This is a genomic window from Bradyrhizobium sp. USDA 4369, assembly GCF_054056435.1.
In genome coordinates this window covers 2539330-2595871 of record NZ_JBSRYH010000001.1, presented here as the reverse complement: position 1 = coordinate 2595871, position 56542 = coordinate 2539330, and the positions used below count along the sequence as shown (strand labels likewise).

At 65.3% G+C, this 56542-nt stretch carries 50 protein-coding genes and 2 pseudogenes (1 of these 52 cut by a window edge); 10 read left to right on the top strand and 42 right to left on the bottom strand.

From position 1 onward, the window contains the following. The 5 genes and pseudogenes from ACVIJ6_RS11790 to deoC all read right to left on the bottom strand — a co-directional run. A protein-coding gene (locus tag ACVIJ6_RS11790) for a carbohydrate ABC transporter permease (protein WP_456772856.1) crosses the window boundary here: on the bottom strand, positions 1 to 699 show its 5' portion. The gene continues 177 nt to the left of window position 1, outside the view; only the first 699 of its 876 coding nucleotides appear in the window; the start codon lies at positions 697 to 699; its stop codon lies off the left edge, out of view. An 8-nt stretch (positions 700 to 707) separates the two neighbouring features. Beyond that, entirely contained in the window at positions 708 to 1631 is a 924-nt protein-coding gene (gene rbsK / locus ACVIJ6_RS11785; protein ID WP_456772855.1) for a ribokinase, read from the bottom strand. Between the two features lie 5 nt (positions 1632 to 1636). Continuing rightward, the gene (locus tag ACVIJ6_RS11780; RefSeq protein WP_456772854.1) at positions 1637 to 2092 is read right to left on the bottom strand and encodes an RbsD/FucU family protein; all 456 of its coding nucleotides are present in this window, start codon (positions 2090 to 2092) and stop codon (positions 1637 to 1639) included. A gap of 81 nt (positions 2093 to 2173) precedes the next feature. After that, positions 2174 to 4562, bottom strand: a pseudogene (locus ACVIJ6_RS11775) (aldehyde dehydrogenase family protein). A 2-nt stretch (positions 4563 to 4564) separates the two neighbouring features. Continuing rightward, positions 4565 to 5593, bottom strand: coding sequence for a deoxyribose-phosphate aldolase (gene deoC, locus ACVIJ6_RS11770; RefSeq protein WP_456772853.1), 1029 nt, complete (start codon positions 5591 to 5593; stop codon positions 4565 to 4567). A 219-nt stretch (positions 5594 to 5812) separates the two neighbouring features. On the opposite strand from deoC, the gene ACVIJ6_RS11765 reads away from it, so the two are divergent. Then, complete coding sequence (locus ACVIJ6_RS11765) at positions 5813 to 6607, top strand: DeoR/GlpR family DNA-binding transcription regulator (RefSeq protein WP_456772852.1); 795 nt, start codon at positions 5813 to 5815, stop codon at positions 6605 to 6607. A gap of 79 nt (positions 6608 to 6686) precedes the next feature. Here the strand turns inward: ACVIJ6_RS11765 and ACVIJ6_RS11760 are convergent, their stop codons facing one another. The 14 genes and pseudogenes from ACVIJ6_RS11760 to ACVIJ6_RS11695 all read right to left on the bottom strand — a co-directional run bounded on the left by ACVIJ6_RS11760 (position 6687) and on the right by ACVIJ6_RS11695 (position 23332). Beyond that, positions 6687 to 7838: a substrate-binding domain-containing protein gene (locus tag ACVIJ6_RS11760; protein ID WP_456772851.1), complete on the bottom strand. Its 1152-nt coding sequence runs from the start codon at positions 7836 to 7838 to the stop codon at positions 6687 to 6689. A 102-nt stretch (positions 7839 to 7940) separates the two neighbouring features. Then, positions 7941 to 8933, bottom strand: a complete 993-nt coding sequence (locus ACVIJ6_RS11755) for an ABC transporter permease (protein WP_456772850.1) — start codon at positions 8931 to 8933, stop codon at positions 7941 to 7943. Continuing rightward, positions 8930 to 10510, bottom strand: a complete 1581-nt coding sequence (locus tag ACVIJ6_RS11750; RefSeq protein ID WP_456772849.1) for a sugar ABC transporter ATP-binding protein — start codon at positions 10508 to 10510, stop codon at positions 8930 to 8932. The genes ACVIJ6_RS11755 and ACVIJ6_RS11750 overlap by 4 nt, the downstream gene beginning before the upstream one ends. 643 nt (positions 10511 to 11153) lie before the next feature. Continuing rightward, positions 11154 to 12248, bottom strand: a complete 1095-nt coding sequence (locus ACVIJ6_RS11745) for a protein-glutamate methylesterase/protein-glutamine glutaminase (RefSeq protein WP_456772848.1) — start codon at positions 12246 to 12248, stop codon at positions 11154 to 11156. A 13-nt stretch (positions 12249 to 12261) separates the two neighbouring features. After that, positions 12262 to 13147: pseudogene (locus ACVIJ6_RS11740) on the bottom strand (CheR family methyltransferase). Further along, positions 13128 to 13616 carry a chemotaxis protein CheW gene (locus ACVIJ6_RS11735; RefSeq protein ID WP_012047545.1) on the bottom strand — a complete coding sequence of 163 codons (489 nt, stop codon included), beginning with the start codon at positions 13614 to 13616 and terminating at the stop codon, positions 13128 to 13130. The pseudogene ACVIJ6_RS11740 and the gene ACVIJ6_RS11735 overlap by 20 nt, the downstream one beginning before the upstream one ends. Before the next feature lie 41 nt (positions 13617 to 13657). Next, positions 13658 to 15487: a methyl-accepting chemotaxis protein gene (locus tag ACVIJ6_RS11730; protein WP_456772847.1), complete on the bottom strand. Its 1830-nt coding sequence runs from the start codon at positions 15485 to 15487 to the stop codon at positions 13658 to 13660. Positions 15488 to 15549: 62 nt separating this feature from the next. Continuing rightward, complete coding sequence (locus tag ACVIJ6_RS11725; RefSeq protein WP_456772846.1) at positions 15550 to 17655, bottom strand: HAMP domain-containing methyl-accepting chemotaxis protein; 2106 nt, start codon at positions 17653 to 17655, stop codon at positions 15550 to 15552. A 19-nt stretch (positions 17656 to 17674) separates the two neighbouring features. Next, positions 17675 to 18142, bottom strand: a complete 468-nt coding sequence (locus tag ACVIJ6_RS11720) for a chemotaxis protein CheW (RefSeq protein WP_456772845.1) — start codon at positions 18140 to 18142, stop codon at positions 17675 to 17677. Continuing rightward, positions 18142 to 20226, bottom strand: a complete 2085-nt coding sequence (locus ACVIJ6_RS11715) for a chemotaxis protein CheA (protein WP_456772844.1) — start codon at positions 20224 to 20226, stop codon at positions 18142 to 18144. The genes ACVIJ6_RS11720 and ACVIJ6_RS11715 overlap by 1 nt, the downstream gene beginning before the upstream one ends. 120 nt (positions 20227 to 20346) lie before the next feature. Beyond that, positions 20347 to 20667: an STAS domain-containing protein gene (locus ACVIJ6_RS11710; protein ID WP_456776966.1), complete on the bottom strand. Its 321-nt coding sequence runs from the start codon at positions 20665 to 20667 to the stop codon at positions 20347 to 20349. 301 nt (positions 20668 to 20968) lie between these two features. Next, on the bottom strand, positions 20969 to 22165 hold the full coding sequence (locus ACVIJ6_RS11705; protein WP_456772843.1) for an acyl-CoA dehydrogenase family protein: 1197 nt from the start codon (positions 22163 to 22165) through the stop codon (positions 20969 to 20971). A gap of 137 nt (positions 22166 to 22302) precedes the next feature. Then, the gene (locus tag ACVIJ6_RS11700) at positions 22303 to 22851 is read right to left on the bottom strand and encodes a TetR/AcrR family transcriptional regulator (RefSeq protein ID WP_456772842.1); all 549 of its coding nucleotides are present in this window, start codon (positions 22849 to 22851) and stop codon (positions 22303 to 22305) included. 19 nt (positions 22852 to 22870) lie between these two features. Next, complete coding sequence (locus tag ACVIJ6_RS11695) at positions 22871 to 23332, bottom strand: nuclear transport factor 2 family protein (RefSeq protein ID WP_456776965.1); 462 nt, start codon at positions 23330 to 23332, stop codon at positions 22871 to 22873. Positions 23333 to 23596: 264 nt separating this feature from the next. Between ACVIJ6_RS11695 and ACVIJ6_RS11690 the strand changes: the two genes are divergently transcribed. Both ACVIJ6_RS11690 and ACVIJ6_RS11685 read left to right on the top strand, forming a co-directional pair. Then, the gene (locus tag ACVIJ6_RS11690) at positions 23597 to 25186 is read left to right on the top strand and encodes an ATP-binding protein (protein ID WP_456772841.1); all 1590 of its coding nucleotides are present in this window, start codon (positions 23597 to 23599) and stop codon (positions 25184 to 25186) included. A gap of 92 nt (positions 25187 to 25278) precedes the next feature. Then, the gene (locus ACVIJ6_RS11685) at positions 25279 to 25854 is read left to right on the top strand and encodes a hypothetical protein (RefSeq protein ID WP_456772840.1); all 576 of its coding nucleotides are present in this window, start codon (positions 25279 to 25281) and stop codon (positions 25852 to 25854) included. A gap of 11 nt (positions 25855 to 25865) precedes the next feature. Here the strand turns inward: ACVIJ6_RS11685 and ACVIJ6_RS11680 are convergent, their stop codons facing one another. The 8 genes from ACVIJ6_RS11680 to ACVIJ6_RS11645 form a co-directional block, all read right to left on the bottom strand. Beyond that, on the bottom strand, positions 25866 to 27257 hold the full coding sequence (locus tag ACVIJ6_RS11680) for an O-linked N-acetylglucosamine transferase, SPINDLY family protein (RefSeq protein WP_456772839.1): 1392 nt from the start codon (positions 27255 to 27257) through the stop codon (positions 25866 to 25868). Positions 27258 to 27297: 40 nt separating this feature from the next. Further along, complete coding sequence (locus ACVIJ6_RS11675) at positions 27298 to 27555, bottom strand: hypothetical protein (protein WP_456772838.1); 258 nt, start codon at positions 27553 to 27555, stop codon at positions 27298 to 27300. A gap of 439 nt (positions 27556 to 27994) precedes the next feature. Beyond that, complete coding sequence (locus ACVIJ6_RS11670; protein WP_456772837.1) at positions 27995 to 28246, bottom strand: hypothetical protein; 252 nt, start codon at positions 28244 to 28246, stop codon at positions 27995 to 27997. A gap of 224 nt (positions 28247 to 28470) precedes the next feature. Continuing rightward, positions 28471 to 29601, bottom strand: coding sequence for an ABC transporter permease (locus tag ACVIJ6_RS11665; RefSeq protein WP_456772836.1), 1131 nt, complete (start codon positions 29599 to 29601; stop codon positions 28471 to 28473). A 3-nt stretch (positions 29602 to 29604) separates the two neighbouring features. Beyond that, on the bottom strand, positions 29605 to 32352 hold the full coding sequence (gene rbbA / locus ACVIJ6_RS11660; RefSeq protein ID WP_456772835.1) for a ribosome-associated ATPase/putative transporter RbbA: 2748 nt from the start codon (positions 32350 to 32352) through the stop codon (positions 29605 to 29607). Further along, a complete protein-coding gene (locus ACVIJ6_RS11655) occupies positions 32349 to 33449 on the bottom strand; it encodes an HlyD family secretion protein (protein ID WP_456772834.1) in 1101 nt (366 codons plus the stop codon). The genes rbbA and ACVIJ6_RS11655 overlap by 4 nt, the downstream gene beginning before the upstream one ends. A 126-nt stretch (positions 33450 to 33575) precedes the next feature. Beyond that, positions 33576 to 33788, bottom strand: coding sequence for a hypothetical protein (locus ACVIJ6_RS11650; protein WP_456772833.1), 213 nt, complete (start codon positions 33786 to 33788; stop codon positions 33576 to 33578). Beyond that, a complete protein-coding gene (locus ACVIJ6_RS11645; protein ID WP_456772832.1) occupies positions 33785 to 34801 on the bottom strand; it encodes an AraC family transcriptional regulator in 1017 nt (338 codons plus the stop codon). Before ACVIJ6_RS11645 ends, ACVIJ6_RS11650 begins: the two co-directional genes overlap by 4 nt. A gap of 224 nt (positions 34802 to 35025) precedes the next feature. On the opposite strand from ACVIJ6_RS11645, the gene ACVIJ6_RS11640 reads away from it, so the two are divergent. Continuing rightward, positions 35026 to 35448: a GFA family protein gene (locus ACVIJ6_RS11640; protein WP_456772831.1), complete on the top strand. Its 423-nt coding sequence runs from the start codon at positions 35026 to 35028 to the stop codon at positions 35446 to 35448. A gap of 161 nt (positions 35449 to 35609) precedes the next feature. Further along, positions 35610 to 36788, top strand: coding sequence for a helix-turn-helix transcriptional regulator (locus ACVIJ6_RS11635; protein ID WP_456772830.1), 1179 nt, complete (start codon positions 35610 to 35612; stop codon positions 36786 to 36788). Positions 36789 to 36797: 9 nt separating this feature from the next. Here ACVIJ6_RS11635 and ACVIJ6_RS11630 read toward each other — a convergent pair whose 3' ends face one another. The 6 genes from ACVIJ6_RS11630 to ACVIJ6_RS11605 all read right to left on the bottom strand — a co-directional run bounded on the left by ACVIJ6_RS11630 (position 36798) and on the right by ACVIJ6_RS11605 (position 42134). Then, entirely contained in the window at positions 36798 to 38744 is a 1947-nt protein-coding gene (locus ACVIJ6_RS11630) for a tetratricopeptide repeat protein (protein ID WP_456772829.1), read from the bottom strand. 83 nt (positions 38745 to 38827) lie between these two features. Beyond that, positions 38828 to 39571 carry a di-trans,poly-cis-decaprenylcistransferase gene (locus ACVIJ6_RS11625; RefSeq protein WP_456772828.1) on the bottom strand — a complete coding sequence of 248 codons (744 nt, stop codon included), beginning with the start codon at positions 39569 to 39571 and terminating at the stop codon, positions 38828 to 38830. A 37-nt stretch (positions 39572 to 39608) separates the two neighbouring features. Further along, entirely contained in the window at positions 39609 to 39989 is a 381-nt protein-coding gene (locus tag ACVIJ6_RS11620; protein ID WP_012047567.1) for a winged helix-turn-helix domain-containing protein, read from the bottom strand. Beyond that, entirely contained in the window at positions 39976 to 40593 is a 618-nt protein-coding gene (locus tag ACVIJ6_RS11615; RefSeq protein ID WP_456772827.1) for a hypothetical protein, read from the bottom strand. Before ACVIJ6_RS11615 ends, ACVIJ6_RS11620 begins: the two co-directional genes overlap by 14 nt. A gap of 128 nt (positions 40594 to 40721) precedes the next feature. Continuing rightward, complete coding sequence (locus tag ACVIJ6_RS11610; protein WP_012047569.1) at positions 40722 to 41018, bottom strand: DUF3551 domain-containing protein; 297 nt, start codon at positions 41016 to 41018, stop codon at positions 40722 to 40724. Between the two features lie 141 nt (positions 41019 to 41159). Then, complete coding sequence (locus tag ACVIJ6_RS11605; protein WP_456772826.1) at positions 41160 to 42134, bottom strand: Bug family tripartite tricarboxylate transporter substrate binding protein; 975 nt, start codon at positions 42132 to 42134, stop codon at positions 41160 to 41162. A 112-nt stretch (positions 42135 to 42246) separates the two neighbouring features. Between ACVIJ6_RS11605 and ACVIJ6_RS11600 the strand changes: the two genes are divergently transcribed. After that, a complete protein-coding gene (locus ACVIJ6_RS11600; RefSeq protein WP_456772825.1) occupies positions 42247 to 42657 on the top strand; it encodes a VOC family protein in 411 nt (136 codons plus the stop codon). Between the two features lie 16 nt (positions 42658 to 42673). Here ACVIJ6_RS11600 and ACVIJ6_RS11595 read toward each other — a convergent pair whose 3' ends face one another. Together ACVIJ6_RS11595 and ACVIJ6_RS11590 are read right to left on the bottom strand one after the other, a co-directional pair. Beyond that, the gene (locus ACVIJ6_RS11595) at positions 42674 to 44002 is read right to left on the bottom strand and encodes a DUF2330 domain-containing protein (RefSeq protein WP_456772824.1); all 1329 of its coding nucleotides are present in this window, start codon (positions 44000 to 44002) and stop codon (positions 42674 to 42676) included. Then, positions 43999 to 44823: an RnfABCDGE type electron transport complex subunit D gene (locus ACVIJ6_RS11590; RefSeq protein ID WP_456772823.1), complete on the bottom strand. Its 825-nt coding sequence runs from the start codon at positions 44821 to 44823 to the stop codon at positions 43999 to 44001. Before ACVIJ6_RS11590 ends, ACVIJ6_RS11595 begins: the two co-directional genes overlap by 4 nt. A gap of 156 nt (positions 44824 to 44979) precedes the next feature. Between ACVIJ6_RS11590 and ACVIJ6_RS11585 the strand changes: the two genes are divergently transcribed. Continuing rightward, entirely contained in the window at positions 44980 to 46554 is a 1575-nt protein-coding gene (locus ACVIJ6_RS11585) for an AMP-binding protein (protein ID WP_456772822.1), read from the top strand. A 6-nt stretch (positions 46555 to 46560) separates the two neighbouring features. Here ACVIJ6_RS11585 and ACVIJ6_RS11580 read toward each other — a convergent pair whose 3' ends face one another. The 4 genes from ACVIJ6_RS11580 to ACVIJ6_RS11565 all read right to left on the bottom strand — a co-directional run bounded on the left by ACVIJ6_RS11580 (position 46561) and on the right by ACVIJ6_RS11565 (position 52068). Next, positions 46561 to 47862 carry a cytochrome P450 gene (locus ACVIJ6_RS11580; RefSeq protein ID WP_456772821.1) on the bottom strand — a complete coding sequence of 434 codons (1302 nt, stop codon included), beginning with the start codon at positions 47860 to 47862 and terminating at the stop codon, positions 46561 to 46563. Positions 47863 to 47976: 114 nt separating this feature from the next. Then, the gene (locus ACVIJ6_RS11575; protein ID WP_456772820.1) at positions 47977 to 49086 is read right to left on the bottom strand and encodes an HD domain-containing phosphohydrolase; all 1110 of its coding nucleotides are present in this window, start codon (positions 49084 to 49086) and stop codon (positions 47977 to 47979) included. 214 nt (positions 49087 to 49300) lie between these two features. Then, positions 49301 to 51583: a molybdopterin cofactor-binding domain-containing protein gene (locus tag ACVIJ6_RS11570; protein ID WP_456772819.1), complete on the bottom strand. Its 2283-nt coding sequence runs from the start codon at positions 51581 to 51583 to the stop codon at positions 49301 to 49303. Beyond that, on the bottom strand, positions 51580 to 52068 hold the full coding sequence (locus tag ACVIJ6_RS11565) for a (2Fe-2S)-binding protein (protein WP_012047578.1): 489 nt from the start codon (positions 52066 to 52068) through the stop codon (positions 51580 to 51582). Before ACVIJ6_RS11565 ends, ACVIJ6_RS11570 begins: the two co-directional genes overlap by 4 nt. A 259-nt stretch (positions 52069 to 52327) precedes the next feature. On the opposite strand from ACVIJ6_RS11565, the gene ACVIJ6_RS11560 reads away from it, so the two are divergent. Further along, a complete protein-coding gene (locus tag ACVIJ6_RS11560) occupies positions 52328 to 52708 on the top strand; it encodes a hypothetical protein (RefSeq protein WP_456772818.1) in 381 nt (126 codons plus the stop codon). 41 nt (positions 52709 to 52749) lie between these two features. Further along, positions 52750 to 53421, top strand: coding sequence for a dienelactone hydrolase family protein (locus tag ACVIJ6_RS11555; protein WP_456772817.1), 672 nt, complete (start codon positions 52750 to 52752; stop codon positions 53419 to 53421). Between the two features lie 151 nt (positions 53422 to 53572). Here the strand turns inward: ACVIJ6_RS11555 and ACVIJ6_RS11550 are convergent, their stop codons facing one another. The 3 genes from ACVIJ6_RS11550 to ACVIJ6_RS11540 all read right to left on the bottom strand — a co-directional run bounded on the left by ACVIJ6_RS11550 (position 53573) and on the right by ACVIJ6_RS11540 (position 55792). Then, positions 53573 to 54289: a polysaccharide biosynthesis/export family protein gene (locus tag ACVIJ6_RS11550; protein ID WP_456772816.1), complete on the bottom strand. Its 717-nt coding sequence runs from the start codon at positions 54287 to 54289 to the stop codon at positions 53573 to 53575. A 345-nt stretch (positions 54290 to 54634) separates the two neighbouring features. Then, positions 54635 to 55291: a peptide-methionine (S)-S-oxide reductase MsrA gene (gene msrA / locus ACVIJ6_RS11545; RefSeq protein ID WP_456772815.1), complete on the bottom strand. Its 657-nt coding sequence runs from the start codon at positions 55289 to 55291 to the stop codon at positions 54635 to 54637. Between the two features lie 183 nt (positions 55292 to 55474). Next, positions 55475 to 55792 (bottom strand): hypothetical protein, encoded by a 318-nt coding sequence (locus ACVIJ6_RS11540; protein ID WP_012047583.1) that lies wholly within the window; start codon positions 55790 to 55792, stop codon positions 55475 to 55477. A 360-nt stretch (positions 55793 to 56152) separates the two neighbouring features. Here ACVIJ6_RS11540 and rpsT point away from each other — a divergent pair, with 360 nt between their 5' ends. Next, positions 56153 to 56419: a 30S ribosomal protein S20 gene (gene rpsT / locus ACVIJ6_RS11535; RefSeq protein ID WP_012047584.1), complete on the top strand. Its 267-nt coding sequence runs from the start codon at positions 56153 to 56155 to the stop codon at positions 56417 to 56419. Positions 56420 to 56542 lie beyond the last annotated feature (123 nt).

The following is a 56542-nucleotide window of genomic DNA, read 5'->3' as shown; positions in this document are numbered from 1 at the left end:
CGTCATCACGAACACGGTGTCCATGATCTTGTAGCTTTCGATCAGGCGGACGAATACGACCGCGCCGGAGATCGGCAGCATCATCGGAAACGTGATGCCCCAGAACTGCTGCCAGGCGCTGGCGTTCTCGAGCTCGGCGGCCTCGTAGACGTCTTCGGGAAGCGTTTGCAGGCCGGCCAACATCATCAGGATGACGAACGGCGTCCACTGCCAGATCTCGACGGCGATGATGCAGGCCAGCGCCCAATGTCCGTTGGTCAGGAACGGCAGATTCGCCAGACCGAACATCGACAGCAGCTGGTTGAGCGGTCCCATGGTCGGATTGAAGATCATGCGGGCCACCAGTGCGACGGCAACAGGGGCCAGCAGCATCGGCAGCAGCAGGGCGACGCGAAACAGCCGTTCGCCCGGCACACGCGCATTCAGCGCGAGCGCGACGACGAAACCAATCACATACTGCAACCCGACAGCGATGAAGGCGATCAGCGTCGTCGTCAGGATCGCATTCCAGAAACGCGGCTCCTGCAGAAGCGAGGCGTAATTGCCGAACCACACCACGCGCGGCGGGATCGGCGGAATCAGGCGATAGCTGAGGAAGCTCGTGGTCAACGAGTAGATCAGCGGAAAAATCGAAATCGCCAGCACGACGAGCACCGCCGGCCAGATGAAGACATGCTTGATGGGATCATTCCGCAGCATGGCGCCGATCACTTCTTCAACAAGGCCTCGATCTCCGGCCGCCGCGGCATGGCAGGCGCAGTCCCGGCGCGCGTCACGGAAATCCCGGCCGTCGCCGAGCCGAAGCGCGCCGCCTCCAGCGGATCGGCGCCGCCCGCCAGCGCGGCCGCAAAGCCGCCAACGAATGCATCGCCCGCACCGGCCGTCTCGACCACCTTGCCGGCGGCAAAGGGCGGCACATGCAACGAATGATCTCGCCCGTGGAACAGTGCGCCGCGCTCACCCAGGGTGATCAGCGCGGTCCCGGCCCCCTTGGCCAGCAGCGCGTCTGCCGCCCGGCGCGCGCCGGCAAGATCGCTCACCGCGATCCCCGTCAGCGCCTCGGCTTCGGTCTCGTTGGGAACGACGTAATCACACAATGCAAACAGGCGGTCGTCGAACGCTGTCGCGGGAGCCGGGTTGAACACCGTGATACTGCCCGCAGCCCGCGCGATCTCGAGCCCGCGCTGCGCTGCGGCGACCGGCTGTTCGAGCTGGGTCACGAACACGCGGCTGCCGCGGATCGCATCCGCCGCCGCATCGACATCCGCCGCGCCAAGACCATCGGCCGCGCCGCTCACCACGATGATGGCATTGTCGCCGCGCGTCTCGTGGACATAAATGAAGGCGGCGCCCGTCGGCGCGTCCGACGTCCTGGCCACGCGCGGCCGAATTCCCTCGGCTTCCCACGTCTTGACCGCGAGCTCGCCGAAGGCATCGCTGCCGATCCGCGAGATGAAGGTCACCTCCGCGCCCGCCCGCGCGGCCGCGACGGCCTGGTTCGATCCCTTGCCGCCCGGTCCCATGGCAAATCCCGAGCCTGCGATGGTTTCGCCGATCGCAGGCATGTTGCCGGCCCGGAAGGCCAGATCGACGACGAAGATGCCGAGAACGGCGACGCCACTCTTGCTCATGATCGTCACTCGACGTCCGGGGCGATGACGCCCTTGCAGAACAGGAAACAGCCGTAGAAGCGCCGCTCACCGGTGGCGATCACGCAATAGGCCCGCTTGGCTTGCTCATAGAAGGCATGGCGCTCGACCCCGACCAGCGGCCAGGAGCGCCCCTCGGCGCGGTCGATCACGGCCTGGACCTCGCGCTGGACCGGAGGCACCTCCTGGGGCTGGCCGACGATCTCCATCCGTATCGCGGCATCGTCCACGAAGGTGTCGAGCGGCATCACCGAGAGAATGGCTTCGACCGCCTTCGCCGTGCTGACATTATCAATGCGGAGCAGCTCGCCGAATGTGGTCTGGCGCGCAATGGAGTCAGCCGGGAAATTGGTGTCGCAGACGACAAGACGATCCCCGTGCCCCATCGCGCGCGAGGCGTAAAGCACGTCGGCATTGAGCAGTGGATTGATGCCCTTGAGCATGGTGTGTCCTCCCTCGTCTTTAAAAATCGCCCGGACTCTGACGGTCCGGATGCCAATCCATCTCACCGCAAGGTGACGATTCTAGTCTCCATAGGGAATCCAGATATTCTTCACCTGAACCGCGTGGCGCAGCAGGATCGGCCCCTCGCTCGCCGCCCTGTCGTACCAATCGAGCGCCAGTCCATGGTCGACCAGCGTCCGCTTGAGATTCCCGACCGACAGCCGCTCCGCCATTGTCGAGGCCTGCTGCGAGCCGAACACCCAGAGTGCGTCGACATCGTCATGCTCGGCAAGAACCTTTGCCAGCGCATCGCGCTCGCCTGTCACGATATTGACGACGCCTGCCGGCACGTCGGACGTCTCCAGCACCTGATAGAAATCGGTGGCAGCCAGCGGGTGCCGCTCGCTCGGCACCGCGACAACACGGTTGCCCATCGCGATCAGCGGTGCCACCAGGCTGATGAAGCCCAGCAGCGGCGCCTCGTCCGGACAGACCGCCCCGACCACGCCGATCGGCTCGTGCATGGCAAGCGCGACGCCGCGCAGCGGCGGTGTGTGGATTGTCCCCTCATATTTGTCGGCCCAGGCGCCATAGCTGAACAGCCGCTCGATGCTCGCCTCGACCTCCGCGCGCGCCTTTGCCGGCGAGACGCCGGTCAACTCGCCGATACGCCGCGCGAACTCGTCGCTGCGCGCCGACAGATTCTCGCCAAGGTAGTAGAGGATTTGGGCGCGATTATGCGCCGTCGCCCGAGCCCACGCTTCGGCGCGAACGCGCGGCGGCCACGGCGTTACGGATGTCCTTCCGATTGCCCTCACCGACTTCACCCAGGGGCTTCCCCTTCGGCGACAGCACCGCGCGCGCATAATTTCCATCGGGGCGGACCTGCTTGCCGCCGACAAAAAGCTTGGCGGTCCTGTCGATCGACGGCGTGCCGAACCCGGCGCTCTCGGTTGAAGCTTCGGGGAGCGGCGGCAGCTGGGCGCGCGCTGTCCGGCCGCTCCACGCCTTCGGCTTGAGATATTCGTAGATCCCTTCCCGGCCGCCCTCGCGGCCGAAGCCGGACTCCCGGTAGCCGCCGAAGCCGACGCTGGCATCAAACAGATTGGTTGCATTGACCCAGACCACGCCGGCCTGAAGTTTTGGCGCGATATCGAGCGCCAGGCCAATGGTCTCGCTCCACACGCTGGCCGCAAGCCCGTAGCGCGTGTTGTTGGCGAGCACCACCGCCTCATCCGGCGTGCGGAACGTCATCGCGACCACCACGGGTCCGAAAATCTCCTCGATGGCCACGGTCGAGGACGGCTGCACATTCCACAGCAAGGTCGGAGGATAGAAGCAGCCCTCCGCGGGGATGGCACCGGATGCCTGATACTTCTCGGCCCCCTCCTTCACCCCGGTCTCGACCAGCGCCTTGATCCGCTCGAGCTGCACCGGTGCGACGACGGCGCCCATGTCGATCGTCTTGTCGAGCGGTGGGCCCACGCGCAGCGTCTCCATGCGGCGGATCAGACGCCTGCGGAACGCCTCTGCAATCCCCTCCTGCAACAACAGCCGCGATCCGGCGCAGCAGACCTGCCCCTGGTTGAACCAGATCGCATCGACCACGCCCTCCACGGCGCCGTCGAGATCGGCATCTTCGAACACGATGAACGGCGACTTGCCGCCGAGTTCGAGCGTCAGCGATTTGCCGCTGCCTGCGGTCGATTGCCGGATCAGACGACCAACCTCGGTCGAGCCGGTGAAGGCAATCTTGTCGACGCCGGGATTGTCGACCAGCAAGGCGCCGGTGGTGCCGTCTCCCGTCACCACGTTCAACACGCCGGGCGGCAGGCCGGCTTCCGCCGCCAGCTCCGCGAACAGCAGCGCGGTGAGCGAGGTGAACTCGGCCGGCTTCAACACCACGGTGTTGCCGGCCGCGAGCGCAGGCGCGATCTTCCAGGCCAGCATCAGCAGCGGAAAATTCCACGGGATGATCTGGCCGATGACACCGACCGGAACGTGATCGGCGAATTCTCGCTCCTGCAATTGCGCCCAGCCAGCGTGATACAGAAAATGGCGCGCAGCCAGCGGCACGTCGAGATCGCGGGTTTCCCTGATCGGCTTGCCATTGTCGATCGACTCCAGCACCGCAAACAGGCGCGCGTGACGCTGCAGCATGCGCGCCAAGGCATAGAGATGGCGAGCACGGCCGTGGCCACCGAGCTTTGCCCACGGCGATTGCGCCGCGCGCGCGGCGCCGACGGCAGCCTCGACATCGGCGGCGACGCCTTGCGCGATCCTGGCCAGCGGCTTGCCGGTAGCCGGCTCGATCGTCGCCAGATGCTTACCCGAAGCGGGCGGCGTAAATTTTCCGGCGATGAAATGCCCGAACGTCGCCTCGTGCCGCTTCAGCCAGGCGCGCGCCTCGCCGTCCGCCTCGGGCGCCGAACCATAGTCCATGGTGTCAAAGTAATGCGCGATACTCATGATCAGCCCACGGGATGACGATTGAAGGCCGAGTAGCGGCCGGTGACGTGATGTTCGAGCTGACGCTCGATATCGGCGAGCAGGCTGGAGGCGCCGATGCGGAACAGCTCGGGCTCGAGCCAGTCGCGCCCCAGTTCCTCCTTCATCAGGAACTGGTAGTTGAGAACGTCCTTCGCGGTCGAGATTCCGCCGGCAGGCTTGAAGCCGATCTTGAATCCGGTGCGCTCCTCATAGAGCCTGATCATGCGCAGCATCGCCAATGTCACCGGCAGCGTGGCGTTGACGCCCTCCTTGCCGGTCGAGGTCTTGATGAAGTCGGCACCGGCCATCATGCAGACCATCGACGCCTTGGCGACGTTGCGCAGCGTCTTCAGGTCGCCAGTCGCCAGGATCGTCTTCAGATGCGCCGCGCCGCAGGCGGCACGGAAATCCCGCACCTCGGCGTAGAGCGCGCGCCAATCACCGGTCAGCACATGCTCGCGCGTGATGACGATATCGATCTCCTGCGCACCGTCGTTGACGGATGCCTCGATCTCCTTAAGCTTCAGATCATGCGGGATGAGGCCTGCAGGAAATCCGGTCGAGACCGCGGCGACCGGAATGTCGGAGCCGTCGAGCGCCTCCACCGCGGTCGCGACGAAGCGGTGATAGACGCAGATCGCGCCCGTGTGCAGTCCGCGTCCGGAAAAGCCGAGGGCTTCGAGGAGATCGCTCCGCAGCGGCGCTCGCGCCTTGGCGCAAAGACGCTTCACACGCTCGGTCGTATCGTCACCGTTGAGCGTCGTCAGGTCGATGCAGGTGATCGCCTTGAGCAGCCAGGCTGCCTGCGCATCCTTCTTGACGGTGCGCCGGCCCGGCAGACTCGCGACGCGGCGCTCGGCGGCGGATAGATTGATCCTGATCTCGTCGACCCAATCCATCTCGAGCGCGCGGCCGGTGTTGCGCGCGATGGCAGGCGTGTGATTATGATCGCGCCCATGCGGCTGCACCGGCACGGCGGATGGATTTGGTCTCAAGACGCCCTGCGCCATCGGTACGCCGTGCGGTGCTAGCGAATCGGCAGAAACGCCGGATTGACTGAATGTGCCCACTGCAACATGCGCTCCTCCCATCCCTCGCCTCCGCTGCCCGCCATCGCGCGCAGGACCTGTCCGCCGGACCATGTTATTATTGTAACATTTCGACGTTGCTAAACTCACATCATTGTAAGATCATTGTCAACCAGATAAGCAAGCGCGGTGACGAACAAGATGGCTGAAACACCGACCGCACGTTCCAGCGAGTCCCGCGTCCAACGTCTGCAACGGCTGCGGCGCGCAGTGGAGACAAGCGGCGCACTGCATCTGAAGGACGCCGCCGACCTGCTGAAGGTGTCGGAGATGACGGTCAGGCGCGACCTTGCCGGTCCGGAGGCGGTGCTCGCCCTGCTCGGCGGCTATGTCGTCAACGCGGCGTCGCCGACCGGGATCAAGTACGCATTCGAGCAGGAAATCGACCAGCACACGCAGGACAAGCGCCTGGCCTGCCGGTCCGCAGCCGCCTCGATCAAGGAAGGCGACACCATCTTCATCGACTGCGGCACCACCATGCAGTCGCTGGCGGATTGCCTGCCCGAGGACATGCCCCTTTCTGTGATCTGCTATTCGTTGAACGTCGTCACGATCGTCACCCGCCGGCCTGCAACGCAGGTGATGCTGATGGGCGGGCTCTACCATCCGTCGTCGCAGTCGTTCTCGTCCGACGACGGCCTGTCCTATCTGCGGCGGCTCGGGGTCAACAAGGCATTCATCTCGGCCGGCGGCCTGCACTGGGCCCGCGGCGCGAGCTGCTCGAACTTTCACGAGGTCGCCATCAAGCAGGCTGTGATCGCGACTGCGATGGAGAGCATCCTGGTGGTCGACGCCAGCAAGCTCGGCAGCCTCAAGCCGGCATTCTTCTCGGATGTCAGCTTGTTCTCGCGGATCATCGTCGGCGGCGCGGTGCCATCAGAGACACGCAAGCACTTCCGCGGCCTTCCGGTCGAATACGTCACCAGCGCCGCCTGATTCGGACGATCCAGTTCGGACGATCCAGGTCTGCTGAACGATGCGCGGCTCCGCAGAACCGCGCATCGCTCTGACGAACTCAATTGCAGGCCGGCTTTGCCTTGTTGCAGGCGTCCACCAGCTCGGGCGGTGGTTCCTTCTTGAAGACGGTCTTGTAGGATTCCAGCACGTTCGACTGGGTGACCGGCAGCGACTGCACGCCGATCCAGCCGGGCGTTTCCTTCCCCAACAGCGCATTCATCATCGCCATCGCCTCGGCGACGCCCTGGTCATAGGGACGTTGCGAGCCGGTCGCCTTCAGCGGACCGCCCTTGGCAATCTCGATCGCCGATTGCAGGCCGAGATCGACCGTCGTCATCGGAATGTCGATGCCCTGGGCCCGCATCGAGCTCAGCGTGTCGAGCGCCGGCTGATCCCACACCGCATACAGTCCCTTGACGTCGGGATTTCCGGTCAGGAAGTCGCCCGCGATCTGCGAGACCTTCGGCGGATCGGTGAAATCAACCTGCTTCATCTTAATGTCGGGCCGGTTTGCTTTCATCCACTCCCGCACGCCCTTGGTGCGCTCATTGGTGCTGAAATAGTCGACGCCGAAATTGACCAGGCCGATCGTCGCGCCCTGCGGCACGCAGGACGCCAGAATCTGCGCCGCGATCTGGCCATTGCCCTGGCTGTCGGCCGAGACCATCGTGACGTATTCCTCGGGGTGCTTCAGGCCGGTCGGGATGCTGTCCATCAGCACGAGCTTGATGCCCGCCTTGGCGATCTTCTTGTAGGTCGGCGCCGTCGCGGTGAAATCGACCGGGATCGAAATGATCCCGTCCGGATGCTGCTGGATGGTGTTCTCGATATCAGCGATCTGCTTGTCCACCTGATATTCGGCCGAGGCGACGCCCGTCACCGTTACGCCGTACTTCTTCAGCGTATCCGTGATGCCCTGGATCTGGAGCTGCGACCAGTCGAGGTTGACCGTCTGCATGGAAATGCCGACCTTGAAGTGCTTCTCCTTGATCTTCGCGGCATCGGCCTCCGACAGCGCCAGCACCTCGGGCGACGCCGCCTTCTCGCCGTGGGGCCCTTGGCCGACGATCGATTTCGGCCCGAGCTTTGCGAGATCGACGCCCTTGACGCAGGTCGCGGGCACGTCGGCGCGGGCCGGAGAGATCGCGGAGACGGCCGCAGCGGCCATCAACACGGTCAAAGGCAAGGTTTGTCGCAGGATCGGTGTCATTGTTTCCTCCATGTCGGTCGCGGATTGCCGGAGGGCGAGCGACCTTGCCCCTCCCCACGCCGCGCGATGAGCTTGTGGCTCAGACGCAGCGCGAGACCTTGACTAGCGTTTCGTGAAAGCCACGGCGGCCACGATGATCGCGCCCTTGATCACGAGCTGCATCGGCGAGCTCACGCCGAGCAGAACCAGGCCGTTGTTGAGCGTTCCGATGATCAAGCTGCCGAACAGCGTGCCCAGGATGTAGCCGCGCCCGCCGAACAGGCTGCAGCCGCCGAGGATCACCGCCGCGATGACGTCGAGCTCCATGCCCTGCACGACGTCGGGCCGCGCGGCATGCGAACGCGCGGAGAGTACCAACGCGGCGAGCCCCGCCAGCGTGCCGGTCAGGACGAAGGCGGCGGTCGTGATCAGCTTGGTGTTGATGCCGGAATAGAGCGCCGCGGTCGGGTTGCCGCCGACCGCATAGATGCGGCGGCCGAACACGTTGTAATGCAGCAGCAGGATGCCGACGATCATTGCCGCCAAGGTCCAGACGATCGGAACCGGGATGCCGAGCAACGTGCCTTCGCCGAAGATCGCGAAATAGGTCTCATTGGTGATGATGACCGGCTTAGTGTTGGTCACCATCATCGCCAGGCCCCGTGCCATGCTCAGCGAACCCAGCGTCACCAGGAAGGACGGGATCGATAGCTGCGTGGTCAGGATGCCGTTGAGCAACCCGACCAGCGCGCCGGTGCCGAGCCCGGCCACGGCACCCACGACCCAGCTGTTGTTGATCTGGCTCATCGCCAGAGCGGCCGCCATGCCTGACAGCGCCAGCGTCGATGCAACGGAGAGGTCGATCTGACGTGCGATGATGATGAAGGTCATGCCGACCGCGATGATCGACACCAGCGTCGTCTGCCGCCCGATGTTCAGGAAATTGTCGACCGAGAGGAACCAGGGCGACGACAGGCTGAACACGACCAGCAGGATCACGAAGGCGATGTACAGCATGTAGGGCCGCTCGCCCCGCAGCAGACTCTGCAGAATCCTGCGGCGCCGGTCGGACCGGGTCGACGAAGCGACGATGTTGGGTGCAGTCAGTTCGGTCATGCGGGAAGCTCTTGCAAGTGGCCGGGCGCGGAGGCCTGGTAGATCTGGAGGAGATGGTGCAGCTCTTCGGCGTTATCGATCTCACCGCGCGCGAGCGTGCGAGCGACGCGCCCGTTGACGATCACGGAGATGCGGTCGCAGAGCGCGATCAATTCAACGAGGTCGGACGAGACGACCAGAACCCCGCTGCCGTCGCGGGCGGCATTCCGGATCACGGCGTAGATGTCCTCGCGTGCTCCTACGTCCACGCCGACCGTCGGTTCGTCCAGGAGCAGCACACGGGGCCGCGGATCATTCCATTTTCCGAACACGACCTTCTGCTGGTTGCCGCCGGAGAGCGTCCTGACCGGGCTGAAGGTGCCCTGCGCTTTCACCGCAAGCCTGGCGACCGCGGTTTCCGCACGCCTGGCTGCAGCGCGCCGCTGCATCCAGCTCCAGCGCGAGAAATGCGGAAGTCGCGGCAGTGTGACGTTTCGCTCGATCGAATGGTCGAGGACCAGGCCCTGCACGTGCCGGTCTTCCGGCACCAGCACGACGCCCTGTTCGATCGCATCGGCTGGCCCGCTCGGCCGCCATCGCCGGCCATCGATCTCGATCGTGCCGCTCTCGAGCGGCCGCATGCCGAACACCGTCTCCAGAATCTCCGTGCGTCCGCTGCCGATCAATCCGGCGAGCCCGTGGATCTCGCCCTTCCGCACGGAAACATCGACGGCGTGAAGCCGGTCGTTGGAGACGTTCGACAATGACAACACCGGCGATGGATCAATCTTGCGCGGCGCGGCAGGCTCGGCGCGCGAGCTCATCGATGCCGAACGAGCGGTTCCGACGATGGCGCCGACCAGCAGCTTCATGTCCGTCTCGGCGGTGACGAAGGTGCCGGCGTCGGCGCCGTCGCGCAGCACAGTCACACGCTGCGAGATCTCGAACACCTCGTTGAGCCGATGGGTCACATAGATGACGCCGACGCCGCGGCGCGTCGCCTTTCCGATCGCGTCGAACAGGATCCGGACTTCATCCGATGTCAGCGAGGAGGTCGGCTCGTCGAGGATCAGAAGCCGAACGTCGCCCAGCAGCGCCTTTGCGATCTCCGTCATCTGGCGGTAGGCGAACGGGAGTGAGCCGACGGTCGCTCTCGGATCCAGGGAAATGCCGAGCTCTGTCAGGAAGGCCTCGGCCCTGGCCATCAGCGCCCGCTGCCTGACGAAGCCGAGAGCCGCGCGTGGCTCGCGCCCCAGCAACAAATTGTCCGCAACGCTCAGGGATTCGACGAGGCTGAGGTCCTGATAGACGACGGCGATCCCCGCGGCGCGCGACTTCGCCGGGCTGTCGAATTCCACCCGCCGGCCGGCGATCTCGATCGTGCCGCTGTCGAGGGCATGAACACCGCTGAGAATCTTGATCAGCGTGGATTTGCCGGCGCCGTTCTCGCCGAGCAGCGCATGCACCTCGCCGGCCCGGACCTCCAGGTTGACGTCGCGAAGTGCTCGCACGCCGCCGAAGCGCTTGTTGATGGCACTCACCCTCACAAGCGCGGTCGACGGCAGAGAGTCTGCTGCAACCGAACCGGACAATTCCACGCTTTCCTCCCGCCGCCCCGCGCGATGCTGGTACGATGGTGACATATTGTTATTTTTACAACGTTATATGTTATAATTCTATCATATCGGATTGCCTGTCAATGGCCGATCGCATCGCCGCAGCGATTGACCGCGGGCTCCATGCAGTTTGTGCGTTTGCGAATGCCGCCTCAGGGGGGGGGAGGAGCCGACGTCAGCCGAGCCGGAATCGAGCGACCTCCGGGAGGCTTGTCGTTACGGGCCTGCCGCGTCACCCTGCAGAGGCGCCACCAGCCTCTTGCGCGCTGACAGCGGCTGAAGCCGGAACTCCTAGGACCCGGAACCTGCAGAGCCAGCAAGTGACGATGTGGGACGATGCGCCCCTGTCACGGATCACCTCGGCTGCTGCGAGGCGCGTGATCGGGCGATCTTTGGTCGTTTGACGGCAAGGTGCTCGCCGCAGAGGGTCACCTCGAGCGGCGCCGATAAAGAGAGCCAGGTCGGCACCGACCTCTCAGGCGGAGCGGATCTCTTGTTGGTTCGTTGAACGTCGCATTGCTGTCTTTCGAACGCCGCGCGCCTGGCACACTCGTCTGCGCACGGCAGACGACTGATTTTTGCCAGACAGGCTCGGCGCTCGCTCGGCTCGCCGACCGCGCCCGCTCTATTCCGCCGACGCCACCTGCCCGGCGTGATGCCAGGCCATGATCTCGCGCGGGATCTGATCGAGCCCCACCACCTTCTCGACGGCTCCGCAGGCGATCGCCTCCTTGGGCATCCCGAACACCACGCAGCTCTCCTCGTTCTGCGCACGTGTGGCGGCGCCGAGCTTGCGCATCTCCAACAGGCCGCGCGCGCCATCGTCGCCCATGCCGGTCATGATCACGCCGAGCGCATTGCGCCCGGCATATTGCGCAGCGGAGCGGAACAACACGTCGACCGAGGGGCGGTGACGCGAGACCGGCGGGCCGTCCTTGATCGCGATGTGGTAGCGCAGGCCCGAGCGCTGCAGCAGCATATGGCGGGCACCGGGCGCGATATAGGCGCAGCCGGCCTGCACCGCTTCGCCATCCTCGGCTTCCTTGACGTGGATCGCACAAATGCCGTCCAGCCTGCGGGCGAAGGCAGCCGTGAAGCCGGGCGGCATGTGCTGGACGACGAGAATGCCAGGACAGTCCGCCGGCAGCGCTTCCAGCACATCGGAGAGAGCTTCCGTGCCGCCCGTGGATGCACCGATGCAGACGATTCGCTCGGTCTTCGGGCGTGCGCGCATCTCCACCGGCGGCGGCATGATCGCATCCGCCGTCAGCTTCTTCTCGATCACCAGGCGGCGTTCGTTGCGCGGCCGCACCCGTGCGCGCGCCGCCGATTTGACCGCGTCACGCAGCCGTGCCGATGCCTCGACCAGCGCCTGGCGCGTATCGACGCGCGGCTTCGGCACGATGTCGACCGCGCCGGCCTCGAGCGCCTCGAACGTCAACTGCGACCCCTCCTCCGTCCCGGCCGAGCAGATGACGACCGGGATCGGCCGCTGCGCCATGATCTTGCGCAGGAAGGTCAGGCCGTCCATTCGCGGCATCTCGATGTCGAGCACGATGACGTCCGGCAGCTCCTTTTCCAGCCGACGCGCAGCGGCGAACGGATCCGCCGCGGTGCCCATGATCTCGATGTCGGGATCCTCGCCGAGGATCGACGTCATGATCTGGCGGACCGACGCGGAGTCGTCCACGATCAGCACACGCACCTTTTGCCTGGTCATGTGATCGCCTCGCCTAGACCGTGAAGATCGTCGGCCGAACCTGCTTGAGGCCCGGGACAATGCTTTGAACCATCGATTCGGAATGTCCCACCAACAGGAACCCCCCCGGCCGCAGATGCGAGCACAGCCGGGTGACGACCTTACGCTGAGTCGGCTTGTCGAAATAGATCAGGACGTTGCGGCAGAAGATGACGTCGACGTCGCGATCCACCGGATAGGTCGCATCCATCAGGTTCATGCGCTGGAAGTTGACGCGGCTGCGCAATTCCGGAACCACCCGGCACTCGGCCCGCGAGGGATCGCGCGAGCGCAGGAAATAGCGCTTGGCCAGCGGCTCCGGCACCGGGGTCAGGGCCTCGATGTCATAGATCGCCTTTTGTGCCATCCGCAGCACGGGATTCGAAATGTCGGTTCCGAGAATCCGGAACTCGGCACGCAATCCGCTGCGCACCATGTCATCGAGCACGATGGCCATCGTATAGGCTTCCATCCCGGTCGAGGCTGCGGCACTCCAGAGCTTGAGGCCGTGCACGCGACCGGCGCCTCCCCGCAGCTTCATCAGCTCGGGAATCGCGGTGTGGCGCAGGAAATCGAAATGGGCCGGCTCGCGGGAAGAAGTCGGTCTTGTTGGTCGTGACCACATCGATCAGATGGACCAACTCGTCCTCGAACTGATCCTCGTGGAACAATGCATCGACATACTCGCCGATGCTGGAGAGACCGAGCGCGCGCACGCGCTTCTGCAGCCGTCCTTCGAGCATGAACCGCTTCGCGGGCGGAAGCTTGATGCCGACCTGCGCTTCGATGAGCTGCGACAGCGCACGGAAATGCGGTTCAGACAGCGACCCGAAGCTATCGAATGTCTCCGCCCAGCGGACCTCAAGCTGCGGCTGGGGCATGATCATCGCGGGCGGCAGCGGCAGGCAGGCTGGTATGGGCCATCAGCTTGGCCAGATCGAACAGAATGACGAATTTGTCGCCCTTGCGTCCGATCCCGGCGATGTAGTCGGACTTCCAGCGGCCTCCCACCTCGGGCGCGGGTTCGGCCGAGCTCTCGTCGATGTCGGTCACCTCGAACACGCAATCGGCGACGAAGCCCACGCCAACCAGGCGGTCGCCGACGGGCACATCGAGGATGATGATCCGGGTCGCCTCGGTCGCGGCCGTGCTCGGCAAATCGAGCTTCAGCCGGAGGTCGACGATCGGATACCCGCTGCCGCGCACGTCGATCATCCCGAGCAGGAAATGCGGTGCGTGGGGCAGCCGCGAGATCGGCCGCATATCGAGGATCTCGCGGACATTACGGATGCTGATGCCGAATGTTTCTCCCGCCAGACCAAGCGTGAGATATTGTGAGGTCTCGGCCATGCTGTGTCCTGTTCCCTGTCCTCTCCGACACGCCCTCCGGACTAACGCCGGAAATCCGCGTCGCGTTCGTCTTCGCCGTCATCCAGGCTGAAGGTGAAGCCGCCACCGCCGGCGGCGGCGGCCTTCACCGCCCGCGCCGGTTTGGCCCGCCCTGGAACAGGCTTCTTGGCGCCCCGGTCGGCCGCAGCCATGCTGGCGGCCTTGGTCCGCAGCTGGCTGACGGCGGCATCGATCGGCGCAGAGCTGTCCGCGTCGTTTTCCACGGTGCGCCCGTCGATGCGGAAATAAGCGATGGTGGATTGCAGCTGATCGGCCTGCGCCGCAAGCTCCTCCGATGTGGCCGACACCTGCTCCGAGGCGCTGGCGTTCTGCTGGCCGACCTGGTCGAGCTGCTGGATCGCCTGGTTGATCTGAGCCGCACCCACATCCTGCTCGCGGCAGGCGACGGTGATTTCAAGCACCAGCTCCGCAGTCTTCTTGATGTCGGGAACGAGCTTCGCCAGCATCGCGCCGGCATCCTGCGCAACCTTGACGGTCTCGGTGGACAATTGGCCGATCTCGGTGGCCGCAGCCTGGCTGCGTTCGGCGAGCTTGCGGACCTCGGAGGCGACGACCGCGAAACCCTTGCCATGCTCGCCGGCACGCGCGGCCTCGACCGCCGCGTTGAGCGCGAGCAGATCGGTCTGGCGCGCGATCTCCTGCACGATCGTGATCTTGCCGGCAATGGTCTGCATCGCCTCGACGGCGCGGCCGACGGCGGTGCCGCTGGCCTCCGCATCCTTGGCGGACTGCGCGGCAATCTTCTCGGTCTGGCTGGCGTTCTCCGCGTTCTGCTTCACGTTGGCGGCCATCTCCTCCATCGAGGACGACGCCTCTTCGGCCGACGACGCCTGCTCGGTCGCGCCCTGAGACAATTGTTCCGCGCTGGCCGAGAGCTCCTGGCTTCCGGCGGAGACGTTCTGCGCCGCGGTCAATGCCTCCGATACGATCTGGCGCAGCTTGCTGACCATCCGTTCCAGCGCCATGCCGAGCGTGTCCTTGTCGGACAGCCGCTTGGCTTCGATGATCAGATTGCCGTTGGCGATCTCGTCCGCCACGTTCGCCATCTGCTTCAGATTCGACGTCATGGCGTTCAGCGAGGTGATGAGGTCGCCGACTTCGTCGTTGCTCTTATGCGCGATCGTCTGGCTGAGATCGCCGATCGCCACCGCCTCGGCGAGACCAACGGCACGGCTGAGGCCGCGGCTGATATTGATGGCGATCCACAGCGCGGCCGCGACGCCGAGAACGAGCGCGACGCCGACCACGCTCATCAGCAGGATCTGAGCACGCATGCCATCGGCTCGCGCCTGTTCGGCACGCGACGACATCAATCCCTGGACATAATGCACATATTCGGTGAGGGCATTCGTCGTCTGTCCGGCGGCTTTGCGCCCCTCCGTCGTCGAGGCGACGGCGCCCTTGGCGCGATCCGCCTTGCCGATCTTGAACGTCTCTTCTTGCGTGGCGTTGAACGTGGCATATTGCGCGGCGAACTGATCCAGCAGCTTGCGTCCGTTCTCGGTCGCGACGGCGTAGATCTCGTCCTTGATCTTGTTCATCGTGCCGCGCAGCGTCGCGTTTTCGGTCGTGAAGCGATCGAAATCCGCGTCCGTCGCTGTCAGCAGCGCGTTCTTCTCCGCGCGCACTTGGAGCAGCAGCGTCACCTCCAGCTCCATGGCCTTTTCCATGCGCCCGGCCGCGGCGACGATGGTCTCCGTCGTCGCGATCGTATCCGACAGCTTCGTATAACCCACCGCGCCTGCGATCATCGACAGCAGGATCACGACGCCAAACGACGCCGCCAGTTTCGCCTTGACCGTGAATCTCATCTTTAACCCCCTCGGGAATTCGCTCTGCTCATTTCATTGTTCGTGCGGCAACACCGGATGACTCAGAAGCGCTTGAAGTCGTCATCGCGATCATCAGTGCCGCTGTTGAGGTTGAATGCGAAGCCCGAGCCGCCTCCGGCAACGCGCGCAGCGCGAACCGGCCTGGGTTTCGGCGCCGGCGTGTGCGCGCCACGCTCGGCCGTGGCCATGGCCGATGCCTTGCTGCGCAGTTGAACGACCGCGCGGTCGATCGGCTCCTCCTGCGGCCGGGACGCCCTCGGCGGTGATGTCGCGGAGTCGATGCGGAAGAACGCGATGGCGGACTGCAGCTGCTCGGCCTGCGACGCGAGTTCCTCTGATGTCGCGGAAACCTGCTCCGAGGCGCCGGCGTTCTGCTGCCCGACCTGATCGAGCTGCTGAATGGCCTGATTGATCTGGGCGGAGCCGAGATCCTGCTCGCGGCAGGCTACGGTGATCTCGAGCACCAGCTCCGCAGTCTTCTTGATGTCGGGCACGAGCTTCGCCAGCATCGCTCCCGCGTCCTGCGCCACCTTGACGGTCTCGCTGGAGAGCTGGCCAATTTCGGTCGCCGCGGCCTGGCTGCGCTCGGCAAGCTTACGAACCTCTGATGCGACCACTGCAAAGCCCCGGCCGTGCTCTCCGGCACGAGCGGCCTCGACCGCCGCATTGAGCGCCAGCAGGTCGGTCTGCCGCGCGATCTCCTGCACGATGGTGATCTTGCCGGCGATGGTCTGCATCGCCTCGACCGCGCGGCCGACAGCGGCGCCGCTGGCCTCGGCATCATTGGCCGATTGCGCCGCGATCTTCTCGGTCTGGCTGGCGTTCTCGGCGTTCTGCTTCACATTCGCGGCCATCTCTTCCATCGAGGAGGATGCCTCTTCAGCCGACGAGGCCTGCTCGCTCGCGCCCTGCGACAGCTGTTCCGCGCTGGCCGACAGCTGCTGGCTGCCGGCTGAGACGTTGTCCGCGGCCGTCAGCGCATCGCTGACGATCTGGCGCAGCTTCTCGACCATCTGATTCAGCGAGTTGACGAGATCACCGACTTCGTCGTTGCTCGACACTTTGGCGGTCTGGGTCAGATCGCCACCGGCGACCGCGCTGGCCAGCCCGACTGCGCGGCCGAGCGCGCGGCTGATGCCGAGCGCGATCCAGAGCGCCGAACCCACAGCGACCAGCAGCGACACGATGACGGTCCCCATCATCAGCATCTTGGCGCGCGAGGCCTCCTGGTCAGCCTCGGCGGCCTGTTCCGACATGGATTTGCGCAGATAAGCGATGTAGTCGCCCGAGGTCGCGATCGCGGCATCCGCGTTCGCCTTGCCATCGGTCGACGCCAGCATTCCACCGCGAATATTGCCGCCCTCCTTCACGATGTTGCCGACCTGGGACAGCACCTTGGCCAGGCGATCGGTCTGTGTCGTGACGGCGGATGGCGACAGGCCCGCGGCGCTCAGCGCGGCGCTGCCGCGCTGCGTGGCGGCCCGCAACGCGTCGATGTCGGTAAACAGCGCCTTGATCGTCGCGTTGAGGTCGTCCAGGCTCGTCACGTAGTACGACAGCGACAGATTCTTCTGGGCGGCCTCGCTCTGGGTCCGGATGGTTTCCAGGGCCAAAAGGGCGTTGCTGCGCTCCACCGACGGCGCGGCGCGGCCTGCCTCGGCGGCCAGACCGTCCAGCGCCGCGGTGAAGTCCTTCACAACCGGGAGGCCTTCCGCGGTCCACATCTGGAAGCCGCGATTGTTCGAGTTCATGATCGAAAACTTGATGACCTCGTCTTCGGTCGCGTCCATCTTGTCATAGGCTGCCGAGAACTTGTCGAGCAGCTTCCGTCCTGTCTCGGTCGCGGTTGCATGAACCTCGTCGCGAAGCCGTTTGACCTCGGCACGATTGCGCTTGATCTCCTCGGTGATTTTCGTGACCTCGGCCTCGGTGACTGCCGCGACGACGTCCCGCTCCTGCCGCGTCTGATCGAGCACGTAGTTCTGCAACTGGCCGATCTTGTCGATGCGCTCCGCACGGTGCACGAGGCTGGACGTCGTCTCCGCAAATTGCGTCAGCTTCATATAGGCCAGCCCGCCGGTGACCCCCGACAGGACGATGATCGCACCGAAGGCGCTGGCAAGCTTTGCCTTGATCGTAAATCTCATCATTGCCTCGATTTGGGCTCTAGTGGAGGATGCGTTCCATGTTGGGAACGATGACGAACTCGTCCCGCCACTTGGTGATGAATCGAATGAATTCGGGCTTCCAGTTCACACCAACGCGCGGCGTCTGCTGCGTGTCGGCGTGGGAGATCTCGGTGACTTCGTAGACCTTGTCGGCGATCAGTCCAACCAGGACGGGCTCATCGTCGATCGGGATCTCGATCACCACGATCCTGGTATCCGCCGAGGCGTCGGTCAGAGGCATGCCGAAGCGAAGCCGGAGATCAGCCAGCGGGACGATGTTGCCGCGGACATTGATGATGCTCGGCACGAACGGCTTGGCCCCGGCGACCTTCGTGACCGGAACGGGATCGATGATCTCGCGAACGATCGCGGCGTCGAGGGCGAATTTCTCGTCGCCGAGACCGATCATCACGACCTGCAGGAGCCGCGCGTGATCGGCTGAGGCGTGTTCAGCTTGTCCCGTCATCACGCGGCCTCGTTCAGATGGTGCTTGTCGGCATGGGCCTGGGCGAGCCCGACGAGCTGGGCGACGTCGAGGATCAGCGCGGCGGTGCCGTCGCCAAGGATCGTAGCGCCTGAGAAGATCGTGACATCGGAATGCAGCTTCGACAGCGACTTGATCACGGTCTGATGGTTCCCGATGATCTGGTCGGCAACCAGCCCGACGCGGGTCTCGCCGGTCGAGACGATGATCGTCTTCTGGTAGGTGTCGGGCGAGACCGTCGATTGCAGAATGTCGCGCAGCATCAGATAGGGCACGAGATCGCCGCGGATGTTGAGGAAGTGGCGGCCGCGCGCGCGCTGGTCCTCGGCGGTCAGCTCGACGCACTCTTCCACGGCCGACAGCGGGATGATGTAGCGGGCCTCGCCGACGCGGATCAGCAGTCCTTCAATGATGGCGAGCGTCAACGGCAGCCGCAGCGTGACGGTCGTGCCGACGCCCGGCTTGGTCGAGAGATCGATCGACCCACGCATGGTCTCGATCGTGCGCTTGACCACATCCATGCCGACGCCGCGCCCCGAGAGCGCGGAGATGGTCTGCGCCGTCGAGAAGCCCGGATGGAACATGAACTGGTGGATGTCGGCATCGGGCAGCTCAGCGCCGGGTGCGATCAGCCCCTGCTCCTCGGCCTTGGCGCGGATGCGCGCCGTGTTGAGACCCGCGCCATTGTCGCGGACGGTGACCAGAACCTGCGCGCCGGAATGGACGGCGTGCAGCTCGATGCGCCCTTTTTCCGTCTTGCCGGCGGCAGCGCGTGCCGCCGTCGCTTCGATGCCGTGGTCGATGGCGTTGCGGATCAGATGCACCAAAGGATCGGCCAGGCATTCGATCATGGTCTTGTCGAGCTCGGTGTCCTCGCCCGAGGTGACGAGGTCGACCGGCTTCGACAGCTCCAGCGAAAGATCGTGGACCAGTCGGCGGAAACGCCCGAAGACCGAGCCGATCGGCACCATGCGGGCGCCCATGGTCGTGTCCCGCAGGCTGCCGGCGAGGCGCTCGATCTCTTCGGCGATTAGCTTGACGGATGGATCCGAGCTCGTCGCGGCCAGCTGGCTGAGCCGCGCTTGGGCGATGACGAGCTCACCGACGCGGTCCATCATCTCGTCCAGGCGCCGCGCCTGCACACGCACGGTCGCGGTGGCGCGGTCGTCACCGCGCTTCTGCTCGTCGCGACGCGGCTCCGAGGGAGACGAAATCGAGGGAGGCGAATTCGAGGCCGGCGACCGCGATGGAGCGATGGCGGCGGGAGCGGCTGGAGCGGTGGAGACGTTCACGTCCGGCGCCGCCGTCGGATGCTGGTCGGCGGCCGGCAGCTCGGACTGTGCCAGCGGCGTCACAGACAGCACCATCTCGTCGATGACGAACATGAAGATGTCGTCGATGACCTCTCGGCTGCAGGCCGAATGCAAGGTCACGTCCCATTTGAGATAGCACTCCTCCGGATCGAGCGCATCGAGCAACGGGATCTCGTCGGTCAGAGCAACGGCGAAGCAGGGACCGAGCTTACTGAGATCGTCGAGAAAGTTGAGCGGATTGGAGCCGTTCCTCAGGATATGCGACTCGAACTCCAGATGAAGACGCCAGCCGACCGTGGCGGCGTCGCTCTCATCCGCCGCAGCGGGCGTAGTGGGCGGCGCGCTGAGCGGCTGCACCGCGCTCGTCTCCTGAGGCGGGGCCGGCGCAACGAATTTGCGCAGATCGTCGAGGATGGCGTCGCCGATGATGGCATCGGTGCCGTCGGGCGATTCGATCAGCGAGCGAATATAGTCCTTGGCCGACAAGGCCACCGTAATCAGCTCGCGCGTGGGCGAGATCTCGCCTTTGCGGACCTTGTCGAAAGCGGTCTCGAATTCGTGCGTGAAGGCCGCGACCCTGTCGAAGCCGAACATCGCGCCCGATCCTTTGATCGTATGAAGGGCGCGAAAGGCGGAATCGACGAGGTCACGATCGTCGGGACGCTCGCAAAGGTCCAGCAGGGCACCTTCCAGCGTCTCGAGAAGCTCGGTTGCTTCCAGGCGAAAGGCCTGCGTCCAATCAGGCTTGCTCATGCGCGCACCGACAGGCTGGAGCTGACTGAACGTGGTCCAGCACGCAGGGAGTGGCGATCGAATGAGCCGCGCCTGCGCGTCTGGCGCCAGGCGCGATGACGATGAGTGTGCCGCATGTCATCATCCGACATCCTTCGTCGTGAAGTGATGGCCGACTTCGGCGTCACCGGGGAAGCCGGCGCGCCGAATGACGCTGCGCAGAACCTGCGACGGCGCCATCAGCGCCACGGCCTGCCCCCGCTCACGTCCGGTCTTGGCGGTCGAAATAAGCAACTGGATGGATGTCACATCGGCCCGGTCCACGCAGGAGCCGTCGATCTCGAGTTCGCCTCGCTGCGCGAGGGCGGCTCGGATCATCTCGTAGACTTCGCGGATCGCTGAAATGCTACAGTCGGCCGGTAGTTTTACGGCCTCTTTGGATTTCAGGTACTCGGACACGATCACCTCACAGCGCGAACATTGCGGCGGGATCGTGCAAAGCGGGACTTAGGGATTCGCTAAAATGATTCACGATTCCGGTCGAGAATCGCTCTTCCCCGGAATACCACGGGTGATCCAACAGCGAACTATGCTCACTCGCGTGCATTCGGCAGCGCTGTCGCACGCCGCCTCACCGGTGCGACGCATCGCTGATGGCTGTCAGTTCGCCGCGAGAGATCGAATACAGGCCGGTCGACATCTCATCGGATGCGCGCGCCGGCGGACTATTCCGTTGGCTGACCGACGGCCGGAGCTCGACACATCACTTGCGGACGAGCCCCGCCCGCGCTTTCTGGAATTCGCGGGCGACGATGAGCTTCTGGACCTCGGTCGCGCCTTCATAGATGCGCAGCGCGCGAATCTCGCGATACAGGCTCTCGACGACCTCGCCCTTGCGCACGCCACGTCCGCCGAACATCTGCACGGCGCGGTCGATCACGCGTTGAGCGGTTTCGGTGGCCGCGAGCTTGGCCATGGCCGCCTCGCGCGTGGTCGGCAGCTTCTGCACGTCGCGACGCCATGCGGCGCGATAGGTCAGCAGCGCGGCAGCATCGGTGTCGGTGGCCATCTCGCCGAACGCGGCCTGGGTCATCTGCAGGTCGGACAGCGTGCCACCGAACATGCGCCGGGTCTGCGCATGCGCCTGCGCCTCGTCGAGCGCGCGGCGACCGAAGCCGAGCGCGGCTGCGGCGACCGAGGCGCGGAAGATGTCGAGCGTCTGCATCGCCAGCTTGAAGCCGCCACCCGGAGCGCCGAGCCGGCGGCTCGCAGGGATGCGGCAATTCCGCAACCGCAAGGTGGCCAGCGGATGCGGCGCGATCACCTCGATGCGCTCGGCGACCGAGAAGCCGGGATCATCGGGGTAGACGACGAAGGCGGAAATGCCACGCGCGCCCGGCGCCTCGCCGGTGCGGGCGAACAGCGTGTAGACGTCGGCAATGCCGCCATTCGAGATCCAGGTCTTATCACCGTCGATGACGTAGTCATCGCCGTCGAGCCGTGCCGCGCAGGCCGTCGCGGCGACGTCGGAGCCGGCGTCCTTCTCGGACAGCGCAAAGGCCGCCAGCCATTCGCCGGCGCGCACCTTGGGCAGCACGTGCGCGCGCAACGCGGGCGAGCCGCCGAGCGCAATCGCGCCGGAGCCCAGCCCCTGCATGGCAAAGGCAAAGTCCGCGAGGCCGTCGGCATAGGCAAGCGTTTCGCGCGACAGGCAGATCGCGCGTGAGTCGATGGCGGCAGCGTCCGCGTCGGGCGCCACGACCGCGCTGTCGAGCAGTCCGGCCGCGCCCAGCGCCCGCACGATCTTGCGGCAGGCGGCATCGACATCGCCGTGATCGACATCATCGAGGCGGCCGGACGCGACGAAGCGGTCGAGCGAGTCGCACAGCGCGCGATGACGCGGCTCGAAGAACGGCCAGTCCAGCCAGTCGCGCGGAATCACCTTGGCCGAAGTACTCATGGTCTGCCTCGCTGCTGGATTGGACCCGCACCGCCGCAGGCGGCATTCCGGGCAATTATTTTAAACCTAAAATATTCGCGCGAAAATCCCTCTGTCAAGCGGCAGCGTCCGTCAATAGCCCCGCCGGCGGCCGCGGATCATCCGAGCCGCGCCCGCAGCCGCGCCAACGCGCGGCCGAACACGGCGTCGTCTCGCATCGCGCGTGCCAGCACCAGCGCCCCCTGGATGCCGAGCACGGCCTCCTCGGCGCTGTCATGGGCCGCGCGCGTCTCCCGGCCGCGTCGCACCAGCGCGTCGCGCAGGGCCGCGATCCAGCGCGTGAAATAACCGGCAATCACCGCGGCGAAGCGGTCGCGCGTTTCGTCGAGCGCAAAGGCGCCGACCAGGCACACCCGTCGCCCCGAGCGGAAATAGTCATCGACGGCGCGCCACATGCGCGCGATCGCCATATCGGGCGGATCATCGCGCAGCGGAGCGAAGACCTCGCGCTCGAACCAGGCGTCGACATGCGCGAGCACGGCGCCCGCCATCTCCTCCTTCCCGCCGGGAAAGAAGTGATACAGGCTGCCCTTGCCCAGCGCCGTCTTCTCGGTGATGCGGCTGAGCGACGTCCCCTCGAAGCCGAACTCGCGAAACACCTCGGCGATCAGCGGGATGACGTCAGCGCGTTCATGGAGCGTCCGCATGGCGCGGCGATCTCGCGTCCTACAATCCCAATTCAGTCAGACCGGGATGGTCGTCCGGCCGCCGTCCGAGCGGCCAATGGAATTTGCGCTCGCTCTGCTTGATCGGCAGATCGTTGATGCTGGCGAAGCGGCGCTGCATCAACCCTTGCGCATCGAACTCCCAGTTCTCGTTGCCATAGGACCGATACCAATGACCGCTGTCGTCATGCCACTCATAGGCAAAGCGCACCGCGATCCGATTGTCGGTGAAGGCCCAGATTTCCTTGATCAAACGATAATCCAGCTCCTTCGCCCATTTGCGGGTGAGAAACGCGACAATCTCGGCGCGGCCGTTGACGAACTCGGCGCGGTTACGCCAGCGGCTGTCCGGCGTGTAGACGAGCGACACGCGTTCGGGGTCGCGGCTGTTCCAGCCGTCTTCCGCCAGGCGCACTTTCTGGGTGGCAGTCTGGAGGGTGAAGGGTGGGGCAAGAGCGGCCATCATTGTCTCCATCTGTACTATTCGGCATATCATGTACCATTCGGTACACTGCGTCAAGCTGCCACAGACAATGTGCGGTTGATGGGCGCGGTTCGGTCGCTCGACGAACGCGCTGGCTTTGATCACGGTGCGGCTCTACCGATCTGCGGCGACGGCGCTGAGCACGCTTGTGTGCTGAGCGGAAATTGGATGATCTGCTGAGGGAACCGGCTGGGTCGCGGGGACGACACGACCTGCCGATCGTACGTATGGGGATGGCTCGAGATGACGACGCTCACGCCGCACGGCGAGTGCTTGCTGTGGACGCCTGAACTGATCTGGGTGAATGCGGTCTCAGATCTCCTCATTTCATTCGCCTTCTTCGCGATCGCGTTTGTGCTCGCCTACATCGTCTACCGGCGCCGGGACTTTCAGTTCAGCTACATTTTCTGGGCCTTTGCCCTGTTCGTCAGCATCTGCGGAATGACGCGACTGATCGAGGTCCTGACGATCTGGGTCCCGGCCTACGTGCTGGAGGCCGCGACCAAGGGCTTTCTCGCCTTCATCTCAGTCGGCATCGCCGCCGCGCTGCTGCTGATGCTGCCGCGCGTCCTGACGATGCCGTCGCGCGCCGAGCTGCGGCTCGCTTATGCGCAGCTCGAGGAGGAGACGCGGCAGCGGCGCACCGCCGAGGCCATGGTCAAGCGCTTCCAGGAAATCGAGGCGACCGAAGCCCAGGTGCGGCAGGCGCAGAAGATGGAAGCGATCGGCCAGCTCACCGGCGGCGTGGCTCACGACTTCAACAATATCCTGACCGTGATCACTGGCACCATCGAGATCCTGGCCGAGGCCGTGAAGGACCGTCCGCAGCTGGTGCAGATCACCAGCCTGATCAACTCGGCCGCCGCCCGCGGCGCGGATCTCACCAAGCACCTGCTCGCCTTCGCCCGTCGTCAGCCGCTGCAGCCGCGCAGCGTCGACATCAACGGCCTGGTGGTCGATACCGCGCGCTTGCTGCGGCGGACGTTGGGCGAGCAGATCGAGATCGAATCCATGCTGGCGCACGATTCGGCGCCGGCCATGATCGATCCGAGCCAGCTGTCGACCGCGATCCTCAACCTCGCGCTCAACGCCCGCGACGCGATGCCCAATGGCGGCAAGCTGACCCTTGAGACCAAGAACGTGCTGCTCGATGCCGCCTATGCGCGCATGAACCCGGAAGTGGTCCCGGGCAATTATGTGATGATCGCGGTCAGCGACACCGGCGAGGGCATCCCGGCCAATCTGCTCGACAAGGTGTTCGAGCCGTTCTTCACCACCAAGGACGTCGGCAAGGGCGTCGGTCTCGGGCTGAGCATGGTCTACGGCTTCGTCAAGCAATCCAACGGCCACATCAAGATCTACAGCGAGCCGGAACATGGCACGTCCGTCAAGCTGTATCTGCCGCAGGCCACCGCCGATTCCGATCTGCTGCTGTCCGAGACGAGCACCGCGGGGATGGAGCGCGGCGACGAAACGATTCTCATCGTCGAGGACGATTCGCTTGTGCGCGAATACGTCACCGCCCAGATCAAGCGGCTCGGCTACACCACGCTGGCCGCCAGCAAGGCGGACGAGGCGCTCGCCATCATCGAGAGTGCCACACGCATCGACCTGCTGTTCACCGACATCATCATGCCCGGTGGCATGAATGGCCGCCAACTCGCGATCGAGGCGGTGAGGCGACGCCCGGATCTCAGGGTGCTCTACACTTCAGGCTATACGGAGAATGCGATCGTCCATCACGGCCGCCTCGATGCCGGCGTGCTGTTGCTCACCAAGCCCTATCAGAGCGCCGATCTCGCGCGCATGATCCGCATCGCGCTGAACTCATGATCGCCATTCCGGCAACAGATGATCCGGCTCGCATCCGGAGCCGTTTCCAAAGCGCGGCTCCAAGACGAGCTGCAGACCTGAGGTGGGCGTGAATGAGTAAATTGTTCGGACGCTGGCTGGCCGCCGTGCAGGCCTATGCATCAGCCGACGATCCGCAGTCCGACATCGCCGCCAAGGTGGCGCTGGTCATCGTCTCCAACCAGCCATTCTATCCGCTGTATCTGCACGCCATCGCAGGCACGGCGGCATGGCCGGCCTGGCTGACATTGTTCACGACGCCGTTCTTCGCGGCCGTGCCGGTGCTGGCGCGGCGCAACCCGTTTGCCGGCCGCGCCCTGATGGTGCTGGCCGGCACCGCGAACACCGTGTTCTGCGTCAAGCTGTTCGGCGCGCAGAGCGGCGTCGAGCTGTTCCTCATGCCCTGCGCCCTTCTCGGTGCGCTGCTGTTCCGCCCCGACGAACGCGTCCGGTCGCTGCCGCTGCTGGCGCTCCCGTTCGTGTCCTATCTGCTGATCGACTCCCGGCTCGGCGAGCCGGTGATGCGCGTCGCCGACGCCAGCTACGCCTCGCTGGTGTCCATCAACGCGATGAGCGTCGCCGCCCTCACGGCCCTGATCGGCCTGCTCGCCGCGGCGCGCATGGCCGCGAGTGACCCGTCGTTCGAGTGATGCGGCACACCTCAGATCAGACCGGCCGGCGGTGAGGCCGGTGGCGGCGCGGAGGCCCAGATCGGCTCCCGCCTGGCGCCGCGCCGCCGCCGGTCCCACATCTGCTCGTAGAGGTCCTGCAGCGATCGGGCGTAGGCGGCCGCATCGAACAACGGGGCGGTCAGGCGGTTGCGCGCGAGCCGGGCCTTGGCCGCGAGCAGCAGGTCCGGCTCGGCCGCGAGCGTCAGCGCGACCGCGACGTAATCGGCCTCGTCGGACGCAATGAGTTCGGGAAGACCGACCGCGTGCAGCAGGCTGCCGGCCACCCGCGAAGCCAGCGTATCACCCGCGCAGGTCACGATCGGCACCCCGGCCCACAGCGCGTCGCTCGCGGTGGTGTGCGCCCCGTACGGCGCGGTATCGAGCACGAGATCGGCGAGCTGCAGCCGCCGCAGATGCTCGCTCTGGCTGGTCTGCGGCGCGAACACCAGGCGATCCGGCGACACGCCACGGCGCAGCGCCTCGCCGCGCAGATTGCCCTGCGCCTGGTCGGAGGCCAGCAGCCACAGCACGCTGCCGGGGGTCGCTGCGAGCAGGTGGCACCACAGGTCGAACACGGAAGGCGTAAATTTGTAGGCCTGGTTGAAGCAGCAGAACACGAAGCCTGTCTCCGGCAGACCCGCCTCGGCGCGGCTCGGCAGCCGGCCCAGCGCTGCCCGGCCATGCGGCTGATAGGAATGCGGCATATAGGCAAAGCTTTCCGCGTAATCGGCGGCCGCTGCCAGCGGCGTCAGGAACGGATCGGTGATGATGTAGTCGCAGATGCCGCTGCCGAGCGTGCCGGGATAGCCGAGGAAGTTCACCTGAACCGGCGCCGGATGCAGCATCATGATCCCGGTCCGCGCGCCCCTGGTGAAGCCCTTGAGGTCGACCAGGATGTCGATGGCCGCCGCATGCACCGCCGAGGCGGCGTCACTGTCGGTGGACGCCGTGATGTCGTGAAAGACCTCGAACGCGCCGCTGAGCCGGCTGCGCATCGCGCCATGATCATTGCCGCCGAACGAGAAGGCGTGCAGCTCGCAGCGCGTCCGGTCATTGGCTTCGAGCGCCTCGATCAGGAGATGGGCGGTCGCATGGTCGTGGAAGTCGTTTGAAAGGTATCCGACACGAAGCTTGTCGCGAACGCCCAGGTCGAAGCGGAAGTTCAGCCGCGTTCGTTCCGGAGCGCTGGCCGCGACGCGATCTCGCACCCACAGCTCGGAACAGCGACGATGCTCGCGCGCGCTCATTCCGGGCACCGAAAGCATCAGGAACGGCGGAATCTGCCCCGATCGCGCCAGCGCCAGCGAGCGCCGCGCGTCCGTCGCCGACTGGGTGAAATCGTCCCAGGCACACATGCTGCGGTCGCGCCCGAGCGATCTCATCCGAGTCCCTGCGTCGCCGGAACCGCCGGCCGGCTCAGTCTCAGCAAGTCTCGCGCCAGCTTTGTGAGCGCAGCGACCCACGCGCTCCGACGAGGCCGCAGAACACCTGGCTGCGCGACTTGCCGCGCAGGTGAGTCGCCCGTCGGGCCGTCCAATACGCCGCCGCGCGGCTGCCCGGCTGCTTCGGCGACGAGAAACGCATGCGGCGAAAAACTGATTTCGCGTCCCGGCTCAATGCCATGCCCCTTGTCCAGATGGCATCGCGGAAATATTTATCTTTCGTTTTTTCAGAATCCATTGTCTGCTGGATCCAGACCGCCTCGGGCAGAGGGCGTATCGCGGTCGTCACGACACGCGAGGCGGGGAGCGATGGCCGCGCCGGATCGCAGCAGTCCCTTCGGGAGTGCCGACGAACGGTTCGCTGCGGACGGTGAAGTCGTGTGGTCCTGGCACCCCGATGCTGGTGTCCGCGCTGACGCGTCAGCGTCATGCGCAACGGTGGCCAGAAAGCCCGGTGCACCGAGGAGAGCGCGTAGAAGCCGTAGCCGATCGCGCAGGGAGGGCCGGGATTGCCGGCTGAACCTGTGGTTACTGCCCCGTGCACTTCTTCACGCACGGGGGCCACAGGCACCGGTTGGTGCCTGGTCTTCCCTGCCCCTCTCGTTTGCGGAGGGTCCATCGTCAGCACAACTCGGGCGCGGAGCCCGCCGCGGGACTGAAATGCTTTCGCCTGGGAGCTACGCAGCCATGTGCCAGCGCGATGGCGCGGAGGACGGCGCGTGATGGTTCATGTTCGCCGGTGCTTGCAGCGGCGCCTGACGCGCGAGGAAATAGGCCTCGAGCTCGGCGACGGCGCGGGCTTCCCATTCTGCGGCCTGCGCCAGCAGCGAGTCGCGCTGATGCGGCCGGAACGCCGCGGTCTGCCGATACAAGGAGGCGACGGTGCGATAGCGCCGCACGTTTTCCAGAACCGCTTCCCCATTCATCATGATGGCTCTCCCCTCTCCGTCCCCCTCAGGACGTGCCGACGGTGCACCAGCGCGATTTTCCAAATCGTTATCGGCGCAGGCAGGTGATCGGCATGGTTGGAGAAGCGTTGCCGCCAGATCCGCTGGAAATTGCGCTGGACGATCGTGCCGCAGGGGCCGCGGAGCCGGAGTGTTTACGCGCTGGAAACCCTGTCGCGCAGGCAATCGCCGTCGTGGCTTTCCTGTCACGCGCCAGCCGCCGCGATGGCCGCCCGGAAGCGGCGCAAGGTGAGCGCCAGGACCAGCGCACCGATGCCGGCCACCGCCAGAAATTGCGGCCAGACCACATCGAGCCCGGCACCGCGATACAGGATCGACTGCGCGAAGGACACGAAGTGGGTCGACGGCGACGCCTGCATGATCGTGGCGAGCCAGACCGGCTGGCTTTCGACCGGCGTCATCGCACCGGACAACAGGTTCATCGGCACCGCCACCAGGATGTAGAGCAGGCCGAGTTGCGGCATCGATCGTGCGATGGTGCCGAGAAAAAGACCGACGGCGGTCGCGAAGAACAGATAGAGCACCGTCCCGGAGAGAAAGAGCGGGATCGACCCGTTGATCGGCACCTGCAGATACCAACGCACGACGACGTAGAGAGCCACTGCAACGGCGACCGCGATGACCAGCGCATTGGCCCAGATCTTCGACATCGCGATCTCGAAGGGCGACAGCGGCATCACCAGGAGATGATCCATCGTGCCATGCTCGCGCTCGCGCACCAGCGCCGCGCCCGCCAGGATGATGGCCAGCATGGTGACGCTGTTGATGATGCCCATCACGCCCTCGAACCAGGCGGTGGTGACGTTGGGATTGAAGGCGATCCGCGTCACCAGATTGACCGGCGCCTGCACCGAGACCTCCGAGCGGGCGACGAACCAGGCCACCTCGGTCGTGATGATCTGGAGCGCATAGCCAGAGCCGATCCCGGCCTGGATCATCGCCGTGGCGTCGACATTGGCCTGCACCGACGGCTTGCGCCCGGCGAGAACGTCGCGCTGGAAATTCGGCGGAATGTCGAGGACGAAGGTGAAGCGGCCGCTGTTCATCAGCGGCTCGACCTCGCGCTGGGTGATGTAGATGGGGCGCTGGAAATAAGGCGGCAGGAATGCAGCTGCGATGCGGCGCGACAGCTCGGAATTGTCCTCGTCGACGACGGCGATCGAGGCGCGGTGCAGCTCCTGGGAGCTGCTCTGCGCCTGGCTGATCACCGCCACCGTGAACGAGTAGATCACGAGCCCGATCAGCACGACGTCGCCGAACAGGCTGCGCAGCTCCTTGGTGCCGAGCCAGAAGATGTTGGACAACGAGCGAACCATGGCTCAGCGCTCCTGCTTGGGCAGCATGAGAAGGCTGAGCCCGGTCAGCACCGGAATGAAGACGAGCAGCACCAGGATGTCGGCGCCGACATCGGCGAAGCCGAGCCCCTTGGTGAAGGTGCCGACGGTGATCGGGCGATAGTAAGTCATCGGAAAGCCCATGCCGATCACCCGGGCCACGCCGGACAGCGACGACACGGGCACCAGCATGCCCGAGAACTGGGTTGCCGGCAGCACCGTGAGGATCGCGGTGCCGAACAGGGCCGCGATCTGGGTTCGGCAGAAGGTCGATATCAGCATGCCGAAGCCGGTGGTGGTGAAGACGTAGACAAACGTACCGACCAGCAGCGGCAGAAAAGCGCCCTTGAGGGGAACCCTGAACAGGACGATGGCCATCACATACATGACGGCGAAGTTGACCAGTGCGACCGCAACATAAGGAAGCTGCTTGCCGAGCAGGAATTCGAGCCGTGTCACCGGCGTGACATAGAGGTTGGTGATCGAGCCGAGCTCCTTTTCGCGGACCACGGCAAGCGCCATCAGGATTGCCGGAAACAGCGCCAGCAACAGCGCGATCGTGCTGGGGGCCATCGCATAGATGCTGTCGAACGTCTGATTGTACTTGAAGCGGATTTCGACATTGACAGGCGAGGCCGCCTGCGGCCGCGTCGTCTTGACCGCGGGATCGGAGAGATAGAGCTGATGCGTACCCTCGAGATAGCCGCGGATGGTCTCGGCCCGGAACGGCATCGCGCCATCGATCCAGGCCGACACGAAGGCCGGCCGGCCGCGCTTGATGTCAGCACCGAAGTCGGGCGGGATCTCGATCGAGGCCTTGATGTCGCCGCTCTTCATGCGGCGCTCCAGCTCGGCATAGTCGGCCAGGGGTGGCTTCTCGACAAAATAGCGCGAGCCGCGCAGTTCCGCGAGATAGGCCCGGCTCTCCGGCGACTGGTCGCGATCGAGCGCGGCAAAGGTGAGATTATTGACATCGGTGGAGATGCCGAAGCCGATCACGATCATCAGGAACGCCGTTCCGAACAACGCGAACATCAACCGGATCGGATCGCGAACCAGCTCCAGACCTTCGCGAATCGTATAGGCGAGCAGCCGCCGCAGGCTGAAGGCCGACCGGCGCTGGCCATCCCGGGGGCGATCGATCGGATCAGGATCCGCCTTCGCTTGCGTCAATGTGACCGGCGGGTCGGCAACGCCGGCGTCCTGTTCGAGAAAGGCGATGAACGCCTGCTCGAGCGTCTGCACGCCCTTGGCCCGGATCAAGCCGTCGGGCGTGTCCGTTGCCAGCACGCGCCCCTCATGCATCAGCGACAGCCGGTCGCAACGGGCTGCCTCGTTCATGAAATGCGTGGAGACGAAGATCGTCATGGCGTCCTGGCGCGACAATTCGATCAGCAGCCGCCAGAATTGATTGCGCGCGACGGGGTCGACGCCCGATGTCGGCTCGTCCAGGATCAGCAGGTCCGGTTTGTGGACGATGGCCACCGCGAGCGACAGCCGCTGGCGGATGCCGAGCGGGAGGTCGGCGGCAAGACCGTCGATGTGCTCGGTCAGATCACAGCGGTCGATCAGTTCCGCGATCCGCCGCTCGGCCTCCGCCGACGGCAGATGAAACAGGCGCGCATGCAGCACCAGGTTCTGCCGCAAGGTGAGCTCGCCATACAGCGAGAAGGCCTGCGACATGTAGCCGACGCGACTGCGCGATTCATGATTGCCGGCCTCCATCGAGCGGCCGAAAATCAGCGCCTCGCCGGCGCTCGGCGGCAGCAGCCCGGTCAGCATCTTCATCGTCGTGGTCTTGCCGCAGCCATTCGATCCGACGAAGCCGAAGATCTCGCCTTTGCGGATCTGGAAGTTCACGCCGTCGACGGCGGTGAAGTCGGCGAACCGGCAGGTCAGGTCGCGCGCGACGATGACCGTCTCCTGACTGCCATCGAGCTCGGATTTCTCCGGCATGTCGGCGGAGCGACCATCCGGCCGCTGCGGCAGCAGCGCGACGAAGGCCGCCTCGATCGAGCCTCCACCGGTCTGCGCCTTGAGCTCGGCCGGCGTACCGGTCGCCAGAATGCGCCCCTCATTCATCGCGATCAGCCAGTCGAACCGCTCGGCCTCCTCCATATAGGCAGTGGCGACGATGACGCTCATGCCGGTGGCGCTGCGCGCGCGCAGCCGGTCGATCAGATCCCAGAACTGGCGCCGCGACAACGGATCGACCCCGGTGGTGGGCTCATCCAGGATCAGGAAGTCCGGATCGTGGATCAGCGAGCAGCACAGGCCGAGCTTCTGCTTCATGCCGCCAGAGAGCTTTTTCGCCGGCCGGTCGGCGAAGTCGGACAACGCCGTCGCCTCCATCAGCTCGGCGATACGCCAGTCGCGCTCGGATCGAGTCTGGCCGAACAGGCGGGCGAAGAACGCGATGTTCTCACGCACGCTCAGATCAGGATAGAGATTCTTGCCAAGCCCCTGCGGCATGTAGGCGATGCGCGGGCAGACCTGTTCGCGCGCGCGACGGTCCGCCATGTCGGCGCCGAGCACGACCGCCTGGCCGCTCTGGATCGCGCGCGCGCCGGCCAGGATCGACAGCAGCGAGGATTTGCCGACGCCGTCCGGTCCGATCAGTCCAACCACGCGTCCCGCAGGAATCTCGATCGAGACGTTATCGAGCGCCACGACATCCCGGTAGCGCTGCGACACCTCTCTGACGACCGCGACCGCGCTTTCATCAGACGTCATGGCGCGGCTTGCAGGCGCGCCGGCCACGCCACGTCGGCGTTCCACTTGACATACGCGACGCCGGGCAACCCGCTTCGCACGGCATCAGCATGCGCGGCCAGCCTGTCCTGATCGACGCGGACGCGGATGCGGAACATCAGCTTGTCGCGTTCGCTGCGGGTCTCGACCGTCTTCGGCGTAAACTGCGCCTGGCTTGCGACGAACGACACTTTGGCCGGAATGGGACGATCAGGATAGGCATCGAGCACGATGCGCGCCTCGCTGCCGACCTTGATCTTGCCGACCTCCTCGGTCGGCAGGAACACGTCCATATAGACATAATTGACGTCGAGCATGGTGAACACCTTGCCTCCGGCGCCGAGCACTTCGCCGATATTGGCAAGGCGATATTGGATGCGGCCGGCCTTTGGCGCGATCAGGGAATTGTCGGCCATCTGAACCGTGTAGAGCGCAACGTCGTGGCGAACCGCTTCGAGCGCCCGCTCCGCTTCCGCCACCTTGGCCTGCGCACCGGCAAGGCCGGCGGTGGCGGCGCCCAGCACCTGCTGCCGCTGATCGGCCAGCTCCTTGGTCGTCCAGCCGTTCTGCAGCAGACCGCGGGTGCGTTCCATCTCCTGTTCGGCCAGAGTCTTCTGCGTCTGCAATTGGACGAGATTGGCGCGCGCCTGATCGACCACGTGCTGCGCCTGCTCGGCCTGGGCACCGGCCTTCGACAGCGATTGCTGCAGCTCCCGGGTGTCCATCCGTGCGACGATCTGGCCGGCCTCGACGAGGTCGCCGATATCGGCGCGCAACTCGGCGACACGTCCGGCATATTTGGTGGCGATGTCGATTTCGTCGGCCTCGATCCGGCCGTTGCTCATGCTGATGCCGATCGGCAGCGGCGGATGCAGACGCTGCCACCAGACATAACCGGCGCCTCCAGCGCCACAGATCGCAATCATCACCACGAGAAGTGGCCACCATCTTCGTTTCGGCGGGACCACATGGGCCGCGACCACCGGCAATGCGGCGCCATGCGCCGATGCCAGCGGCTTAGCCGGCGGCCGGTTCAGCGGCGCCAGATCGGCCACAGTCTCGGTTTCCTGCTGATCCATGCACCAACGCCTCTCTTTCCCGGAGCAGGCGCTTCGTTTGCCACAGACGAAGGGAACTCCATTGATGCAGCTCAACAGCGATCGCGCCGCTGCGGTCCAGCCGCAGCGATCGCGATCACGTTTGAGTTAGGGCGCGGAGTCCGAGGTCGCGATCGCATGGATCAGGATCAGGCTGCCAAAGATGACGAACAGCGCAAATGCCTGGAATTCGCGCAACGACATTTCGAGCAGAGCCATGATCCACTCGGCCGGCAGACCCGCGACCAGCAGCAGGAGAAAAGTGCTGGCTGCAATGAAGATACTGTCGAGAATTTTCAACGCGATCGTCTTGGACGTCATTCGGCGGCTCCGCCAGAGCATGTGTTCAAACGAAGGGCGCGGCCACGGACGCGATCGCCGCGGACCTCCCGCGGCGTCAGCCCGTATTGGCGGCGGAACGAGCGATTGAAATGCGACAGGTCGCCGAAGCCGACGTCATAGGCGATGCTCGCGATCGCCAGCGAACGACAAGCGGGATCGCACAGCATGCGATGCGCATTCGTCAGCCTGACCCCGGAGAGGAAGGCGGAGAAGGTGGTGCCGTCGATCTCGAACAGGCGCTGCACATAGCGCGGCGTCACATTCAGCTTGTCCGCCACGACGACGATCGAGAGATCGTGACGGGTACTGTTGGCAAGGATGAAGGCCTTGGCGAGCTTCAGCCGCGCGGCGCGCAAACCTCTCGCACGCATCGTGTCGCCCAGATCAGCCGTCGGACCGATCGCCAAGGCCAGCAGATCCTGCACATGACGTATCGAGAGATTGCGCAGCTGGGTCTCGATTGCGTCCCCGCTGCTCATCAGCCAGCTCGCATAATGGTCAAGCAACTGCAGCGCGCCCCGGTCGGCTGGAATCGGCCGCATGATGGCGTCCTCGACGCTGACATCGGCGGCTTCGATCGCCATACGTGGAACAAGCAGCGTGAACGATCGGCCGGGGCTTGCGCGATGGAACGCGCATGGATCGGCACCGCTCAGGAGGACGGCCTGCCCTTCGCGCAACTCGCAGCTCTCGTTCCCCGATGTCACGAAGGCGGCGCCGTTGCGATTGATCGCGAGAATGATGTTGTCGGCGCCGTGGGCCAGGTAGCAGCCGGATCGCGAGATCCGCGCCGGAGTGGCCCAGGCATCGAACAGCTGCAGGCCGGGCAATGTCATCGCACGATTGCGCGCCTTGAAGACGACCTGTGGCGCGGGCTCGAAATCAACGCGCAACATCACCTGACCGTAGTGCTCGCGCCAGAGCGCCGCCCGCTCATGCTCCGGAACATGATCGGTGGAGAATTCGACAATGCGAGAGTTGAGGTCTGACATGCAATCACCCGCGACCTTTGCACCGAAATGCCATGCGGGGATCGATAGCGCCGAGGCGATGCAAGGGGCGTCCTCCGATCAGGGGACGGCTCACATGACACGGGCGTCAAATGTGAACTGGATCACGTGCGTTCGTGCGAACCCTGATGATGGTCGTTGCGGTCCAAGACGCATCCGCCCTGGAATGATGCCGTTCGTCCGTCTCACAACTGATGAGGACGAGGATGATGCTGTCTGGACGATGCTTTTGCGGAACGGTCGAAATCGAAGTGTCCGGCGCGCCCGAGGCGATGGGCTATTGCCACTGCCGCTCCTGCCGGTCATGGTCCGGCGGACCGGTCAACGCTTTCAGCCTTTGGAAGCCGGAAGCTGTCAGAATCACGTCCGGGATCGCACATCTCGCGATGTTCCAGAAGACGCCGCTGAGCCAGCGGCAATATTGCGCCAAATGCGGCGGCCATCTCATGACCACGCATCCGCCGCTCGGACTGATCGACGTGTTCGCGGCGACGCTGCCGGAGCTGGAATTTCAGCCGGCCGTGCACGTCAACTACGCGGAGACCGTGTTGCCGATGCGCGATGGCTTGCCGAAATTGAAGGATTTTCCCCGCGAATTCGGCGGTTCCGGCGAGGCGATGACAGAATAGCCCGGCGCAAGCTGGAGGCTCCGTGGCACGATCGCATCCGAGGCCTCACAGCGGATGACCTGGACAAGCCTGGCCATCGCACCGCGTGCCGCGATCGGGATTCGTTGAACCTCGCGCGCTCCCTGGCGACCCATGAAGGGAATGAACTCATCGCGACAGGGTTGACCGTTCAGACCGGCACGGCTGGCCTGGGCCAGCGCAGCGAGGTCACCGTGCGGAGCGAACTCTATGCGCAGGCGCTGGACGCCATCTATCACGGCTTTACGGAGCCGGACGGAATCGAGTCCGCATTGGAGTCGGTCAAGATCTTGATGGGCGCCGAAGGCGCTACCCTCGAAGTGATCGACAAGGCGGCACGCCGGCCGGTGACGTTTCAGAGCAGCGGCGTCGCATCGGCCGAAGGCGACGACTATCTCGCGCATTTCGCGCCACGCAATCCGCGCCTGCCGGTGGCGCTGAGCCAGCAGCAAGGCGGACTGTGCTGGGACTATCAGGTCATGGATGAGCGTGCCATGAACCGCGATCCGTTCTATGCCGAGTTCCTGCCGCGCGCCGGGCTTCGTTATTTCCTCTCGGTGGTGCTGGAGCAATCGCCGCAAAGTCTCGTCGCCTTCACCGTGCAGAGGACAGGGGCGCAGGGTCATGTGAGTGCGGCCGAGATCAAATTGATGCAGCGCCTGGCGCCTCATTTGCAGCGCGCTTACCGGATGCGGAGCCGGCTTGCCGCCGCCTATGGCCGCGATGCCACGACGGGCGCGCTCGATCTTCTGAAGGATGGCGTCGCCTTGCTCGGCGCCAAGGGCGAGACCGTGTACCTCAATCCGAGCCTGCAGGCGATCTCGGCCGAGAGCGGATTGTTCCGGGTCGACAAGCGCGGAATTCACTTCAGCTCCGCAGATCTCCGCAGCCGCTATGCGCGCGCATTCGGCACGGCGGCGCGCGCCAGCGAAACTGCTGAGACAGACGCGGTGACCGACTTTGTGGCCGCGCGCGCCGACGGGCTGCCGCCCTGCACCGTCTCGCTGCGCGCGTTGCGGCATCCGCGGCTGCGCGCCGACGGCTCCGACGCCGCCGTGATCATGCTGGTGCACGACCCCTTGCGGGAGGGTGTTGCTGCACGCATGCTCCAGGAGCTCCATGGCCTGACCAGAGCGGAAGCGGAGCTCGCCTGCGCGTTGAGCACCGGCATGACGGCCGTCGAATACGCCGCGCGGCGCGGCGTCAGAGTCACCACGGTCTACACCCATCTGAAACGAACACGCGAGAAGACCGGATGGCGGAGCGTCGCCGAGCTGACGCGGCGCGTCCACGAGATCTCGATCGGGCTGCGGACGAACTGACCGCTGGATCTATTTGGGGGTGAAGCCTGCGGCCTGCGCCACAAGCGCCTCAGCGATCCGGGCGACGACATCGACATAGTCGCGGCGCGCGTCCTGGCGGAACAGCCGTACGCTCGGATACCAGGGACTGTCGTCCCGCCCGAGCAGCCAGCGATAGTCCGGCGTATAGGGCAGCATGATCCAGGTCGGCTTGCCGAGCGCGCCGGCAAGATGCGCGACGCTGGTGTCGACGGTGATGACGAGGTCGAGGCTGTCGATCAGCGCCGATGTGTCGACGAAATCGCGGATGTCGCCGGTGAGATCGACAATGTCGCCGCGCCGCTCGAGCAACACCTTGTCCCGCGGGCGCGGCTCCTTCTGCAGGCTGATGAAGCGCACATCGCGGTCCAGCAACGGCTCCAGCATGGCCAGCGGCATCGAGCGGTTGTGGTCGTTGAGATGGGCGGGATTGCCGGACCACACCAAGCCGACCCGGAGCTTGTCGTGCCGTCCGAGCCGCTGCTCCCACGCCGCCAGCCGCTCTGCCGGGGCTGGCGGCAGATAGCGAGGCACGGCCGGGATGGTGTCCAGGCGGGTCGCAAACGCGAGCGGCAGGCTCGACAACGGGCAATGATAGTCGATGGCAGGCACGGCATCGATGCCGCGGGCAAGACATTGGGCCACGCCATTCAGCCCCGACAACAGGGGCTGAAGCACCGCGTCGACCTCGAGCACGACGTGCGCGCCCTGCGCGGCCACCAGCGTGGCGTAGCGCGCGAACTGAATCGTGTCGCCCAGCCCCTCGTCGCTATGGAGCAGAATGGTCTTCCCCGCGAGCGGCGCGTCAGCCAGCCACAGCGGCACGTCGAAGCTGCGCTCGACGAAGCCGACCGCGCGGCATTGGCGCCCCCATTCGCGCGCCGCCCAGCCGCGGGCGAAATCGCCGGTCAGCAGCCGGAACAAGGCGGCGTTCCAATGCGCATCGGCAAGATCCGGCTTCAACGTCACGGCGCGGTCGAAGCTCGCGAATGCCTCATCGAAACGATGCAGCTCGGCCAGCGAGGTGCCGCGGTGATTATAGAATTCCGCGGTCTGCGGCCGCAGCGCGATGGCCTTGTCGAACACGGCGATGGCCTCGTCGTGCCGGCCGAGATTCTGCAGGATGCAGCCATAGCTGTTGGCGATGTCGGGATCGTGCGGCGCCAGCACATGCGCGCGCTGCCCGCAGGGCTGCGCATCCTGGTAGCGGCGCAGCCGCCGCAGCGCGATGGCCTTGAGGCATAGCACGCCGGCCTGGTCTGGACGGACGGCGAGCGACCGGTCGAACCGCGTGATCGCCTCGTCATAGCGTCCGGCATCGAAATGAACCGCGCCGGCCTTGTTGGCGGCGTCGACATGATCGGGCGTGGCTTTCAGCACCTGATCGAACGCCAGGGCCGCCTCGTCACGGCGGTCCTGCGCTTCGAGCACCTCGCCGAGACGAAACCACGTCGTTGCGCGATCCGGCGCGAGCTGCAACAGGCGATCGCAGGCCAAAGCCGCCTCGGCGTGCCGGCCAGTCCGCTGCAGCAGCTCGCCGAGCGCGTCCCAGCAGTCCTGCGCATCCGGCCGCAGCTGCAGCGCGCGATCATACGCCTTGATGGCGTCGTCGAGCCGGCCGGCCGACCGCAACGCCTCGGCAAGACCGATCAGGGACTCCGGTACGGAGATATCCAGCCTGATCGCCCGCGCGAACCATTCGATCGCATCATCGAAGCGCTTGAGCGCGAGACAGACCTGACCCATCGCGCGAAGCGCATCGACGGAGCTGGCATCGAGGCTGAGCGCGCGCCGGCAGGAGTCCTCCGCCTGCACCAGGTCGCCAGCCCGCAGCAGCCGCACGGCGGCGGCGCACAGGGCATCAGCCGTCGTCTGGGAATGGGGCGACCCGGGTTTGCCCGGAGATTTGCCGACGGGCCGCCGCGGCTTGTGCTTCATCTCGGATTCTCTGCGCTCGCGGGACCAGCGGTAGATGATTCCCCGATGCGCGGAAAGATTGTGGATTGCGCTCTCGCGCGCAATCAAAGAGTCGGCGCGGGCGCAAGCGGCACCGCGTCGAGCCCCCCGAACCGGCGCTCGCGGCCCCGGAACGAGGTCAGCGCCTGGGCGAGATCCTCGGCATCGAAATCGGGCCACATCCGCTGGGTGAAGTGCAGCTCGGCATAGGCGCCTTCCCAAAGCAGGAAATCCGACAACCTTTGTTCGCCGGAGGTCCGGATGATCAGGTCGACATCCCGCAGGCCGGCTTCGCCGGTGACGAGATCGGAGAAGGCCTCCCGCGTGAGCGCATCGACGTCACGCGCCTTTGCCGCGGCATGCAGGATCGCGTCGCGCGCCGAATAGTCGACGGCGATGCGCAGATGCAGGGCGGTGCCGTCGCGCGTGGCCGCTTCGGCGCGGCCGATGGCATCGGCAATGCCGCCGGGCAGGCGGTCGCGACGGCCGATCACGGACAGGCGGACGCCATTGCGCACCAGCGATTCGACCTCGCTGGCGAGATAGACCCGCAGCAGCGCCATCAGACCCATGACCTCCGTCCGGGGTCGCCGCCAATTGTCGCTGGAGAACGCATAGAGGGTCAGCGTGCCGACGCCCTGATCCGGGGCGGCCTCGACGACGCGGCGGATCGCCTCGACGCCGGCCTCGTGTCCGCGCAGCCGGGACAGCCCTTGGCGTGTCGCCCACCGGCCATTGCCGTCCATGATGATGCCAACGTGAAGGCCGTCCACCACAGCAGGCGATTTGAGTTGCAGCCGACTTTGCATTGCAAAGCTCCAGGTCAAAAAAACGCAAATGAGAGATTCAGGCGCGGCCCGGGACGAACCCGACCGAGGATGGCGAAGGCTCCTTGCCGGCCGCAGCCGCCGCATCGCGAACGAGCCTTTCGAGCACCGCAAGGTAGTCCAGGAAACGGCGCCGGCCTGCTTTGGTCAGCCGGCACGTCGTGTGCGGACGGTTGCCCTCATACCCCTTGGTGACCTCGACGAGGCCGGCCTCCTGCAGGACCTGCAGATGACGCGATAGATTGCCGTCGGTTAGTCCGCACAATTGCTTGAGATCGGCGAAGGCGAGGCCCTTCGGATGCGCCATCAGCGACGTCAGCAGGCCGAGTCGCGCCTTTTCATGGATCACGCGATCAAGGCCGTCATAGGAAAACGGCGCACCGCCGTCAGTCTTCGACATCGGAATCTCCGGTCGCAAAATAAAGAATGCCCGCCATGAGCGCCTGTCCGACCGCAAAGGGCAGGCCCATGGTCCAGGGCGACAACGCGTGGCTCACGCTGCCGAGCAGCAACACCGCAAAGCCGGCCAGGAAGTAGAACGCGCCGGCCAGCGCGACCGTGCGCGGGAGCGAGCGCACCGAGGCGAACACGCCGAGCGATGTAAGGATCTGCCACAGGCCGGGAAGCATCCACAGCGCCTCGGGCACGAACTTCCAAAGCAACACGGCCAGCAGCACCCCGGCGATGCCAGCGGGCAGAAATTGTTCGACCGCCTGATGGATCATCGCGTCGGCGAGGCCGGAATGATGGCGGCGCGAGCGCGCGCGCATTTCCACCCAGATCATGGACAGCGAAATGCAGGCGGCCGCCGCCCAGCCGAGCAGGAACATCAGTGGATCCGCGGCGGGGTCGCGCAACACCACTTGCTGAATCGCGGCCGTGGCGAGCGCGACCACCGCCGTGGCGGCCATCGTCGCCGGCCCGTAGCCGCGAAACGCGGTGCCTGCTGCCAGTTGGCTGCGGATCGCGATGATATCCGCCAGCGCCTTGTCGAGGTCGCGCATGTCTCACCTGAAGCCGTGGCCGGCGCGATTAACTTTGCAATACAAAGTATACATGATCACCAAGTTCGGGCAAGCCCGTCGTCACGGCCGGCCGCCGGAAATCATCCCGTCGCGCTGTATTCGGAACCTCAGTAATAATTGTAGCGGTGGACACGGCGCGGCGGCGGCATGTCGACATAAACAGAGGGGCCACGGCGCGCCGGATCGAATGCGACGCGCGGATTGATGCCGCAACCGGCGCTGCGTCCTGAGGCGCTGGCGCGGCATTGCTCGAAGGTTTCGTAGGAGCATTCGCCGGGATAACCGACGCCCCTGCCCTGCACACACCAGGGATAATCGTGGCCGGCAAAGGCCGGTGCGGCACCGCCGCCGCTGACCAATGCAACGCCGACGAGGCCGGCCGCCATCATCATCACCTTGCGCATGATCTGTCCCTCCTGAGGCGAGCAGGTTGCAGCACATCGGCATGGTTAAAAAACGACAAATCGGCGGAGCGCCTCGTCAAACAAGGCGATGACGTGTCGCGCATGCGGCACGTCATGTTTCGAGCCCAGCCTCCCTTCGCGTCAGTCCAGCTTCAGGCCGGCGAACTCGACGACCTTTTTCCACTTGTCGGTTTCGGCAACGATCTGCGCCCCGAACTGATCGGGCGATTGGATCAACGGCTCTCCGCCGAGATCGACCAGCTTCTTCTTGATCTCGGGCTCGGCGAGAACGGCGTTCACCTGCTTGTTCAGCTTCTCGATGATCTCTTTCGGCGTATTCTTCGGCGCGCCCATTCCGAACAAGGCGCTCGCCTCGTAGCCCGGCACGGTTTCGGCAATCGCCTGCACGTCCGGCAATTGCGCCGAGCGGTCCTGGGTGGTGACGCCGAGGGCGCGCAGCGAGCCCGAGCGGATATGCTGGATGATCGACGGCATGTTGTCGAAGATGACCTGGACCTGGCCGCCGAGCATGTCGGTGATGGCCGGCGCCGCACCACGATACGGCACATGCTGCATCTTGGTGCCGGTCATCGCCATGAACATCTCGCCCGAAAGATGCACCGAGGTGCCGTTGCCGGAGGACGCCATGTTCACCTTGCCGGGATTTTCCTTCAGATAGGCGATGAATTCGGCGACAGTCTTGGCCTTGATGTCGTTGCTGACGGTCATCACGTTGGGCACGCGATTGAACGAGGCGACCGGCGCGATGTCGCGCACGAAGTTGAACTTCAGGTTCGTGTAGAGGCTGGCATTGATGTAGTTCGCTGGATTGACCAGCAGCACCGTGTAGCCGTCGGCGGCCGCGTTCACCACCGACTCGGTTCCGATATTGTTGCCGGCCCCCGGCTTGTTCTCGACCACGAATTGCTGACCGAGCGTCTCGGATAGGCGCTGTCCGATCAGCCGCGCCAGGATGTCGGTCGCCCCGCCCGGGGGATAGCCCACCACGAACCGCACCGGGCGGGTCGGATATTCCGCGGCCGACGCGAAGCGAACGGCAGCGACGGATGGGACGGCGGAAGCGAGCAGGCCTAATGCGCGGCGACGTGAAATCATGCGTTTCCTCGACGTTTATCGTTGAGCGGCCATTCGCGGACCGCCGAAGAATGGTGTAACAGACTCCCGCGACGACGGCGAGTTCGACGTGTCATCAGGGGAGGAACAGGCCATGCCGGTTAAGATCGACGCACTCGACCATCTGGTCATCAATGTCGCCGACGTGGAGCGCACGACCGCCTGGTATCAGAAAGTCCTGGGCATGACACTGCAGGTGTCCGATCCGGGCCGTGGCCGGGCCAAACGCACGTCGCTGCATTTCGGCAGCCAGAAGATCAACGTGCGACCGAAGGACGCGGACAAGGTGGACTGGTTCACCGCCGATCACGTGATGGCTGGCAGCGACGATCTTTGCTTTTTGACCACCAGCACTCCCGAGGAGGTTGTCGCCCATCTGAACGCGCTGAGCGTCGCCATCGAGGAGGGCCCGGTCGCCCGGCAGGGAGCGCGCGGCACTCTGCGCTCGGTCTATTGTCGCGATCCCGACGGCAGCCTGATCGAAATCTCGTCGTACCAGAATTGAGCCCGAGGGCAGCGCGTCACTTCAATTCGCCCTCGCCGCTCTGCACCATCTTGGCGACGATCTCGCTGCGCGGCCAGCCGGTCAATGCGGCGAGATCGGTCGCCTCCTTGGTGAAGCGCGCGGTGAGTCTGTCCTGATAAGACTTGGCCGCCTCGCATGTGGCCTGGCCGCGCCACGGATGATGCTGCACGTAGCGCCCCTGGAAGTTGCTGCGGTCCCTGGTCTCCGTGAACACGATGTCCTCGGGAAACGTCTTGGCGTCGTAGCGGACGTGCAGCCGGGTCACGAAGGCATCGGAGCCGCCACCGCGGCGCATGGCGCTGAACGCGGTGTCGTCGCTGCTGCCGATCCAGCGCGCCCCGAGCTCGGCCAATTCCTTGTTGCTCATGGGATCGGCGGCACAGGGATCGCACCATCCCATGTCCCAGGCATATTCGACGAACACCGCCTGCATGTTCTCGCGCGCCACGGCGCGCTCGAACATCGCCTTGTAGAACGGGCCGAACTCGTTCTTGACGTAGAGCGGAACGTCGATGTCGGTGGGGATCTTCACGGTGCGGTAGTTGGCGGCTTCAATGCGGCCGCTCCTGGTGAGTGCGTAGATGATGAGATCCTGCGGCCCTGCGGCATTGACCGTGCCGAGCCGCAGCGGCACCATGAACTTGGCGCTCTGGTAGCGCACCTGCAGAGGACGCAGAGTGCCGTTGCCGACCGCCTTCATGCGCTCGACATTGACCTTGGCGACGAAGAACCGCATGCCCTGCCTGATGTAGCTGCCGAGCACCGTCTCCGCACCCTGCGGGATGCGATAGTCATTGTCGGTCAGCCAGCGCGTCAGGCCGTCGCTCTCCTGCGCCGACAGGATCAGCACGTCGTATTCGGCGACGTCGTAGCTCGCCTCGATGGTGACGCCGTACTGGCGGGACATGGATGCCTCGCCTCTTGCAACCGCGGGCGGCATCGGAGCGCCAGGGGCCATGCGGTACATGATCGGATGGCACGGATCCTCGTCGTGATACTCCACCAGCCGCGGCGCGGTATATCTGTCGAGATGGTCGATCGTCTTCGGCTCGACCACGCCGATCTGCTTGCGTTCGATGAACGTCGGCACGGGGACGACAACCGCGAACTCCTTCACGTCGCCCTCGAAGTCACTGGCCATGGTGATCGAGGTCTGTTCACCATCCCGGGCCAGCACCACCTTCGAGGATTTGTTGAACAGCTTGGCATCCGCCTGCGCGACGTAGAAGCCGCAGAATGCATTGGCCGGGACCACGGCCGCGTGGGCCACGATCGCAGCTGTGGCGACACTGGTCCGGAAGATCTTGTCGATGCGCAGGGTCATGTCGAAACTCCTTTCGGAACGGAAGGACACCAGGAAAAGCGCGCGGCCGGCACGAGCCGGTCGAGCACGAGCGTGAGCGGCGACAGCGCGATCAGCGCGACATAGAGCGCCGGACGCATCTGCAGAACGAAAGCCAGATAGTGCGCGGCGACGGCCACCGTGATCGCGAAAAGCAGGCGGCCCACGCGCGAATCCGGCGATGTCCGCGGGTCGGAGATCATGAAGAAGGTGAAGATCAGCAATGATCCGCTTTGCAGCTGATGCAGCGGAATGGCGACGGGATCGCCGAGCCAGGCGGCGCGCAGCAGCAGCAACGCGGCGTGGCTGGCGAAGAAACAGATCGCGATATCGACACGGTGCGAGGCACTGAGCACGAGAAGCGCGAACAGGCCGGCCAGACTTGCGAACCAGATCTCGGCGCCCCATTGGCCCGGCGAGATCCACACGCCGCGCGCCGTGAACAGCAGCACCACGATGGCAAAGCCGGCGGGATTGAAGATGTGCTTGCCGTCGACGCGCAGTACGAGTTTCGAGCCGATCGCGATCAGGGCCGCGGCGGCATGCAGCCACAGCGCATCGGCGCGCAGCAGCAGGCTCAGCGACAGGCCGGTGATCAAGGGCGACTTGGCATCGAACGGCACACCGGAGAGACGGCAGCCGAGGGCCTGCGTGAGCAGCGCCGTCGCAACGGCGATCAGGCTTGCCGCAGGACGGGCCCCGAAATCGATGATCGCGAAGTTGACAGCCAGCAGCGTCGCCAATGCCGCGATCTGGAAATAGCGAGCATCGGGCAACCGCCATGGTCGTGGCCAGGTCAGCATGCAAACCTCCGGGCGCGTTTTGCCGCGCCATTGGTCGCGCGCGACGAGAGGCGGGTTCAATCCCGATTTGATTGCAGAGGCGGGGAATGGCAAAACACCCTGCAAGACCACATCAAGCGGCCAGCAGTGCCCGCACATCAATGATCGGGAGGACAGATGAACGGAACCAGCATGGCGCGGGGCACGGTGACGCCGTTCGACGGCATGGACGTGCCGTGGCTGCTCAAGCAGCGCAGCGAGACCCGGCGTGACCATCCCTTCCTGATCTGGGCGCCGTTCGACGCCCCGGCCCGCCATTGGAGCTACGGCGCGTTCCATGAACGGGTCGGTGCATTGGCCGCCGGCCTGGTCAAGCGCGGCGTCAAGCCGGGCGACGCCGTGCTGATCCATCTCGACAATTGCGTCGAGGCGATGCTCGCCTGGTTCGCCTGTGTCGAGCTTGGCGCGCTCGCTGTCACCACCAACACGCGCTCGGCCGCGGCCGAGATGAGCTATTTCGCCGAGCATTGCCGCGCCGTGGCCGCGATCACCCAGCCGGCCTATGCCGAGATGATCTCGGCGCATTGCCGCGGCATCCGCTGGCTTGCGGTGATCTCGCATGATCCTGGGCAGTCGGAAACGGCCACCGTCGGCGTGGGCGACCGTTTCGAGACGCTGTTCGCCGACAGCGCCGACCGGCCGCGGCGGCCGGTCGATCCGTTCGCCCCCTGTAGCGTGCAGTACACGTCAGGCACGACGTCGCGGCCCAAGGCGGTGCTGTGGACGCATGCCAATGCGCTGTGGGGCGCCAAGGTCAACGCCGTGCATGAGGGCCTGCATCAACACGACGTGCACCAGACCTATCTGCCGCTGTTCCACACCAATGCACTGGCCTATTCGATGCTCGCAAGCCTGTGGGTCGGCGCCAGCTGCGTGATCCAGCCGCGCTTCTCGGCCAGCCGGTTCTGGCCCGTGGCGCTCGAGCATGGCTGCACCTGGACCTCGACGATCCCGTTCTGCATGAAGGCCCTGCTCGACCAGGAGGTGCCGAAGAATCACAAATTCCGGCTGTGGGGCACCGCGATGTCCGAGCCTATGGCCTTCGCCAAGTTCGGCATCAAGATCATCGGCTGGTGGGGCATGACCGAGACCATCACCCACGGCATTGTCGGCGACATCGACCAGCCGAACACGCCGATGTCGATCGGCCGCGCCGCGCCGGAATACACCATCCGCATCATCGACGATGACGGCCGGCCGACGGAGGTCGGCGGCACCGGCAACCTCGCCATCAAGGGCGTTCCCGGCCTGTCGCTGTTTGCAGAATATCTCTACAACGCGGAGGCGACGCGGACGAGCTTCGATGCCGACGGCTTCTTCCTCACCGGTGATCGGGTCACGCGTCTGGAGAACGGCTTCATCAAGTTCGGCGACCGCACCAAGGACATGCTCAAGGTCGGCGGCGAGAATGTCGCGGCGTCCGAGATCGAGCAGGTGATCATCACGGTGCCAGGCGTGCGCGAAACAGCTGTGGTCGCCAAGAAGCACCCGATGCTCGACGAGGTACCGGTCGCGTTCGTGATCGCACAGGATGGCATTCCGCGCGACCAATTGCCCGAAAAGGTGCTGGCGGCCTGCCGCGCGGGACTCGCCGACTTCAAGGTGCCGCGCGAGGTCCGGCTGGTCGACGAGCTGCCGCGCTCGACGCTGGAAAAGGTCGCGAAGGCCGAACTGCGCAAGCTGCTCGACTGAGCGGCCTCAGGCCATCGTCACACGGATCGGCAACGTCTTCGGTCCGTTGACGAAGGTGGCCTGGGTCATCTTCACCGGACCGGCCAGCGACAGCGAGCTCAGGCGCGGCAGCAGCTCCTCGAACAGGATGCGCATCTCGAGCTTGGCAAGGTGCTGCCCCAGGCATAGATGCGCGCCATAGCCGAAGGCCAAGTGCCGGTTCGGCCGGCGGTCGCTGCGGAACCTGTCGGGCTCCTCGAACACGGCCTCGTCGCGATTGCCGGACGCGTAGCACAGCATCAGCCAGTCGCCTTTCGCGATCTTGCGGCCGCCGAGTTCGGTGTCGGCGGTGGCGCTGCGCATGAAATGCTTGACCGGCGTCATCCAGCGGATCGCTTCGTCGACCAGCCCCGGGATCAGCTCGGGATCGGCCTTGACACGTGCGAACTGCGCGGGGTCCTCGGCCAGCGCCCAGATCGCACCGGCCGTCGACGACGAGGTCGTGTCATGGCCCGCGGTCGCGACGATCATGTAGTAGCTGGTGCGGTCATGCAGCGGCATGTCCTCGCCATTGATCTTGGCGTTGGCGATGACCGTGGCGAGATCGTCGCGGGGATGGGCGCGGCGGTCTTCGGTGATGCGCTGGAAATAGGCGGCGAAGTCGGCCACGACGGACTGCAGCATCGCCGCGAACACCTCGGCCGACAGCGCCTCGCGCACCCGCGCCGTGTCCGGGTCCTGCGGTCCGAACAGCTCCTGCGTCAGCTTGAGCATGCGCGGTTCGTCCGCCTCCGGGACACCCAGGATCTCCATGATCACGTGCAGGGGATAGCCGAGCGCGACGTCGGCGACGAACTCGCAGACACCCGCATTGGCCGCGGCCTTCGCGGCCATGCGATCGACCGTGGCCCGGGCGATCTCGCGGATGCGCGGCTCGAACTTGGCGATATTGGCGGGCATGAACCAGCCCTGCGTCAGCGCGCGATATTTCGGATGATCCGGCGCATCCATCTGCACCAGCGAGCGCACCAGATTGGGCTGGCCGGTGATCTTGTGGACGCGCTCCAGCACGGCCTTGTTGGTCAGGGTCGTGGCGCGGTCGGCGTTGTGGAACAGGTCGTTCTGGCGGCTGATCGCGAGAATGTCGGCATGCCGCGTCACCACCCAGAACGGATCGAACGCGTCGAGCTGCGCGCGGCCGAGCGGATTGTGGACGCGCAGCCAGCGATAGGCATCATGGATGCGGTGATCGGCGTAGCACGCCGGATCGACCAGCGCGGCCGCGATGTCCTGGGGAATCGCCTCGTCGGCCGATGCGGCTGCGCCCATCCGGTCCCTCCAGCCTATTGTCTTTATTGCGGCAAGAGTAACGGACCACGAGCCGGCCGCACTTGCGTCCAGCGGCTGCGGAGCGGGTCGACGGTTGCGCGCAGCGCGATCCGGTCAGTGAGCGCCCATGGCAACGGGACGGAACGCCTGCAGCAGCTGCTGGTCGAGCTTCGGCCCCATATTCTCCATGATCGAGAACGCTCGCGCATGCGAGAAGGCCGGCCGATAGGCGCGATTCTCGATCAGCGCCGCATAGATGTCGACGATGGTGGTCAGGCGCACGATGTCGCTGATCTGCTCATTGTGCAGGGCATCGGGATAGCCGGAGCCGTCGAGGAATTCGTGATGATGCAGGATCACGTCCAGCATCTCCGGCGGGAAGCCGCCCTGCCGTGCGAGCGCCTCATAGCCGCGACGCGGATGCTGGCGCAGAATGGCGATCTCCTCGGCGGTCAGCTTGCCCTGCTTGTCGAGCACGGCGACCGGAATGAACGCCTTGCCGACATCGTGCAACAGCGCTGCACGCACCAGGCGGCGCTGGTCTTCCTCGCGCATCCCGAGATGGATCGAGAAGCCGACCGCAAAGCCGGTCACGTACAAACAATGCCGATAGGTGTCGTTGTGGTGGCAGCCGACGACGGTCAGCCACTCGCGCAGCGAGGAGTGCTTGATGGCCTTCAGGATCTTGCTTTCGGCGGCGACGATGTCCGCCATGGTCAGCGCGACGCCGTCCGGCAGCTTCTCGAACATCTTGACCATCACCGCCTGCGCGGCCTCGACGCCGCGATTGAGCAGCTTGCCGCGATCACTCTCGTCATAGCCGTCATCGGCCGGCAGGGCCGAGCGGATCCGTTGCAGCACGTCCGCCGGGCTGAACGGGCGCGCGATCGTATCGGTGGCGCCCAGCGCCCAGGCCTGCATCGTGGCATGGTGCAGCGCCTCGGCCAGCACGAACAGACGCGGCACCTCGCTATAGGCGCGCGACGCGAGCTTCTTGCGCACGCGCTGCACGCTTTCCGGCGAGCGCAGATTGATATCCACGATCACGCCGGAGAAGCGGTTGCCGGGATTCTCCGGAATCTCCGTGGTCGCCATCATTTCGACATCGCCCACCGAGCGCAGGATGCGCGCCAGCTCGCTGCTCTGGTCGCCGCGATCGGAGGCGAGCAGGAGATGACGCCTGGTCGCGGTCTCGGTCGCGGTCTGCTTGGCTGTCGCGCTCATACGTGCTCGCCCCTGCGGTTTGCTGCGCATGCACCCTATCCGGATGCGGGTTCGTCACGGCTTAACCGGTTCGTTCAAGCTGTCTGCTTTCCGGTAAGCGGGACGTTAAGAGCAACGGCTGATTTTCGCAGCATTCATCGGCGGTGGCGACAAACAAGAACCGCCGGAGACGGTCTCCGGCGGTTCCCAGGTAGAGCGGTGCACGCCCGATGCGCTACGCCTTCATGTTGGCCTTCACCGCTTCCGCGGAGATCGGCAGCGACCGCAGCCGTGCGCCGCAGGCGTTGTAGATGGCATTGCCGAGCGCCGGCGCGACCACGGTCACCGCGGGCTCGCCGACGCCGGTCGCCTTCTCGCCATTGGCGATCACGGCGATCGCGACCTCCGGCACCTGGCTCATCCGCAGCGGCGTGTAGCTGTCGAAGTTGGTCTGCTCGATGCCACCATCCTTCAACGTCGCCTTCTCGTACATCGCGAGCGACAATCCCCACAGCGCCGCACCCTCGACCTGGGCGCGGATGTTGTCGGGATGGACCTGCGTGCCGACGTCGGTCGCCACGGTGAGCTTCTTCACCGTCACCGCGCCGGTCTCGGCCACCGCGACATGGGCGACGCAGGCCGTCCAGCTCGCGCTGGCCCGCTCCTGCGACGAGACGCAGGCCACGCCCATGCCCTCGCCCTTCGGCAGCTTCCTGCTGCCGTAGCCGGACAGGCCCATCGCCGCCAGCAGCGTGTTGCGCAGCCGCTGCGCGCCGCCATCGTTCTTGCCCTTGCCGTCGAGCAGCGTGATGCGGAACTGCGCCGGGTCCTGGCCGGACGCGGCCGCGATCTCGTCGATCATGCTCTCGACCGCCCAGAACGTCCACCCCGGCGCCACCGAGCGCAATTGCCCGGACGGCGTCGCATTGTGCGCGAGCTCGTTCTTGATCGCGCGCACATGGTGGTTGGGCACGGTGTAGAAGAAGTCGGCGCCGTTGACCGTGAACGAATCGAGCGGGCCCTTCTTGTCGACCGACGGCGTCAGGAAGTCCGGGATGCCCCAGCGCGCCGTCGGCCAGGCCGAGACCACGTCGTGGCTCAAGGCAATGAGCTTGCCATTGCTGTCGAGCCCGGCCTTCACTTTCTGGTAGGTGAGCGGCCGCGAGTAGTCCATCGTCATGTCGTTCTCGCGGGAATAGATCACCTTGACCGGCTTGCCGACAGCCTTCGCCGCCTGCACCGCCGGCACCATCATGTCGGCATCGAGCCGGCGGCCGAAGCCGCCGCCGAGCCAGGCCTGGTGCATCACGACGTATTTCGGGTCGATCCCGGCCGCACCGGCCGCGATCGCGCCGGAGCGGGTCGCGAACTGATTGCCGGAATAGATGTGCAGGATGTCGCCCTTGAACTCGGCGGTCGCGTTCATCGGCTCCATCGGCGCGTGGATGTTGATGCTGGTGGTGTACTCCGCCTCCAGCACTTTCGCCGCGCCGGCCAGCGCCGCGTTGGGATCGCCGTCCTTGACGAAGAACTGCCCGGCATCGTCCTGCGCCTGCAGCCGCATCGCCTCGGTAATGATCGTGTCGGTGCTGACATTGGCGTAGGGGCCCTTGTCAAAGCTGATCTTCAGCGCATCCGCGGCCTTCTTGGCATTGGCGAAGGTCGAGGCCACCGCGACCACCCAGCCCGACGTGGAGCCGGTCTTGTCGTCGAGCACGACCGCCTTGATGAAGCCGGGCACCTTCTTGGCCTCGCTGTCATCGACGGACTTGACGGTGGCGCCGAAGCGCACCGGCGGCGTCACCACTTTGCCGTAGACCATGCCCGGCAGCATCGTATCGATACCGTATTTCGCCGTGCCGTTGGTCTTCGACGGAATATCGAGCTGCGGCACCGAGACACCGATCAGGGTGTACTGATCGGGCGTCTTCAAGGTCAGCGCCTTCAGCTCGTCGGCCGTGAAGCTCTTGGTGATCTTGCCGCTCTTGACGATCTCGGCATAACTCATCTGCTTCTTCGACCTCGGATGCATCACGACGCCGTCGCGCACCACGAGCTCCTTCACCGGCACGCCCATCGCCGTGGCGGCCGCCTCGGTCAGCGCGATGCGCCCCGCCGCGCCGGCGCGGCTCATGGCGTCGAAGTTCATCATCGTGCTCCAGCTGCCGCCGGTGATCTGGGCGCCGAGCACGGGATCGTTGAACTTCGGATCGTTGGAGGCGAGCTGGACGCGCATGTCCTTCCAGGCCGCACCGAGCTCCTCGCAGATGATCTGCGCCATGGTCGAGGCGATGTGCTGGCCCATATCGGCCTTGCCGCAGGTCACGGTGACCAGGCCATCCGGCGCGATCGAATACCAGACGCTGGGCTCGAAGCCCGCGGGTGTCGTTGCGGCGAGCGCGCCGTCGGCGAGGCCGGCATAGCCGAGCACGAGGCCGGTGGCGGCGGTGCCGACCAGGAAGGAGCGGCGGCTGAGATCGGGCGCCATCGACGGCGTTGCCTTGACGTGCTGGTTCATGTCGCCCTCCGGTCGCTGGTGTTCGACGCGGTGCGCATTTCGGATGCGGCGCGCTGGATCGCCTTCTGGATCCGCGAATAGGTCATGCAGCGGCAGAGATTGCCGTCCATATGCGCGACGATCTCCTCCTTGGTCGGGCTCGTCGTCTTGGCGAGCAGCGAAGCTGCCTGCATGATCTGGCCGGACTGGCAATAGCCGCATTGCGGCACCTGCTCGGCGATCCATGCCTTCTGCAGGGGATGATCGCCCTTCTGCGACAGCCCCTCGATGGTGGTGATCTTCTTGTTGGTGACGTCGCCGACCATGGTCTGGCACGAGCGCACCGCCTCGCCATTGACATGCACGGTGCAGGCACCGCACAGCCCGGCGCCGCAGCCGAACTTGGTGCCGGTCATCTGCAACTGCTCGCGGATGACCCATAGCAGCGGCGTGTCATTCGCCGCGTCGACGGACATGGTCCGCCCATTGATAGTGAGATTAGGCATGTGGTTTCTTCCCCGCCCGGCGTGCGACTTCGCTTACGGCGAAGTTCGGTTTGTTGATGTCCCTGGCACCCACCGGATAGATGCCAGCCATCATGAAGAATGATCGCGTTGCTGCGGTGACGCAACGGAATTTGGAACAGCGCCCTGCGAAATGAATCGTCAATCCGCGTTGTGCGGCGCAGAAGCGCTGGGATCGCGGCGCCGCACAGGCTAAGAACGGCGGCTGTCGGCCGCGTTCTGCCGAAGGAGACGCCTGTCCATGAGAACACCCGCGCACAGACCGCCGCGTCTCGGCGTCGTCATGCTCTCGTCCGTCGCGCTGCTCACGGATTTGCTAATCGCGAATCCCGCTGACGCGCACGAGACGGGTTCCTTGCCGGGCGACCGCGCGCCTTTCACAGCGACGTTATCCAACCTGTCGCCGCTTGCCTTCGGAATGGATGTCGGTGAGACATCGCGCGCGCTGGCGCAGCCGCTGATCTACGTGAAGGGATCACCCGGCAACGAGACCTATCTCGCCTTGCGGAATCTCGGCGGCAGCGGATTGGTGCCGCATCGTCATCGCCTGTTTCTCAAGTTCCGGAACGGACGGCTGACCGGTTGGAAAGAGGATTACGGCACCAATTGGATGTGGCGGTAGCCCGCCGCGGAGGTTTGGACTCATCGTTGGAAGGACGGAACGTGGGACAGGACATCAAGCTCACTGCAGCAGACGGCTTTCAGCTCGGCGCTTACCGGGCAGATCCGGCGGGAACGCCGAAGGGCGCCCTTGTCGTGATCCAGGAGATCTTCGGGGTCAATCATCACATCCGCAATGTCTGTGACCGGCTCGCCGCCGAAGGCTATGTCGCGGTGGCGCCCGCGATCTTCGACCGCATCGAACCCGACTTCACGTCAGGTTATTCCCCTGACGAAATCGCCTTGGCTCGGAAATTCGTTGCCAATCCAGACTGGCCGGCGATGCTGCGCGACACCCAGGCCGCGATCGACGCCGTGAAGGATGTGGCCGCGGTCGGGATCATCGGCTTCTGCCTCGGCGGCAGCATCGCCTATGCGGCGGCGACCAAATTGACCGGGTTGAAGGCCGCGGTCGGCTATTATGGCGGCGCCATCGTGCGCTTCGCCGATGACAAGCCCACCGTCCCCACCCAGCTGCATTTCGGCGAGAAGGATGCCGGCATTCCCTTGGCCGACGTCGACGCCATCAAGGCCAAGCGACCCGATGTCGAGATCTTTGTCTATCCCGGCGCTCAGCACGGCTTCGGCTGCGATGAGCGCGCGAGCTATGACAAGGCAAGCGCGGGTCTCGCCTGGACGCGCAGCCTCGCCTTCTTCGCGCAGCATTTGCGTTGAGAACCGCCATCATTGCGAGGAGCGAAGCGACGAGGCCATCCAGAATTTCAACCTAACTCTGAATTGCGCCGCTTCGCTGGCAATGACGGGAACATAAAGCCAACGTTGCTTACAGCCGCCGGATAGCGGGACCTGCGAGCAGCTGCCGAGATCAGAACCAACGCTCGCCGACCTGAATCGTATCGCCGGGCTTGAGCGAGGTGCCCAACGGTACCTCGTAGCGGGCTGCGCCTGACGCATCGGTATGGGTCAGCGTGACCACGTCGCGGCGCGCGCGCGGCGAGAAGCCGCCGGCGATCGCGATCGCGCTCTCGACCGTCATGTTGGGAACATAGGGATATTGGCCAGGCGCCTGCACCTCGCCCAGGATGAAGAACGGGCGATAGGCTTCGATCTCGACCGCGACCGATGGTTCACGAATGTAGCCGTTGCGCAGCTTGGCCGCGATCTCGGCGGCGAGACCAGCCGTGGTGCGGCCACGCGCCGGCACGCTGCCGATCAGCGGCATCGTGATCGCGCCGGACGCATCGATCGCGTAGGTGTTGGTGAGCCCCTCCTGGCCGTAGACAACGACGCGCAGCCGGTCGCCGGCGTCGAGATGGTACGCAGCATCATACCGCGGCGGCATGTAGCCGGCGGGCATGACATAGGCGCCACCGCGCGGGGCGGCAGCAAACGCGTTGCGCAGCGCCGGGATGGCCCCACCCTGCCCGGTGGCGGCAACCGGGTCGGAGGAAGGCATCCCATAGGCCATTGCATCGAGATCACTGTGCGGCTGGCCGACGGCGACGGGGGAAGCCGTGTGCATACAGCCCGACAGCAGGATCGCGGAAAAGGCGGCAATGACTGGAACGAAAAACGCGCGCACTCGAACAATCCTTGAAGGAGGATGTGCCCTAGTGATGCGCGGTTAAGGTTAACAAATCGTTGGCGCGTGTCGTCTGCGTCGCGCGCAACTGCGCCTGGAAGAGACCGCGCGACGCGAGCCATCGGCCTTACGAGAAAAACCCTCTCCCACGAGGCCGGAGAGGGCATCCCATGTCACGGCAACGCGCCGCTGAAACGCAACGAGAGTTTCCTCAGGATGGGCGCCCCGTGCTGATTTGAGCTCGCCGCCTGAAACGCTGTCATGCTCCGCGCATGCCTACGCGGACGACGACAGCGGGGGTCGACATGTCCATCTCAACAGGACCGAGACTTTGGAAACGCTCGTCTAGGCAGTGATACCGACGCCGATCGGACACGCCACACCGGTGCCGCCGAGCCCGCAATAGCCGGCCGGGTTCTTTGCCAGATATTGCTGATGATAATCCTCGGCGAAATAGAACGGGCCTGCCGGCGCGATCTCCGTCGTGATTGCTCCGAGCCCCTTGGCGCGGAGCGCAGTCTCATAGGCGGCCTTCGACGCGTCCGCCGTCTCGCGCTGCGCATCGCTGAAGGTGTAGATCGCCGAGCGATATTGCGTGCCGATATCATTGCCCTGGCGCATGCCCTGGGTCGGGTCATGACTCTCCCAGAACGTCTTCAGCAGGCGCTCATAGGAGATGACCTTCGGATCGAACACCACCAGGACGACCTCGGTATGAGCCGTCAGCCCCGAGCACACTTCCTCATAGGTCGGGTTCGGCGTGTGGCCGCCAGCATAGCCCACGGCGGTGACGTGAACGCCTTCGCCAAGCTGCCAGAATTTACGCTCGGCGCCCCAGAAGCAGCCGAGCCCGAACACGGCCTGCTCCAGGCCGGCGGGATAGGGCGGCAAGAGCCGGCGGCCATTGACGAAATGGGTCGGCGCCGTCGGGATCGGCTGGGCACGGCCGGGCAGCGCGTCGGCGGCGGTCGGCAAGACAGGGGATTTGCGCATGAAGAACATGGATGTCTCCGCTCATGGCCATGGGTTTCCGCGGGAAGAGAGAGCCCGCGGGCAGGATGGCCGATATCGTTCCGGATATATAGAACTCTACGCGCCGGGCAGTAGCGCCGTTACGCCGGACGCAGCGTCGCGGCCCAGGGTTCCGCGCGCCAGCCGGTCGTCGGACGCGGCGAACCGCCGCGCTCAGTCGCGCGAATAGCCGATCAGCGGCCGGCGCGGCCGGAACAGGAGCATCAGGAGGATGCCGAGCAGGCCAAGGACGGCGAAAACGGGCTGGTCGAGCAGCACCTTGACGATCCACTCCCACAGGAACGGCGCCTTGGCGTCCACCCAGGCCCTGAACGCCGCCTGGCTCGACTGATGGACGTCGTTCCAGAGCTGGCCGAAGCGGGTGAATTGCAGGGTCTGGTCGGCCACCCAGCGCGCACCGTCATAGACGACGAAGATGAAGCTCCCGGCGAGCAGCAACAGCCCCACCAGCCGGAAAAAACCGCGGATCATGCCTCACCTGCCCTCTCTCAGATGCCCCGAAGGGCAGCAAGGCCATAGCGGGCCTCCTCGGGAAATTCAACCTCGTCAGGGGTTTAGAAGCCCGTTTTGCGCGGTTTCGGCGGCAGCGGGGGTCGCAGAGACCGTTGACGCTCGGCGGGGCTGCGCCTATAAGGTACCCCACTGGCGGTGGGCGCAATCCCGCCGCCGCTGTTCTTTGAGCAGCGCCGGTCCACCGAGCAGACCCGCTCTGGTCGTGGCATTCTCAGAGAGGCGTCCGAACAACCACCGCGTCGATGGGACCGCGTCAGGCGGGCCGCGCGCGTACCCGCAAGAGCGGCGACTGCTCGCCGGCGAAGGATATTTGAGAGCATGGCCAACACGACTTCCGCGAAGAAAGCGACGCGCAAGATTGCCCGCCGCACCATCATCAACAAGTCGCGCCGCACCCAGATGCGCGGCGCGGTTCGCTCCGTCGAGGACGCGATCAAGAAGGGCGATCGCGAAGCTGCGCTGAAGGCGATGGCCAACGCCGAGCCGCAGCTGATGCGCGCCGCGCAGCGCAACATCATTCACAAGAACAATGCGAGCCGCAAAGTGTCGCGCCTCACGCACCAGATTGCCAAGCTCGCGAAGTGAACCGTTCGAGCGACTAACGAACTAATCAAGATGCAACAGCCCGGCTTACGCCGGGCTTTTCTTTTGTGCTCTCTGTCTTTAGCGCGCTCTCTGTCTCGCACCCCTTGCAGCCGGCCACCAGCG

Excerpts from the sequence above, each read along its gene's own strand:
- rbsK (WP_456772855.1), bottom strand. The coding sequence starts at position 1,631 with ATGAGCAAGAGTGGCGTCGCCGTTCTCGGCATCTTCGTCGTCGATCTG.
- ACVIJ6_RS11780 (WP_456772854.1), bottom strand. The coding sequence starts at position 2,092 with ATGCTCAAGGGCATCAATCCACTGCTCAATGCCGACGTGCTTTACGCC.
- deoC (WP_456772853.1), bottom strand. The coding sequence starts at position 5,593 with ATGGCGCAGGGCGTCTTGAGACCAAATCCATCCGCCGTGCCGGTGCAG.
- ACVIJ6_RS11765 (WP_456772852.1), top strand. The coding sequence starts at position 5,813 with ATGGCTGAAACACCGACCGCACGTTCCAGCGAGTCCCGCGTCCAACGT.
- ACVIJ6_RS11760 (WP_456772851.1), bottom strand. The coding sequence starts at position 7,838 with ATGACACCGATCCTGCGACAAACCTTGCCTTTGACCGTGTTGATGGCC.
- ACVIJ6_RS11755 (WP_456772850.1), bottom strand. The coding sequence starts at position 8,933 with ATGACCGAACTGACTGCACCCAACATCGTCGCTTCGTCGACCCGGTCC.
- ACVIJ6_RS11745 (WP_456772848.1), bottom strand. The coding sequence starts at position 12,248 with ATGACCAGGCAAAAGGTGCGTGTGCTGATCGTGGACGACTCCGCGTCG.
- ACVIJ6_RS11735 (WP_012047545.1), bottom strand. The coding sequence starts at position 13,616 with ATGGCCGAGACCTCACAATATCTCACGCTTGGTCTGGCGGGAGAAACA.
- ACVIJ6_RS11730 (WP_456772847.1), bottom strand. The coding sequence starts at position 15,487 with ATGAGATTCACGGTCAAGGCGAAACTGGCGGCGTCGTTTGGCGTCGTG.
- ACVIJ6_RS11725 (WP_456772846.1), bottom strand. The coding sequence starts at position 17,655 with ATGAGATTTACGATCAAGGCAAAGCTTGCCAGCGCCTTCGGTGCGATC.
- ACVIJ6_RS11720 (WP_456772845.1), bottom strand. The coding sequence starts at position 18,142 with ATGACGGGACAAGCTGAACACGCCTCAGCCGATCACGCGCGGCTCCTG.
- ACVIJ6_RS11715 (WP_456772844.1), bottom strand. The coding sequence starts at position 20,226 with ATGAGCAAGCCTGATTGGACGCAGGCCTTTCGCCTGGAAGCAACCGAG.
- ACVIJ6_RS11705 (WP_456772843.1), bottom strand. The coding sequence starts at position 22,165 with ATGAGTACTTCGGCCAAGGTGATTCCGCGCGACTGGCTGGACTGGCCG.
- ACVIJ6_RS11700 (WP_456772842.1), bottom strand. The coding sequence starts at position 22,851 with ATGCGGACGCTCCATGAACGCGCTGACGTCATCCCGCTGATCGCCGAG.
- ACVIJ6_RS11695 (WP_456776965.1), bottom strand. The coding sequence starts at position 23,332 with ATGGCCGCTCTTGCCCCACCCTTCACCCTCCAGACTGCCACCCAGAAA.
- ACVIJ6_RS11690 (WP_456772841.1), top strand. The coding sequence starts at position 23,597 with ATGACGACGCTCACGCCGCACGGCGAGTGCTTGCTGTGGACGCCTGAA.
- ACVIJ6_RS11685 (WP_456772840.1), top strand. The coding sequence starts at position 25,279 with ATGAGTAAATTGTTCGGACGCTGGCTGGCCGCCGTGCAGGCCTATGCA.
- ACVIJ6_RS11680 (WP_456772839.1), bottom strand. The coding sequence starts at position 27,257 with ATGAGATCGCTCGGGCGCGACCGCAGCATGTGTGCCTGGGACGATTTC.
- ACVIJ6_RS11675 (WP_456772838.1), bottom strand. The coding sequence starts at position 27,555 with ATGGATTCTGAAAAAACGAAAGATAAATATTTCCGCGATGCCATCTGG.
- ACVIJ6_RS11670 (WP_456772837.1), bottom strand. The coding sequence starts at position 28,246 with ATGATGAATGGGGAAGCGGTTCTGGAAAACGTGCGGCGCTATCGCACC.
- ACVIJ6_RS11665 (WP_456772836.1), bottom strand. The coding sequence starts at position 29,601 with ATGGTTCGCTCGTTGTCCAACATCTTCTGGCTCGGCACCAAGGAGCTG.
- rbbA (WP_456772835.1), bottom strand. The coding sequence starts at position 32,352 with ATGACGTCTGATGAAAGCGCGGTCGCGGTCGTCAGAGAGGTGTCGCAG.
- ACVIJ6_RS11655 (WP_456772834.1), bottom strand. The coding sequence starts at position 33,449 with ATGGATCAGCAGGAAACCGAGACTGTGGCCGATCTGGCGCCGCTGAAC.
- ACVIJ6_RS11650 (WP_456772833.1), bottom strand. The coding sequence starts at position 33,788 with ATGACGTCCAAGACGATCGCGTTGAAAATTCTCGACAGTATCTTCATT.
- ACVIJ6_RS11645 (WP_456772832.1), bottom strand. The coding sequence starts at position 34,801 with ATGTCAGACCTCAACTCTCGCATTGTCGAATTCTCCACCGATCATGTT.
- ACVIJ6_RS11640 (WP_456772831.1), top strand. The coding sequence starts at position 35,026 with ATGATGCTGTCTGGACGATGCTTTTGCGGAACGGTCGAAATCGAAGTG.
- ACVIJ6_RS11630 (WP_456772829.1), bottom strand. The coding sequence starts at position 38,744 with ATGAAGCACAAGCCGCGGCGGCCCGTCGGCAAATCTCCGGGCAAACCC.
- ACVIJ6_RS11625 (WP_456772828.1), bottom strand. The coding sequence starts at position 39,571 with ATGCAAAGTCGGCTGCAACTCAAATCGCCTGCTGTGGTGGACGGCCTT.
- ACVIJ6_RS11620 (WP_012047567.1), bottom strand. The coding sequence starts at position 39,989 with ATGTCGAAGACTGACGGCGGTGCGCCGTTTTCCTATGACGGCCTTGAT.
- ACVIJ6_RS11615 (WP_456772827.1), bottom strand. The coding sequence starts at position 40,593 with ATGCGCGACCTCGACAAGGCGCTGGCGGATATCATCGCGATCCGCAGC.
- ACVIJ6_RS11610 (WP_012047569.1), bottom strand. The coding sequence starts at position 41,018 with ATGCGCAAGGTGATGATGATGGCGGCCGGCCTCGTCGGCGTTGCATTG.
- ACVIJ6_RS11605 (WP_456772826.1), bottom strand. The coding sequence starts at position 42,134 with ATGATTTCACGTCGCCGCGCATTAGGCCTGCTCGCTTCCGCCGTCCCA.
- ACVIJ6_RS11600 (WP_456772825.1), top strand. The coding sequence starts at position 42,247 with ATGCCGGTTAAGATCGACGCACTCGACCATCTGGTCATCAATGTCGCC.
- ACVIJ6_RS11595 (WP_456772824.1), bottom strand. The coding sequence starts at position 44,002 with ATGACCCTGCGCATCGACAAGATCTTCCGGACCAGTGTCGCCACAGCT.
- ACVIJ6_RS11590 (WP_456772823.1), bottom strand. The coding sequence starts at position 44,823 with ATGCTGACCTGGCCACGACCATGGCGGTTGCCCGATGCTCGCTATTTC.
- ACVIJ6_RS11585 (WP_456772822.1), top strand. The coding sequence starts at position 44,980 with ATGAACGGAACCAGCATGGCGCGGGGCACGGTGACGCCGTTCGACGGC.
- ACVIJ6_RS11580 (WP_456772821.1), bottom strand. The coding sequence starts at position 47,862 with ATGGGCGCAGCCGCATCGGCCGACGAGGCGATTCCCCAGGACATCGCG.
- ACVIJ6_RS11575 (WP_456772820.1), bottom strand. The coding sequence starts at position 49,086 with ATGAGCGCGACAGCCAAGCAGACCGCGACCGAGACCGCGACCAGGCGT.
- ACVIJ6_RS11570 (WP_456772819.1), bottom strand. The coding sequence starts at position 51,583 with ATGAACCAGCACGTCAAGGCAACGCCGTCGATGGCGCCCGATCTCAGC.
- ACVIJ6_RS11565 (WP_012047578.1), bottom strand. The coding sequence starts at position 52,068 with ATGCCTAATCTCACTATCAATGGGCGGACCATGTCCGTCGACGCGGCG.
- ACVIJ6_RS11560 (WP_456772818.1), top strand. The coding sequence starts at position 52,328 with ATGAGAACACCCGCGCACAGACCGCCGCGTCTCGGCGTCGTCATGCTC.
- msrA (WP_456772815.1), bottom strand. The coding sequence starts at position 55,291 with ATGTTCTTCATGCGCAAATCCCCTGTCTTGCCGACCGCCGCCGACGCG.
- ACVIJ6_RS11540 (WP_012047583.1), bottom strand. The coding sequence starts at position 55,792 with ATGATCCGCGGTTTTTTCCGGCTGGTGGGGCTGTTGCTGCTCGCCGGG.
- rpsT (WP_012047584.1), top strand. The coding sequence starts at position 56,153 with ATGGCCAACACGACTTCCGCGAAGAAAGCGACGCGCAAGATTGCCCGC.